Annotated in this window: 58 protein-coding genes (1 of these 58 only partly in view); 14 read left to right on the forward strand and 44 right to left on the reverse strand. The window is 71.7% G+C overall.

What is annotated here, in order from left to right:
- Window positions 1-506: 506 nt before the first annotated feature.
- Entirely contained in the window at window positions 507-1,790 is a 1,284-nt protein-coding gene (gene tyrS, locus ACT4N7_RS02135) for a tyrosine--tRNA ligase (protein WP_444826838.1), read from the reverse strand.
- A 197-nt stretch (window positions 1,791-1,987) separates the two neighbouring features.
- Between tyrS and ACT4N7_RS02140 the strand changes: the two genes are divergently transcribed.
- Window positions 1,988-3,784, forward strand: a complete 1,797-nt coding sequence (locus ACT4N7_RS02140) for a bifunctional metallophosphatase/5'-nucleotidase (RefSeq protein WP_444826839.1) — start codon at window positions 1,988-1,990, stop codon at window positions 3,782-3,784.
- 45 nt (window positions 3,785-3,829) lie between these two features.
- Here the strand turns inward: ACT4N7_RS02140 and ACT4N7_RS02145 are convergent, their stop codons facing one another.
- Genes ACT4N7_RS02145 through argC form a run of 10 tightly spaced genes read right to left on the reverse strand, consistent with a single transcriptional unit; the run spans window position 3,830 to window position 12,931 of the window.
- Window positions 3,830-4,444, reverse strand: coding sequence for a DNA-3-methyladenine glycosylase (locus tag ACT4N7_RS02145; RefSeq protein WP_444827036.1), 615 nt, complete (start codon window positions 4,442-4,444; stop codon window positions 3,830-3,832).
- On the reverse strand, window positions 4,441-4,575 hold the full coding sequence (locus tag ACT4N7_RS02150; protein WP_444826840.1) for a hypothetical protein: 135 nt from the start codon (window positions 4,573-4,575) through the stop codon (window positions 4,441-4,443). The genes ACT4N7_RS02145 and ACT4N7_RS02150 overlap by 4 nt, the downstream gene beginning before the upstream one ends.
- Complete coding sequence (gene argH / locus ACT4N7_RS02155) at window positions 4,572-5,996, reverse strand: argininosuccinate lyase (RefSeq protein ID WP_444826841.1); 1,425 nt, start codon at window positions 5,994-5,996, stop codon at window positions 4,572-4,574. Before argH ends, ACT4N7_RS02150 begins: the two co-directional genes overlap by 4 nt.
- A gap of 41 nt (window positions 5,997-6,037) precedes the next feature.
- Window positions 6,038-7,234, reverse strand: coding sequence for an argininosuccinate synthase (locus tag ACT4N7_RS02160; protein WP_444826842.1), 1,197 nt, complete (start codon window positions 7,232-7,234; stop codon window positions 6,038-6,040).
- Window positions 7,227-7,748 carry an arginine repressor gene (locus tag ACT4N7_RS02165; RefSeq protein ID WP_444826843.1) on the reverse strand — a complete coding sequence of 174 codons (522 nt, stop codon included), beginning with the start codon at window positions 7,746-7,748 and terminating at the stop codon, window positions 7,227-7,229. The genes ACT4N7_RS02160 and ACT4N7_RS02165 overlap by 8 nt, the downstream gene beginning before the upstream one ends.
- Window positions 7,745-8,665, reverse strand: a complete 921-nt coding sequence (gene argF, locus ACT4N7_RS02170) for an ornithine carbamoyltransferase (RefSeq protein WP_444826844.1) — start codon at window positions 8,663-8,665, stop codon at window positions 7,745-7,747. Before argF ends, ACT4N7_RS02165 begins: the two co-directional genes overlap by 4 nt.
- A 3-nt stretch (window positions 8,666-8,668) precedes the next feature.
- Complete coding sequence (locus tag ACT4N7_RS02175) at window positions 8,669-9,859, reverse strand: acetylornithine transaminase (RefSeq protein ID WP_444826845.1); 1,191 nt, start codon at window positions 9,857-9,859, stop codon at window positions 8,669-8,671.
- Window positions 9,856-10,740: an acetylglutamate kinase gene (gene argB / locus ACT4N7_RS02180; protein ID WP_444826846.1), complete on the reverse strand. Its 885-nt coding sequence runs from the start codon at window positions 10,738-10,740 to the stop codon at window positions 9,856-9,858. Before argB ends, ACT4N7_RS02175 begins: the two co-directional genes overlap by 4 nt.
- Entirely contained in the window at window positions 10,737-11,912 is a 1,176-nt protein-coding gene (gene argJ / locus ACT4N7_RS02185) for a bifunctional glutamate N-acetyltransferase/amino-acid acetyltransferase ArgJ (protein WP_444826847.1), read from the reverse strand. Before argJ ends, argB begins: the two co-directional genes overlap by 4 nt.
- Entirely contained in the window at window positions 11,909-12,931 is a 1,023-nt protein-coding gene (gene argC / locus ACT4N7_RS02190; RefSeq protein WP_444826848.1) for an N-acetyl-gamma-glutamyl-phosphate reductase, read from the reverse strand. The genes argJ and argC overlap by 4 nt, the downstream gene beginning before the upstream one ends.
- A gap of 234 nt (window positions 12,932-13,165) precedes the next feature.
- On the opposite strand from argC, the gene ACT4N7_RS02195 reads away from it, so the two are divergent.
- Entirely contained in the window at window positions 13,166-13,963 is a 798-nt protein-coding gene (locus ACT4N7_RS02195) for a phosphotransferase (protein ID WP_444826849.1), read from the forward strand.
- Window positions 13,964-14,058: 95 nt separating this feature from the next.
- Here ACT4N7_RS02195 and ACT4N7_RS02200 read toward each other — a convergent pair whose 3' ends face one another.
- From ACT4N7_RS02200 to ACT4N7_RS02210, 3 genes are all read right to left on the reverse strand, one after another.
- The gene (locus ACT4N7_RS02200; RefSeq protein WP_444826850.1) at window positions 14,059-14,760 is read right to left on the reverse strand and encodes a hypothetical protein; all 702 of its coding nucleotides are present in this window, start codon (window positions 14,758-14,760) and stop codon (window positions 14,059-14,061) included.
- Between the two features lie 126 nt (window positions 14,761-14,886).
- Window positions 14,887-15,120, reverse strand: coding sequence for a DUF397 domain-containing protein (locus ACT4N7_RS02205; protein ID WP_444826851.1), 234 nt, complete (start codon window positions 15,118-15,120; stop codon window positions 14,887-14,889).
- Window positions 15,120-15,983: a helix-turn-helix domain-containing protein gene (locus tag ACT4N7_RS02210; RefSeq protein WP_444826852.1), complete on the reverse strand. Its 864-nt coding sequence runs from the start codon at window positions 15,981-15,983 to the stop codon at window positions 15,120-15,122. Before ACT4N7_RS02210 ends, ACT4N7_RS02205 begins: the two co-directional genes overlap by 1 nt.
- 236 nt (window positions 15,984-16,219) lie before the next feature.
- On the opposite strand from ACT4N7_RS02210, the gene ACT4N7_RS02215 reads away from it, so the two are divergent.
- The 7 genes from ACT4N7_RS02215 to ACT4N7_RS02245 all read left to right on the forward strand — a co-directional run bounded on the left by ACT4N7_RS02215 (window position 16,220) and on the right by ACT4N7_RS02245 (window position 21,829).
- Window positions 16,220-16,645, forward strand: coding sequence for a hypothetical protein (locus tag ACT4N7_RS02215; RefSeq protein ID WP_444826853.1), 426 nt, complete (start codon window positions 16,220-16,222; stop codon window positions 16,643-16,645).
- A gap of 459 nt (window positions 16,646-17,104) precedes the next feature.
- The gene (locus ACT4N7_RS02220; protein ID WP_444826854.1) at window positions 17,105-17,881 is read left to right on the forward strand and encodes an ESX secretion-associated protein EspG; all 777 of its coding nucleotides are present in this window, start codon (window positions 17,105-17,107) and stop codon (window positions 17,879-17,881) included.
- Window positions 17,882-17,901: 20 nt separating this feature from the next.
- Window positions 17,902-18,459, forward strand: a complete 558-nt coding sequence (locus tag ACT4N7_RS02225; protein WP_444826855.1) for a DUF3558 family protein — start codon at window positions 17,902-17,904, stop codon at window positions 18,457-18,459.
- A gap of 10 nt (window positions 18,460-18,469) precedes the next feature.
- Window positions 18,470-19,891, forward strand: coding sequence for a hypothetical protein (locus ACT4N7_RS02230; RefSeq protein WP_444826856.1), 1,422 nt, complete (start codon window positions 18,470-18,472; stop codon window positions 19,889-19,891).
- Between the two features lie 127 nt (window positions 19,892-20,018).
- Entirely contained in the window at window positions 20,019-20,855 is an 837-nt protein-coding gene (locus ACT4N7_RS02235) for a hypothetical protein (RefSeq protein ID WP_444826857.1), read from the forward strand.
- A 42-nt stretch (window positions 20,856-20,897) separates the two neighbouring features.
- Window positions 20,898-21,284, forward strand: coding sequence for a hypothetical protein (locus tag ACT4N7_RS02240; RefSeq protein ID WP_444826858.1), 387 nt, complete (start codon window positions 20,898-20,900; stop codon window positions 21,282-21,284).
- An 86-nt stretch (window positions 21,285-21,370) separates the two neighbouring features.
- Window positions 21,371-21,829 (forward strand): hypothetical protein, encoded by a 459-nt coding sequence (locus ACT4N7_RS02245; protein WP_444826859.1) that lies wholly within the window; start codon window positions 21,371-21,373, stop codon window positions 21,827-21,829.
- 69 nt (window positions 21,830-21,898) lie between these two features.
- Here the strand turns inward: ACT4N7_RS02245 and ACT4N7_RS02250 are convergent, their stop codons facing one another.
- On the reverse strand, window positions 21,899-22,546 hold the full coding sequence (locus ACT4N7_RS02250; RefSeq protein ID WP_444826860.1) for a class I SAM-dependent methyltransferase: 648 nt from the start codon (window positions 22,544-22,546) through the stop codon (window positions 21,899-21,901).
- The gene (locus ACT4N7_RS02255) at window positions 22,543-23,199 is read right to left on the reverse strand and encodes an O-methyltransferase (protein ID WP_444826861.1); all 657 of its coding nucleotides are present in this window, start codon (window positions 23,197-23,199) and stop codon (window positions 22,543-22,545) included. Before ACT4N7_RS02255 ends, ACT4N7_RS02250 begins: the two co-directional genes overlap by 4 nt.
- Window positions 23,200-23,246: 47 nt before the next feature.
- Here ACT4N7_RS02255 and ACT4N7_RS02260 point away from each other — a divergent pair, with 47 nt between their 5' ends.
- Together ACT4N7_RS02260 and ACT4N7_RS02265 are read left to right on the forward strand one after the other, a co-directional pair.
- Window positions 23,247-24,038, forward strand: coding sequence for a class I SAM-dependent methyltransferase (locus tag ACT4N7_RS02260; RefSeq protein WP_444826862.1), 792 nt, complete (start codon window positions 23,247-23,249; stop codon window positions 24,036-24,038).
- 107 nt (window positions 24,039-24,145) lie between these two features.
- Entirely contained in the window at window positions 24,146-24,919 is a 774-nt protein-coding gene (locus ACT4N7_RS02265; protein WP_444826863.1) for an aminoglycoside adenylyltransferase domain-containing protein, read from the forward strand.
- Window positions 24,920-24,931: 12 nt separating this feature from the next.
- On the opposite strand, the gene ACT4N7_RS02270 is transcribed toward ACT4N7_RS02265, so the two are convergent.
- The 19 genes from ACT4N7_RS02270 to pyrR all read right to left on the reverse strand — a co-directional run bounded on the left by ACT4N7_RS02270 (window position 24,932) and on the right by pyrR (window position 44,837).
- Window positions 24,932-25,912 (reverse strand): asparaginase, encoded by a 981-nt coding sequence (locus tag ACT4N7_RS02270; RefSeq protein WP_444826864.1) that lies wholly within the window; start codon window positions 25,910-25,912, stop codon window positions 24,932-24,934.
- Between the two features lie 90 nt (window positions 25,913-26,002).
- On the reverse strand, window positions 26,003-26,527 hold the full coding sequence (locus tag ACT4N7_RS02275; RefSeq protein WP_444826865.1) for a flavoprotein: 525 nt from the start codon (window positions 26,525-26,527) through the stop codon (window positions 26,003-26,005).
- The gene (locus tag ACT4N7_RS02280) at window positions 26,524-27,951 is read right to left on the reverse strand and encodes an RsmB/NOP family class I SAM-dependent RNA methyltransferase (protein WP_444826866.1); all 1,428 of its coding nucleotides are present in this window, start codon (window positions 27,949-27,951) and stop codon (window positions 26,524-26,526) included. The genes ACT4N7_RS02275 and ACT4N7_RS02280 overlap by 4 nt, the downstream gene beginning before the upstream one ends.
- Window positions 27,948-28,874: a methionyl-tRNA formyltransferase gene (fmt, locus tag ACT4N7_RS02285; protein ID WP_444826867.1), complete on the reverse strand. Its 927-nt coding sequence runs from the start codon at window positions 28,872-28,874 to the stop codon at window positions 27,948-27,950. Before fmt ends, ACT4N7_RS02280 begins: the two co-directional genes overlap by 4 nt.
- A complete protein-coding gene (def, locus tag ACT4N7_RS02290) occupies window positions 28,874-29,419 on the reverse strand; it encodes a peptide deformylase (protein WP_444826868.1) in 546 nt (181 codons plus the stop codon). The genes fmt and def overlap by 1 nt, the downstream gene beginning before the upstream one ends.
- 111 nt (window positions 29,420-29,530) lie before the next feature.
- Entirely contained in the window at window positions 29,531-31,579 is a 2,049-nt protein-coding gene (locus tag ACT4N7_RS02295; RefSeq protein ID WP_444826869.1) for a primosomal protein N', read from the reverse strand.
- 45 nt (window positions 31,580-31,624) lie between these two features.
- Window positions 31,625-32,005, reverse strand: a complete 381-nt coding sequence (locus ACT4N7_RS02300; protein WP_444826870.1) for a DUF5313 family protein — start codon at window positions 32,003-32,005, stop codon at window positions 31,625-31,627.
- Between the two features lie 48 nt (window positions 32,006-32,053).
- The gene (gene metK, locus ACT4N7_RS02305; RefSeq protein ID WP_444826871.1) at window positions 32,054-33,259 is read right to left on the reverse strand and encodes a methionine adenosyltransferase; all 1,206 of its coding nucleotides are present in this window, start codon (window positions 33,257-33,259) and stop codon (window positions 32,054-32,056) included.
- A gap of 38 nt (window positions 33,260-33,297) precedes the next feature.
- Entirely contained in the window at window positions 33,298-34,554 is a 1,257-nt protein-coding gene (coaBC, locus tag ACT4N7_RS02310) for a bifunctional phosphopantothenoylcysteine decarboxylase/phosphopantothenate--cysteine ligase CoaBC (RefSeq protein WP_444826872.1), read from the reverse strand.
- Complete coding sequence (gene rpoZ / locus ACT4N7_RS02315; RefSeq protein ID WP_444826873.1) at window positions 34,551-34,838, reverse strand: DNA-directed RNA polymerase subunit omega; 288 nt, start codon at window positions 34,836-34,838, stop codon at window positions 34,551-34,553. Before rpoZ ends, coaBC begins: the two co-directional genes overlap by 4 nt.
- A 16-nt stretch (window positions 34,839-34,854) precedes the next feature.
- On the reverse strand, window positions 34,855-35,460 hold the full coding sequence (gene gmk, locus ACT4N7_RS02320; protein WP_444826874.1) for a guanylate kinase: 606 nt from the start codon (window positions 35,458-35,460) through the stop codon (window positions 34,855-34,857).
- Window positions 35,457-35,774, reverse strand: coding sequence for an integration host factor, actinobacterial type (gene mihF / locus ACT4N7_RS02325; RefSeq protein WP_444826875.1), 318 nt, complete (start codon window positions 35,772-35,774; stop codon window positions 35,457-35,459). Before mihF ends, gmk begins: the two co-directional genes overlap by 4 nt.
- Before the next feature lie 313 nt (window positions 35,775-36,087).
- On the reverse strand, window positions 36,088-36,918 hold the full coding sequence (pyrF, locus tag ACT4N7_RS02330; protein ID WP_444826876.1) for an orotidine-5'-phosphate decarboxylase: 831 nt from the start codon (window positions 36,916-36,918) through the stop codon (window positions 36,088-36,090).
- On the reverse strand, window positions 36,915-40,250 hold the full coding sequence (gene carB / locus ACT4N7_RS02335) for a carbamoyl-phosphate synthase large subunit (protein WP_444826877.1): 3,336 nt from the start codon (window positions 40,248-40,250) through the stop codon (window positions 36,915-36,917). Before carB ends, pyrF begins: the two co-directional genes overlap by 4 nt.
- Complete coding sequence (gene carA, locus ACT4N7_RS02340) at window positions 40,250-41,449, reverse strand: glutamine-hydrolyzing carbamoyl-phosphate synthase small subunit (RefSeq protein WP_444826878.1); 1,200 nt, start codon at window positions 41,447-41,449, stop codon at window positions 40,250-40,252. Before carA ends, carB begins: the two co-directional genes overlap by 1 nt.
- Entirely contained in the window at window positions 41,442-41,987 is a 546-nt protein-coding gene (locus ACT4N7_RS02345; protein WP_444826879.1) for a PH-like domain-containing protein, read from the reverse strand. The genes carA and ACT4N7_RS02345 overlap by 8 nt, the downstream gene beginning before the upstream one ends.
- Complete coding sequence (locus ACT4N7_RS02350) at window positions 41,984-43,276, reverse strand: dihydroorotase (protein WP_444826880.1); 1,293 nt, start codon at window positions 43,274-43,276, stop codon at window positions 41,984-41,986. Before ACT4N7_RS02350 ends, ACT4N7_RS02345 begins: the two co-directional genes overlap by 4 nt.
- Window positions 43,273-44,250 carry an aspartate carbamoyltransferase catalytic subunit gene (locus ACT4N7_RS02355; protein ID WP_444826881.1) on the reverse strand — a complete coding sequence of 326 codons (978 nt, stop codon included), beginning with the start codon at window positions 44,248-44,250 and terminating at the stop codon, window positions 43,273-43,275. Before ACT4N7_RS02355 ends, ACT4N7_RS02350 begins: the two co-directional genes overlap by 4 nt.
- Window positions 44,247-44,837, reverse strand: a complete 591-nt coding sequence (gene pyrR / locus ACT4N7_RS02360; RefSeq protein ID WP_444826882.1) for a bifunctional pyr operon transcriptional regulator/uracil phosphoribosyltransferase PyrR — start codon at window positions 44,835-44,837, stop codon at window positions 44,247-44,249. The genes ACT4N7_RS02355 and pyrR overlap by 4 nt, the downstream gene beginning before the upstream one ends.
- Window positions 44,838-45,093: 256 nt before the next feature.
- Here pyrR and bldD point away from each other — a divergent pair, with 256 nt between their 5' ends.
- Complete coding sequence (gene bldD / locus ACT4N7_RS02365) at window positions 45,094-45,582, forward strand: transcriptional regulator BldD (RefSeq protein WP_018686187.1); 489 nt, start codon at window positions 45,094-45,096, stop codon at window positions 45,580-45,582.
- 112 nt (window positions 45,583-45,694) lie between these two features.
- Here the strand turns inward: bldD and nusB are convergent, their stop codons facing one another.
- From nusB to ACT4N7_RS02380, 3 genes are read right to left on the reverse strand one after another with little or no spacing between them, the layout of a single operon-like run.
- Complete coding sequence (gene nusB / locus ACT4N7_RS02370) at window positions 45,695-46,114, reverse strand: transcription antitermination factor NusB (protein ID WP_444826883.1); 420 nt, start codon at window positions 46,112-46,114, stop codon at window positions 45,695-45,697.
- Window position 46,115: 1 nt separating this feature from the next.
- Window positions 46,116-46,679, reverse strand: coding sequence for an elongation factor P (gene efp, locus ACT4N7_RS02375; protein ID WP_444826884.1), 564 nt, complete (start codon window positions 46,677-46,679; stop codon window positions 46,116-46,118).
- A 42-nt stretch (window positions 46,680-46,721) separates the two neighbouring features.
- Window positions 46,722-47,819, reverse strand: coding sequence for an aminopeptidase P family protein (locus ACT4N7_RS02380; protein ID WP_444826885.1), 1,098 nt, complete (start codon window positions 47,817-47,819; stop codon window positions 46,722-46,724).
- Between the two features lie 36 nt (window positions 47,820-47,855).
- Here ACT4N7_RS02380 and ACT4N7_RS02385 point away from each other — a divergent pair, with 36 nt between their 5' ends.
- Window positions 47,856-48,401 carry a B-4DMT family transporter gene (locus ACT4N7_RS02385; RefSeq protein WP_444826886.1) on the forward strand — a complete coding sequence of 182 codons (546 nt, stop codon included), beginning with the start codon at window positions 47,856-47,858 and terminating at the stop codon, window positions 48,399-48,401.
- An 18-nt stretch (window positions 48,402-48,419) separates the two neighbouring features.
- On the opposite strand, the gene ACT4N7_RS02390 is transcribed toward ACT4N7_RS02385, so the two are convergent.
- From ACT4N7_RS02390 to ACT4N7_RS02415, 6 genes are all read right to left on the reverse strand, one after another.
- Entirely contained in the window at window positions 48,420-49,907 is a 1,488-nt protein-coding gene (locus tag ACT4N7_RS02390; protein ID WP_444826887.1) for a beta-xylosidase, read from the reverse strand.
- Window positions 49,908-50,050: 143 nt separating this feature from the next.
- Window positions 50,051-50,482: a type II 3-dehydroquinate dehydratase gene (gene aroQ / locus ACT4N7_RS02395; protein WP_444826888.1), complete on the reverse strand. Its 432-nt coding sequence runs from the start codon at window positions 50,480-50,482 to the stop codon at window positions 50,051-50,053.
- A complete protein-coding gene (gene aroB, locus ACT4N7_RS02400) occupies window positions 50,479-51,588 on the reverse strand; it encodes a 3-dehydroquinate synthase (protein WP_444827037.1) in 1,110 nt (369 codons plus the stop codon). Before aroB ends, aroQ begins: the two co-directional genes overlap by 4 nt.
- An 86-nt stretch (window positions 51,589-51,674) precedes the next feature.
- On the reverse strand, window positions 51,675-52,181 hold the full coding sequence (locus ACT4N7_RS02405) for a shikimate kinase (protein ID WP_444826889.1): 507 nt from the start codon (window positions 52,179-52,181) through the stop codon (window positions 51,675-51,677).
- On the reverse strand, window positions 52,178-53,368 hold the full coding sequence (aroC, locus tag ACT4N7_RS02410; RefSeq protein WP_444826890.1) for a chorismate synthase: 1,191 nt from the start codon (window positions 53,366-53,368) through the stop codon (window positions 52,178-52,180). The genes ACT4N7_RS02405 and aroC overlap by 4 nt, the downstream gene beginning before the upstream one ends.
- Window positions 53,369-53,450: 82 nt before the next feature.
- On the reverse strand, window positions 53,451-53,903 hold the full coding sequence (locus tag ACT4N7_RS02415) for a hypothetical protein (RefSeq protein ID WP_444826891.1): 453 nt from the start codon (window positions 53,901-53,903) through the stop codon (window positions 53,451-53,453).
- A gap of 156 nt (window positions 53,904-54,059) precedes the next feature.
- Here ACT4N7_RS02415 and ACT4N7_RS02420 point away from each other — a divergent pair, with 156 nt between their 5' ends.
- Window positions 54,060-56,427, forward strand: partial view of a helix-turn-helix domain-containing protein gene (locus tag ACT4N7_RS02420; RefSeq protein WP_444826892.1) — the 5' portion only. It continues 35 nt past the right edge of the window; only the first 2,368 of its 2,403 coding nucleotides appear in the window; it begins with the start codon at window positions 54,060-54,062; its stop codon lies off the right edge, out of view.

Genomic DNA, 56,427 nt, shown 5'->3' on the forward strand with positions numbered 1-56,427 from the left:
CTGGCATCAATCCATCTCAAAGGAACCCACAAAGGGTTCAATATTCAAGCTCTACTGGCTTAAATCGGCACACTGTTGAGTTCTCAAACAACACACGCACACCCGAATCAACCACTCACACGAGCGACACCAACGAGGGCTAGATACTGAAGAATTCTCGAAATTGTCGAGGTCGCCCACTCTACCACTCACTGGCGGGAGCTTGGTTCGCGACCCCTGCGCCATCGCTCGTTCCGAAGTTTCCGGCCCGTGCCGCGCTGACTTGGAGAAAGTTACACGCCCGGAAACCTGGGGTCAAATCGCACCCCCAAGTGCCCGCCACTGGGCGAAACCGCAGGTCATCGCCCCTGTGTCAAGTCTGCCACCAACGTATCCCACCCGATCTCCGCTGTGAATGTGACCGCGATCACATCAACTATCTGCATCTGTCCGGCACCCGGCGCGCTGACCTGCGGAAACGGCCGTGGCCGCCGACCACGGGAGTCGACGGCCACGGTGGACCACGCTCAGACCTGCACCTCGACGCCCGCGGTGTTGCGTTTGCCCCGGCGGAGTACGAGCCACTTGCCGTGCAGCAGGTTCTCCTTCGACGGCGTCCACGCCTCGTCGGTGACCTTGGTGTTGTTCGCGTACGCGCCGCCCTCGTGAACGGTGCGCCGGGCCGCCCCGCGGCTCTCGGCCAGGCCCGCGGCCACCAGCAGGTCGACGATGGTCGGCTCGTCGGCCAGGCGGGCGGTGCCGGTCGGCGCCTCGGCCATGGCGGCGTCGAGGGTGGTGAGGTCGAGTCCGGCCAGGTCGCCGCGACCGAACAGGGCCTGGCTCGCGGCCACGACCTGGGCAGTCTCCCGCTCGCCGTGCACCAGCGTGGTGAACTCCTCGGCCAGCCGCTTCTGCGCGGACCGCAGGTGCGGGCGCTCGATCGTGTCCTGCGCCAGGGCGTCGATCTCGGCGCGGTCGAGGAAGGTGAACATCCGCAGGTACCGAAGGACGTCGGTGTCGCCGACGTTCACGAAGTACTGGTACCAGGCGTACGGCGAGGTCATCGCCGGGTCCAGCCACACCGTGCCGCCACCGGTCGACTTCCCGAACTTGCGTCCCTCGGCGTCGGTGACCAGCGGGGCGGTGAGCGCGTGCACGGTCGCACCGTCGACCCGCCGCACGAGTTCGACGCCGCCGATGATGTTGCCCCACTGGTCGGAGCCGCCGACCTGCAGCGCGCAGCCGTGCGAGCGGTGCAGGCGCAGGTAGTCGTGCGACTGGAGCAGGAGGTAACTGAACTCCGTGTAGGACATGCCGTCGGACTCCAGGCGGCGTTTGACCGTCTCGCGCGCGAGCATCACGTTGATGGAGAAGTGCTTGCCGACGTCGCGGAGGAAGTCGAGGACGGACAGCTCGGCGGTCCAGTCGAGGTTGTTGGCGACCACGGCGGCGGTGCCCGGGCCATTCGCCTCGTCGAAGTCGACGAAGCGCTCCAGTTGGCCGCGAATCCGCTCGGACCACTCGGCCACCACATCGGTGGTGTTGAGGGTGCGCTCGCCGACGTCACGCGGGTCGCCGATCATGCCGGTGGCGCCGCCCGCGAGCACGATCGGCCGGTGGCCCGCGCGCTGGAAACGGCGGAGCATGAGCAGCGGGACCAGGTTTCCCGCGTGCAGGCTGGGCGCGGTCGGGTCGAAACCGGCATAGAGGGTGAGTGGGCCGGAGTCGAGATCCTTGCGCAGCGCGTCGAGATCGGTGGACTGCGCGATCAACCCGCGCCAGGACAGTTCGTCGAGGATGTGTTCACTCACGACAGTCATCCTCTCCCACCCGAGCCCGTCGGTCCTACCGGATTCCGGCAGCGCCCTGGTGTCCACGAGGTTGTCGCAATCGATCCCATTGCCGCCTATGCATAGCTGGCGATTCAAGGCAGGATGCGCCCCGATCGGGAAAGACAAGTTGGAGGCTCACCGTGTCTGGCGTCAGACGATCCCTACTGCGATACATCGTGCCGGTCGCCCTCGCGGCAGCCGTCACGGTCACCATCCCCCTGACCTTGCCGAGCAGCACACCGTCCGCCGAGGCGTGGACGCCGATGACGTCGGTGCAGGTCGACTACGGCGCGACCGCGGCCCCCGTGCGCGGCAAGCTGCTCTCGTTCAACGACTTCCACGGTGCCCTCGAACCCCCGGTCGGCAGCGGCGGCTTGGTGAACGGCGTGCCCGCGGGCGGCGTGGAGTACCTGGCCACCCACGTCAAGCGGCTGCGTGCGGACGCCACGGCGGGCGGCGAGACCGTGATCACCGCGGGTGCGGGTGACCTGGTCGGCGGCACGCCGCTGATCAGCGCGGCGTTCCACGACGAGCCCAGCATCGAGGTGCTCTCCAAGCTCGGCCTCGACCTCAGCTCGGTCGGCAACCACGAGTTCGACGAGGGCGTCGACGAGCTCAAGCGGCTGCAGCGCGGCGGCTGTCACCCGGTCGACGGCTGCCAGGACGGCGACGGCTTCGCGGGCGCGAAGTTCAAGTACCTCGCCGCGAACGTGGTGGACAAGCGGTCGCGGCTGCCGATCCTGCGGCCGTTCGAGATCAAGTTCGTGGACGGCGTGCCGGTGGCGTTCATCGGCATGACCCTTGAGGGCACGCCGAGCATCGTCAACCCGGCAGGCATCAAGTCGGTCGAGTTCCTCGACGAGATCAAGACCGCGAACTTCTACGCGGGCCTGCTCAGCCTGCTCGGCGTCAAGGCCTCGGTGCTGCTGATCCACGAGGGCGGCCAGCAGAACGCGCCGCCGACCCCGCAGGACCCGTCGAGCTGCGCGAACTTCGCCGGGCCGATCACCGACATCGTCGCCGGGCTGCGGCCCGAGTTCGGTGCCGTGGTGTCCGGGCACACGCACCGCTTCTATAGCTGCGCGCTGCCCAACGCCGCGGGGGTGAACACCGTGGTCACCAGCGCGGGTTCGAACGGCACGCTGGTCACCGACATCGGTTTCACCCTGGACCGCAAGTCCCGCAAGTTCGCCTCGGTGCAGGCGCGCAACGTCGTCGCGGAGAACGGCGTGAAGCTGCCGGACGGCACCTACGCCAAGGACGCGGCGGGCAACTTCCTGCGCAACCCGAACCTGGTCGACGCGGACGCCAAGGTGCTCGTGGACAAGTACCGGGCCGCGGTGGCCCCGCTGGCCAACCGCGTCGTCGGCGACATCACCGCGAACATCTCGCGGACCGCGGACGCCGACGGCGAGAGCCCGCTCGGCGATGTGATCGCGGACGCCCAGTTGAGCTACACGGCTTCGGCGGGCGCGCAGATCGCGCTGATGAACCCGGGGGGCATCCGGGCCGACCTGAGTTTCGCGAACTCCCCCGGCGGCGAGGCCCCCGGCCAGGTCACCTACGGCGAGTGCTTCACCGTGCAGCCGTTCAACAACCTGGTGGTGACCCAGGCGTTCACGGGTGCGCAGCTCAAGGAGGTGCTGGAGCAGCAGTTCGTCGGCTTCGGCGGGCAGACCGTGCAGCGCATCCTGCAGGTGTCGGCGGGCCTCTCGTACTCCTATGACACCACGCGGGCGGCAGGTGACCGGGTTTCCGGGCTCTCGCTCAACGGCGCGCCGATCGACCCGGCCACGACCTACAAGGTGACCACGAACGACTTCCTCGCCAACGGCGGGGACGGGTTCACCAAGCTCACCGCCGGTACCGGTCGGGTCACCGCGCCCGGCTTCGACGTGGACGCGCTGGTCGCTCTCGTCGGTGCGGGCCCGGTGTCGCCGGGGCCGTCGAACCGGTTCACCAAGATCGCCTGATTTTCCGCTGGGCTGAGGGCCACTCCACGTGCCGTGGGGTGGCCCTCAGCGCGTCGCGGGGGTGCGCTTGCCACCGCGCCGGTACGCGCTGACCGAGGTGGAGCCGTCGATCCAGAAGCGCCACGGGATGTCCATGGCGACCGCCACGCCGACGCGCGGACCGACGCGGATGGCCTCGGGCGGGACGCGGTCGCCCGCGAGGAGGCGAACCGGGGAAGTCGGGTCGGTGAGATCGGCGCCGTCGTGGCCGCGGTCGAGGCCGAGTGCGCTGGTCAGTTTGGCCGGTCCCTTGGCCAGGTCGGCGTCGTTGCGGGCGGCCGGGCGACGGGTTCTGGCCAGGTCCACTCCAGACACCACCTCGCCCGCGCGCAGCAGCACGGCACCGGGGACGCCGTCGGTGAGCGTGACGACGTTGGCGCAGAAGTGCATGCCGTAGACGAAGTAGACGTACAGGTGACCGGCGGGGCCGAACATCACGTCGTTGCGCGGGGTCCGGCCGCGGTAGCAGTGCGAGGCCGGATCGTCGCCGCCGCGGTACGCCTCGACCTCGACGATGCGCGTGTGGACAGTCCCCTGTGGACTGTCGGCGGCCAGGACCGAGCCGAGCAGGAGCTTGGCGGCCTCGACCGGGTCGACGGCGAGTTCGGCGCGGGTGATCAGGCGCACAGCGCGCCACCCGAGGCGATCATGACCACCTCGACGGGGCACGCCGGGCGAGCGAGCCCGGCGATCAGCTCCGGCAAGTTGTGGAAGTAGGTGAAACTGTTGCCCACGAACAGAATCCAGGTCACTTTCGGATGACTTGCTCCGCCCACGCCCGGTACTCCTCGATCCGCCGCACGACCCGGTTCCGCTGCTCCGCGACCCGTGGCGGCGCGGTCCCACCGTACGCGTCGCGGGAGGCGATCGAGCCCGCGACGGTCAGGACGTCGCGGACCTGAGGTGTCAGCGCCGGGTTGACCTCGGCCAACTCGGCGTCGGTGAGGTCTTCCAGGCCGACGCCGCGCGCCTCGGCGCGGCGCACGCACGCCCCCGCCGCCTCGTGCGCGACCCGGAACGGAACCCCTTGGCGGACAAGCCATTCCGCGATGTCGGTGGCCAGGGTGAACCCGGCGGGAGCGAGCGCGGCGAGCCGGTCGGTGTCGAAGGTCAGCGTCGAGAGCATGCCCGCGAACGCGGGCAGCAGGAGTCGGAGCTGGTCGACCGAGTCGAAGACGGGCTCCTTGTCCTCCTGGAGGTCGCGGTTGTAGGCCAGCGGCTGCGCTTTGAGGGTGGCAAGCAGTCCGGTGAGGTTGCCGATGAGCCTGCCGGACTTGCCACGCGCCAACTCGGCGACGTCGGGATTCTTCTTCTGCGGCATGATCGAGCTGCCGGTGGCCCACGCGTCGTCGAGGGTGGCGTAGGAGAATTCGGCCGTGGTCCAGATGATCACTTCCTCGGCGACCCTGGACAGGTTGACCGCGAGCATGGCGAGCACGAAGGCGATCTCGGCGGCGAAGTCGCGGGCGGCGGTACCGTCGATGGAGTTCTCGACGGGCGCGTCGAAGCCCAGTTCCTCGGCGATCGCGGCCGGGTCCAGCCCCAGCGACGAACCCGCGAGCGCACCGGACCCGTAGGGCGACACAGCGGCGCGGACGTCCCAGTCGCGCAGCCGGTCGACGTCGCGCAGCAGGGCCTGGGCGTGGGCGAGGAGATGGTGGGCGAGCAGCACCGGTTGGGCGTGCTGCAGGTGGGTGCGGCCGGGCATGGCAGCGTCGGGGTGGCGCCGGGCCTGGGACAGCAGGGCTTCGATCACATCGAGGGTGCCACCCGCGACGTGTCGGGCGGCCTCGCGCAGCCACATCCTGAACAGGGTGGCGATCTGGTCGTTGCGGGAGCGGCCCGCGCGCAGCTTGCCGCCGAGATCGGCACCCGCCCGGTCGACCAGCCCGCGTTCCAGCGCGGTGTGCACATCCTCGTCGGCGACGACCGGGGTGAACGCCCCGGACGCCACGTCGGCCTCCAGGGCATCCAGGGCGGTCAGCATGTCGCGGAGTTCGTCGTCGGTGAGCAGTCCCGCACGGTGCAGCACACGGGCATGAGCCCGCGACCCGGCGATGTCGTGCTGCGCGAGCCGCCAGTCGAAGTGGGTCGACAGACTCAGTGCGGCCATCGCCTCGGCGGGGCCGGAACTGAACCGCCCTCCCCACAGTGCGGTGGGTTGCTCGGTCACGACAGTCCTTTCTGGACAGTACAGTTCGTTGGTACCCCGGTTCAGTGGTGTTGTGCCCGCTTGGCGGCGATCTTGCTGGGGAGGCCCCAGAGTTGGACGAACCCCTTGGCCAGGGACTGGTCGAAGGTGTCGCCCGCATCGTAGGTAGCCAGGTTGAAGTCATAGAGGGACTGCTCGGACTTGCGTCCGGTGACCACCGCGCGTCCGCCGTGCAGGGTCATCCGAATGTCACCCGAGACGTGTTCCTGGGTCTTGGCGATGAAGGTGTCCAGCGCGTCCTTGAGCGGAGAAAACCAGAGACCGTCGTAGACCAGCTCGCCCCAGCGCTGCTCGACAGTCCGCTTGAAGCGAGCCAGATCCCGCTCCACGGTCACGTTCTCCAACTCCTGATGCGCGGTGATCAGCGCGATCGCCCCCGGGGCCTCGTAAACCTCGCGGCTCTTGATGCCCACCAGCCGGTCCTCGACAATGTCGAGCCTGCCGACGCCCTGGGCGCCCGCGCGCCGGTTGAGTTCCTGGATCGCTTGCAGGACCGTCACTGTCTCGCCATCGATGGCGACCGGGACACCCCGGTCGAAGGTCAGGACGACCTCGTCGGAGTCGCGCGGCTCGGCGGGGTTCGCGGTGTAGTCGTAGACGTCCTCTATCGGGGCGTTCCAGATGTCTTCCAGGAAACCGGTTTCCACCGCGCGGCCCCAGACGTTCTGGTCGATGGAGTAGGGCGACTTCTTCGACACGTCGATGGGCAGGTTGCGGTCCTCGGCCCAGACGATGGCCTTCTCCCGGGTCCAGGCGAAATCGCGGACCGGGGCGACGACCTTGAGGTCGGGCGCGAGGGCGCCGATGCCGACCTCGAAGCGGACCTGGTCGTTGCCCTTTCCGGTGCAGCCGTGGGAAACCGTGGTCGCGCCATGGTACTTGGCGGCCTCGACGAGGTGCTTGACGATCACCGGGCGGGAGATCGCGGACACCAGCGGGTAGCGGTCCATGTACAGCGCGTTGGCCTGCAGCGCGGGCAGGCAGTACTGCTCGGCGAACTCGTCGCGGGCGTCGGCGACGACCGCTTCGACGGCGCCGCACGCCAAGGCCCGCTTGCGAATCGTGTCCAGGTCTTCGCCGCCCTGGCCGACGTCCACCGCGACGGCGACGACCTCGGCGCCGGTCTCCTCGGCGATCCAGCCGATCGCCACCGACGTGTCCAGGCCGCCGGAGTACGCCAGCACCACCCTGTCACTCATTGTTCTCTCCTTGTCTTGGCACGTCTGGATTTCCGTTGTTGCGCGCGGCCATCGCGGTGAAGCGCTCCGCCATCTGCAGTCCGGTCACCGGTTCCCGGCAGATCACCATCAGCGTGTCGTCGCCCGCGATCGTGCCGACGACCTCAAGGAGGGCGGCGCGGTCGATGGCGCTGGCGAGGAACTGCGCGGCGCCGGGCGGGGTGCGCAGCACGGTCAGGTTGGCCGAGCCGTCCGCGGACACCAGCAGTTCGCCGAGCAGCCGGGACAGCCGCGAAGTGCCGCCTTGCAGGCCGCGCACCGGGTTCCCGTCCTCGGGGATGACGTAGACCGGGGCACCGCCCTCGACCGCGCGCAGCTTGACCGCGCCGAGTTCGTCGAGGTCGCGCGAGAGGGTCGCCTGGGTTACCTCGACCCCCTCGGCCGCGAGGAGCGTGGCCAGTTCGGTCTGGCTGCGGACGGCGCGTTCGGCCACCAGCACCACGATGCGCGCCTGGCGCGCCACCCGGGTGTTCATTCCTGAGCCACCAGCCACGCGAGCAGCGCTTTCTGGGCGTGCAAACGGTTTTCGGCTTCGTCCCAGACGGCGCTGGCCGGGCCGTCGAGCACGTCGTCGGTGATCTCCCAGCCGCGGTGCGCGGGCAGGCAGTGCAGCACGATCGCGCCCGGCGCGGCGCGCGCCAGGAGTTCGGCGTTGATCTGGAGCTTGCGGAACGGGCTGATCCGGTCGCGGCCGTCGTTCTCCTGGCCCATGGAGGTCCAGGTGTCGGTGACCAGGACGTCGGTGCCGTCGACGGCCGCGTGCGGGTCGGTGAGCACGGTGACACTGCCGCCGGTCTCGACCGCCCGGTGCTTGGCGTCGAGCACGAAGTCCTGCTGTGGCTGGAATCCCTCGGGGGCGACCACGCGGACGTGCATGCCCGCGGTGGCACCGCCGAGGATCAGCGAGTGGGCCATGTTGTTGGCGCCGTCACCGAGGTAGGTGGCGGTGATGCCTGCCAGCCTGCCGTGGCGCTCCTCGATGGTCTGCAGGTCGGCGAGCACCTGGCAAGGGTGGAACTCGTCGGTGAGCGCGTTGATCACAGGGACGCGGGAGGCAGACGCCATCGCGTCGATGCGCTTCTGGGCGTAGGTGCGCCAGACGACGACATCGACGTAGCGCGAGAGCACCCGTGCGGTGTCCTCAATGGTCTCTTCGCGGCCGAGCTGCATGGTGCGCCCGTCCACGATGATCGGCTGGCCGCCGAGCTGGGCGATGCCGACCTCGAAGGAGAGCCGGGTGCGGGTGGAGTTCTTCTCGAAGATCGCCGCGACCGACTTGCCCCGCAAAGGCCGCCGCGCCAACGGATCCGCCTTGAGGACCATGGCCAGGTCGAGGACCTCGCGCTGCTCCGCGGGAGTCAGGTCGTCGTCGCGCAGGAAGTGCCGGACCATCGCTCAGCCCTCCTGGGCGGCGTCGAGGATGCCGGGCAGCGCGGCGACGAACTCGCCGGCCTGCTGGTCGGTGAGGATCAGCGGCGGGGCGAGGCGCAGTACGTCGGGCTGGACGTTGTTGACCAGGAAACCTCTGTCCTGCGCTGATTTCGCGACGGCGGCGGAGACCGACCGGGTCAGCGCCACGCCGAGCAGCAGGCCGCTGCCGCGGACGCCGGACACCAGCGGGTGGTGCAGGTTCTCGATGCCCGCGGCGAGATCCTTGCCGAGCGCGGCGACGTGCTCAAGGAGACCGTCGGCGGCGATGGTGCGCAGCACGGCGAGACCGGCGGCGCAGGAGACGGGGTTTCCGCCGAACGTGGTGCCGTGGTGGCCGGGGCCGAACAGGTCGGCGGCGGCGCCGACGCCGACGCACGCGCCCAGCGGCAGACCGCCGCCCAGGCCCTTGGCCAGCGTGAACACGTCCGGGGCGATGCCCGCCTGCTGGAAGGCGAACCAGCTCCCGAGCCTGCCGATTCCGGTCTGCACCTCGTCGAGCACCAGCAGCGCGCCCGTCGCGGCGGTGATCTCGCGGGCGGCCTGTAGGTAGCCGTCGGGGGCCGGGATGACGCCGCCTTCGCCGAGCACCGGCTCCAGGAACACCGCCGCGGTGTCACCGTCCACAACGGACCGAAGTGCGTCGGCGTCGCCGAACGGGACATGGGTGACGCCGGGGGCAAGCGGCTCGAACGGGGTGCGCTTGGGCGGCTGGCCGGTGAGCGCGAGCGCGCCCATCGTGCGGCCGTGGAACGCGCCATCGCACGCGACGACCTTCGTCCGGCCGGTGAGCCTGCTGATCTTGAACGCGGCCTCGTTGGCCTCGGCGCCCGAATTGCAGAACAGCACCTTCGCGTTGCCGGTCAACCCGGCGACGTCGAGCAACGCGTCGGCCAACTCGACGGTCACCGGGTTCACATACAGGTTCGAGGTGTGCCCGAGGGTGGCGATCTGCGCGGTGACCGCGGCGACGAGCGCGGGGTGCGCGTGGCCGAGCGCGTTGGTGGCGATGCCGCCGACCAGGTCGAGATAGCGGGTGCCGTCGGCGTCCCACACGTGCGCGCCCGCGCCGCGCACCAGGGTGAGCGGCGGGGTGCCGTAGTTGTTCATCAGCGCGGACCGCCAGCGCCACTGACCGTCCTGATTGGACTCGATCACGATGATTCCCCCTCGTCCGGCAGCACCATGGTGCCGACGCCGCCGCTGGTGAACACTTCGAGCAGGACCGAGTGCGCGAGCCTGCCGTCGATGACGTGCGCGCGCGGCACACCGCCGGTGACCGCGCGCAGGCACGCCTCCATCTTCGGCAGCATGCCGCTTTCCAACCCGGGCAACAGCTTCTCCAGTTCGCTCGCGCGCACCTCGGGCAGCAGCGACGACCGGTCGGGCCAGTCGGCGTAGAGGCCCTCGACGTCGGTGAGCACGACGAGCTTCTCCGCCTTGAGCGCGATCGCGAGCGCGGCGGCGGCGGTGTCGGCGTTGACGTTGTGCGCCAAGCCTGCCCGGTCCGGGGCCACTGTGGACACTACCGGGATGCGGCCAGCGCGAACGATGTCGAGCACGGCGTCGGGGTTGACCTCGACCACGTCGCCGACCAGGCCGAGGTCGACCTCCACACCCTCGACCACGGCGGTGCGTCGCTCGGCGGTGAACAGGTGCGCGTCCTCGCCGGAAATACCGACGGCGTAGGGACCGTGCTGGTTGATCAGGCCGACCAGCTCGCGACTGACCTGGCCGGTGAGCACCATGCGGACCACGTCCATCGTCTCCGGGTTGGTCACCCGCAGGCCCGCCTTGAACTCGCCCGCGATGCCGAGCCGGGTGAGCATGGCGGTGATCTGCGGGCCGCCGCCGTGCACGACGACCGGGCGCAGGCCCGCGACCCGCAGGAACACCATGTCCTGCGCGAACGCCCGCTTGAGCGTGTCGTCGACCATGGCGTTGCCGCCGTACTTGAGCACCACGAGCGCACCGTGGAAGCGTTGCAGCCACGGCAAAGCCTCGATGAGCACGCCCGCCTTCTCGGTCGCGTCCCTCATGAGGAGTACGCGCTGTTCTCTTCGACGTAGGCGTGGGAGAGGTCCGTGGTGAGGATGGTCCCGATGCCCGCGCCCGCGTGCAGGTCGACCTCGACGAGGATGTCGCGGCCGGTGAGGTCGGCGGCCGAGCGGTCCTCGCCGCGCCCGCCCGCGCGGCACACCATGGCGCCGTTGATGGTGATGTCGAGGTTCTGCTGGTCGAACTCGGTGGGCGCGTTGCCCACGGCCATCGCGATGCGGCCCCAGTTGGGGTCGGCGGCGAAAAACGCCGTCTTGCACAGGTTGTCCCGTGCGACCGTGCGAGCGGTGGCCACGGCCTCGGCGTCGGTGGCCGCGCCGCGCACGGTGATGGTGACGTGCTTGGTGACGCCCTCGGCGTCGGCCTGCAACTGCGCGACGAGGTCGGCGCACAGCGCGGTCAGCGCCTCGGTGAACTCGGCCGGGCCGACCGACACCTCGGAGGCGCCGGACACCAGCAGCAGCACGGTGTCGTTGGTGGAGGTGCCGCCGTCGACGTCGAGCCGGTTGAAGGTGGCCTCGACGGCGGCGCGCAGCGCACCGTCCACAGCGGACGGATCGACGGCGGCGTCCGTGGTGACGACGCCGAGCATGGTGGCCATGTTGGGCGCGCACATGCCCGCGCCCTTGGCGAATCCGCCGATCCGCCAGCCGTCGGGGTGGGTCAGCGCGGCCTGCTTGGGCACGGTGTCGGTGGTCATCACGGCGGTCGCGGCGGCCAGGCTCGCGGCCGCGCCGCGGGCCAACTCCTTCGCCGCACTGTCCACACCGGACTTGACGGCGTCCATCGGCAGTCGCTCGCCGATGAGACCGGTGGAGCAGACGGCGACGTCGATCGCGCCGACGCCGAGCACGTCGGCGACCTTCTCCGCGGTGGCGTGGGTGTCCTGGAAGCCTTCCGGGCCGGTGCAGGCGTTGGCACCGCCGGAGTTGAGCACGACGGCCTTGAGTTTTCCGGTGGTGAGCACCTGCTGGGACCAGAGGACCGGCGCGGCCTTGACCTTGTTGCGGGTGAACACGCCCGCCGCGGCGGCGGCCGGGCCGTCGTTGACGACGAGGGTCAGGTCGAGCAGGCCGTTGGCCTTGATGCCCGCGGCGACCCCGGCCGCGCGAAACCCTTGGGGCGCCGCGACACCGTGCTTGCGGTCGATCATGGTGCGACTCCCACGGTGGACAGGCCCACGGTCTCCGGCAGGCCGAGCGCGATGTTCATGGACTGCACGGCGGCACCCGCCGTGCCCTTGGTGAGGTTGTCGATCGCGGCGACCGCGACCAAGCGGCCGAGGTCGGCGTCGACGGTGACCTGCAGGTGCACCGCGTTGGAGCCGAGCACCGCCGCCGTGGTGGGCCACTGGCCCTCCGGCAGCAGATGGACGAACGGCTCGTCGGCGTAGACCTTGGTGTAGGCGGCGCGGACGTCGGTGACGCCGTCGGCGAGCGCGGCGCTGCAGGTGGCGAGGATGCCGCGCGGCAGCGGTGCGAGGACCGGCGTGAACGACACGGCGACGCGCGTGCCCGCGATGGCGCTGAGGTTCTGGGTGATCTCGGGGGTATGCCGGTGGGCGCCGCCGACGCCGTACGCGCTCAGCGAGCCCATCACCTCGGAGCCGAGCAGGTTCGGCTTGAGGCTCTTGCCCGCCCCCGACGTCCCGGACACCGCGACGACCACGACCTCGGGCGTGACCAGGCCGTGCTGGATCGCGGGCGCGAGGGCGAGCGAGCTGACGGTCGGGTAGCAACCGGGGACCGCGATCCGCCTGGCGGTTCGCAGGGCGGCGCGCGCGCCGGGGAGTTCGGGCAGGCCGTAGGGCCAGTGGCCCGCGTAGTCGCCGCCGTACCACCGGTTCCAGTCCGCGGCGGCGGTGAGCCGGTGATCGGCTCCGCAGTCGACCACGAGCGTGTCGGGGGCGAGTTGGGCGGCGATCGCGGCGGAATGGCCGTGCGGCAGGGCGAGGAAGACCACGTCGTGGCCGGTCAGCGTGTCGACGGTGGTGTCGCCGAGGACGCGGTCGGCCAGCGGGAGCAGGTGGGGCTGGTGCCTGCCGAGCCGGGAGCCCGCGTTGCCGCCCGCGGTGAGCGCGCCGATCTCGACATCGGGGTGCGCGAGCAGCAGCCGGAGGAGCTCTCCCCCGGCGTACCCGCTCGCGCCCGCCACCGCGACCCGCACCGTCATGTGGATGATTATGCACGGGCCTGCAAGTTCACTCAATCACGATCGCTCGATCGTGTCGCGGCCCACAGCGGTCCGCGGGCCGAAAACTGTCGGTGGCCGCCGCTAGCGTTGTGGTGTGAGTTCATCGGAGCAGGCCTTGAGCTGGGAGTGGCAGCGGTCGGGTGGAATCGCGTGAGTCCGTCGGAGCAGGCCCTGAGCTGGGCAGGGCAGATTGTGGGAGCGGAGGTGATCGGCGTGACCGGCCTGCGGGAGGGGGCTGGGCCGTGGCGGCTGCGGTTCGCGGGCGGCGAGGCCGTCTTGCGCACGGGCGCGGGGGCGGCGGATCGCGCGCGGTTCGAGACGGAGGCGGCGGCGCTGACGGTGGGTGCTGAGCACGGTCTGCCGATGCCTCGGCTACTCGGGGTGGACCTCGACGGGCCGATGCTGCTCGCCACGGCGTTACCTGGCCACAGTCGGGTCACCGGGCCGCCGTCGGCCGAGCGGATGCGCGCGCTGGGTGCGGCGGTGGCGCGACTGCACACCGTCGTCGGGCAGGCGCGGGACGGGTTGCCGGTGCGCGCGCGGTCGATCGAGGACGAGGACTTCCGGGCCGCGGGTCGCTCGCCCACGCAGGCCGCCGCCGACGACCTGCTGTCCCGTGTGGACGTTCCCGCGGCGCCGGTCGTGCTGGTGCACGGGGATCTGTGGCAGGGCAACGCACTGTGGGATGGCGACGACTTCGTCGGGTTCGTCGACTGGGACTGCGCGGGCGTCGGTCCGGCGGGCGTCGACCTGGGATCGGCACGCTGCGACGCGGCGACGTCGATCGGGCAGGCCGCGGCCGACGACCTGCTGGCTGGCTGGGAGCGCGAAGCGGGCAGATCGGCCGACGACGTGGCCTACTGGGACGTCGTCGCCGCCCTGAGCACCCCCGCCGACCTGGGCGACTGGCTGTCGGTGATGCACGACCAGGGCCGGACCGACCTGGACGGCCCGACCATGACCGCCCGCCGCGACGACTTCCTAGGGGCCGCGATGGACCGACTCGGCTGACTCACGAACCCGCCCACCCGCGTTCCGCCCACCCGCGCGAGGCACCGACTTGCGCGACGGCCTCCCGCAGGCCGCCGTGGACCGATCGGGATGAGTCACGAAGTCGCCCGCGCGGGTTCCCGGCCAACGGCAGGCGCCTTGCCGGAGGTCGACCGGCGCGACCGCCTGACGATCAGGATCGCCAGTACGACCAGCGACACCAGGGGCGACGGGAATCCCAGCACGATCCCGATCGCGAAATCGGCCACCGGCGCGCCGACCGCCGCGACGAACACCCAGGTCGGCGCGGTGGGCGGCTTCGCCGCTCGGGTGCCGGTGGTCCACGGCGTCCGCTGCCAAGGCTTGGCCACCGACAGCCACGCCTGGAACGCGATCGCCCCGGCCATCATGGCCGCGGCCATGATCAGCGGCAGCGGCATCGGACTCGCGTCCCCCGCGCGGGCCGCGACGACGGTGTCCTGCAGGGCGTCGGACAGGATGAAGATGCCCAGGTACAACTGCACAAGCGTGATCGCGAACTTCGCCAGCACCCACCAGTGCCGGAAGAAGCCCCAGGACGTGGCCGCGGCGAGCGCGAAGCCCGTGAAGGCCGAGGCGTTCGCCAACGGAGCCAGCAGGTGGATGTCGAGGGTGTGCGCCATGGACGTCGCGCTGATCCGCACCGCCGGGTCGCCGCTGGTGAAAGTCACCAGCGACAGCGTGAACAGCGCCAACGCCTGCCCCATCCAGCCGACCGAAGTGATCACGTGCAGCCAGACCGCCGCCTGGCGCCAGCGTTTCGAGGTTCCCTGTGCCATGACGTCGAGACTGCCGTTCACCGACCGCGGCCACATCCGGTGAAGTTCCCGGGACAACCCCGATCTTGCGACCCTTAGGCTGCGTGGAGTGCGAATCTACCTGTCCGCATCGACCTGCTCGGGCCGTTACGCGAGGTCGTCGAATTCGCCCGCCTTGACGCCGTTGATCCAGGCGGCCATCTCGGCGCGGGTGAAGAACACGATGCCCGCGTCCCGGTGGTTGCTGTTGCGCACCGCGATGCTGCCGTCGACCAGCGGCGCGGTCTCGACGCATGCGCCTTCGTCACCGCTGAAACTGGACTTGCGCCAGGGTGCCGAGTCCAGGTCGAGCGGGGCGTGCGGCCGGTGGGGACTGGTCATCAGAACTCCTCTGCGACGGTTCTGATCATTATCGCCGAGTCGTCCGGGGACAGGGCAAGGACACACGTGTGCTGGAACGCCACCGTGTGCGCCTCGATCTCGTCGGGTTCTTCGAGGTAGAGCGCGCCTGCCCGGTGCTCGACGTAGGCGACACCGGGATCGGCGGGCCACGGGAAGTCCAGAATCTGGAATCGGCCGGTCATCCCGGGGTGCGCGCCGTTGACGTAGGGCACCACCTGCACGGTGATCTTCGGGTGCCGTGTCATCGCGGCGAGGTGCAGGAGTTGTTCCCTCATCACGGTGGGACTGCCGACGACCCGGCGGAGGGCGGCCTCGTCGAGCACCGTCCAGAGCCGCACCGGGCCGGGGTCGCGGTGCAGGATCTGCTGCCGGGTCATCCGCAGCTCGACATGCCGGGCGATGTCCTCCTCGGTTCGTTCGGCGGTGCCCCGGCGGGCCACCGCCTCGGCGTAGTCCTTGGTCTGCAGCAGACCTGGGATGAGTTGGGCTTCGCAGATGCGGATCTGCGACGCACCTTGCTCCAACCCGACGAACGGAGAGAACCAACTCCGAAGCGTGTTGGCGTCGTAGCGCTCCCACCAGCCCTTCTGGCGGGAGTCCCGGGCTGCCTGGAGATAGAGCGACCAACGGTCCTCAGGCACCCGGTACAGCGGGAGCAGGACCTCGTCGAGATCACGCACCACTACCGGCCGCTCCGCGGTCTCGTAGTAGGACACCTTGCCGACCGTGCACCGCAGGGCCTTGGCCACGTCCTTCTGATCGAGCCCGGCCGCCCGCCGCAGGCGGGCGAGTTCGAACGCCAGCCAACGCCGCCACACCGTGGGACTCGACGCCTCGGTCACCGCTGCCTCCCCAGTCTCGTTCCGCGCGGGCGCCAGTGTGCCCTCGCCCACCGACCGTTTCGGCCCGCGACCGGTGATCCAGAAGAGGCGGACCGCGAGTTCACCCGATCGAGCGAGTAGCGCGATGTAGAATCCAAACTTACTATCTACATCTGCGCGCTGGCAACCTGCCAGCGGTGCCCGAGATCGGAACCAGCCTACTTCGCCGCTGGTCAGAACCTGCCAGGGAGCCGACGATGATGATTCAGACACAGGTAGCCATGAACCACGGATCGGCCGACGAGCACCGGGCCGACAGCACGGCGGGACCGCACGCGAACGGCCACGACCAGACGCCGAAAGGGAACGCTTCGCGGCTCGCGCCGCTGTGCGGTGCGGCGGAGTTCGCCGAGTTGGTGGCCGGCATGGTGGCCGACGAGGCGCCGCGCCTGTTCGCCGTGGTGCAGGAGTACGGCGAGCGGGCGGACGGCCGGATCGCGGCGTGGGGCATGGCCTTCGAGGACCGCGCCGAAGTCGTCGACGCGGTGGGCGGCGTTCGAATGAGCCTGCGCTCCGCGGAACGCGCGGCCCAGATGCACGACCGCCGTCCCGACATCACCGCCCACGTGGTGTGGGTCTACCCCAACGCGACCGACCCGGCGCACGAGATCGACACGGACTGAGCGGGTGGGCATCGACAGGCGATCGCGACGCCGTGGGCAGGCGGGCAGGGCCGTTCGAGCGGCCAGATCGAACGACGCGCCCGTGAGTCGGGAGTCGCATCGCTGGGGCCGCGGGGTTCTCGGGTCGACCATCGCTCATCTGCGGGCAACCCAGGACGGGATCATGGTGGTGCGCAACATCGCCGGACAGCGCGTGGGCCCTGCCGTCTGCGGTCAGTGGCTGGTGGACGACAGCACGAGTCCCGTGGACTCCGCCCAGATCAGGATGTGCGCACAGTGCCTGAAGGCAATGGTCGAGGACCACCCCGACAGTCGGCCGCCACCATGACGCAACGGCCGGAATGAGATCGCCGGGCGTTCCTGGCCCAGCGGAGGTGCACCCGGGGTTCGCTGCGCCGAATCGAGTGAATCGGCCAGCCGCAGGGTGCGGTCAACACCTGCTGTGTCACGATGCCGGACGTGGTCAGGGTGGAGTGTTCGTTCGCGGAACTGGACGCCGTGGGTGCCGCGCTGGACCTACCGGTGTGGCGGTTTCCGTTCACCGCGCCGCGATTCGGCGGAGTGGGCCGAGTGGAGCTCCTCGCCGCTGTGCACACGAGCCTGTCCCGGCGGGGACTGGTACGCGAAGACCAATTCGCCCCCGAACTGGTCCGGGCGCTGCGGATCTACGCCACCGGCCGGGTGTCCGTGGCGATCAACGGCCTGGTCGACCGAACACAGCTCACCGCTCTCGCGGTCCTCGACCGGAGCGTCGGCGTGCTCGCGGAGCTGCGGGAGGAACGCATCGCGTTCCGGACAGTGCCCGCCGAGCGGGTGGTGCGGGCGCTGGTCGGCACCGTGGCGCCTCTTCGACCGGGCCTGGGCCGGTCGGTGACCGTGACCGGCCACCCGCCAGCCGGGACCGTCGACCCGTCCGCGGGGGTGCTCCGGGCGGTCCGCGCCAGAGACACTCACGCGAGCCACGACCACCAAGCGGCGCGCCGGATCCTGATCCGACCACGGCACGGCGGCGGCTCCTTCTTGATCAGCACTCCCGCGAGACTCGGCCAACCCGACCCGAGCAAGGCCGTCTCCTGGGTGGACACCGACGAGGGCCGTTACACGGTGGTCACCACCACCGGGTCCGACGGCGGCGAGCATGTGACCTACCAAGTCCATGGCCGCCTACCAGGACAGCGACGACACCGGCGCAGGCGGCATCACCGCCGCGGGCTCCTGAAAACGACGACACCGTGACCGGACGGACACTCACCAGCATGCGTCGCGCGGTGACCACGGCCGCGGTGGTCATGATCGGCTTCGGGCTGACCGCGTGCGGCGGAGCACAGACCCCCGGGCAGGCGCTGCCCGCGACCACCACAGCGGCGTCCAAGACCGGCACCACTACAGAGCGCACGACGACGACAAGTCCGACCAGCGCAGAGTCACTGGCTGACACCGATCCATGCGAGCTGCTCACCTCCGCGGACAAGTCGGCCCTTGGGGTGACGAAGTTCGAGGGTCCCGAGCAGCTCGGCACGGCCCGTATCTGTCGAATCCGGACACCCGCCGGAACCCTGACACCGGGCATTCGGACCAACATCGGCCTGACGCAGGTTGTGGTAACGGGCCCGATCAACGACCTCACAATCGGGTCGCATAAAGCGAAGCAGTTGCGGGACACCGCCACCCGCGGCTGCATAGTGTTCATTGGTGTGACCGCGTCGTCACGGGTAGATGTGGACGCGGGGGATCGTCAGGGTGATCAGGATGAGGCGTGTGATCTTGCGTTGCGGGCGGCAACGTTGATCGAGCCGAACCTGCCGGAATCGTAGGGGTGGAGTGATGGGTACCGAGCGATCCTCCGGTGAGGTCGCCGCGGAGTACGGGGTCCTGGACTACGGCCAGGCGCCGACCGTGGCGGAGCTGCGGGAGCAGATCATGGCCGAGGGGCGGGCGCGTTACGGGCCGTTCCTCGGGCCGCTGATGGGAATGCTCAACTCGTTGAGCCAGACCGACGACAAACTCGACGCCCAGGCACAGGACCTGCGACAGGGCACGGTGACGCGCACGGCACCGGGCGCCCCCGGAGTGCACTATCAGGGCATCCCGCACCAGCAGTTGTACGACGCGGTGCACAACGGGATCGACCCGGACGCGGTCGGCTCGGTGGGCGAGTCGTGGATCAAGGTCGGCAACAAGCTGGCGGGCATCGGGGATCTGGTGACCAAGGCGATCGGCAGCAGCGCGACCACCTGGACCGGCGTCGCGGCCGAGGGAGCACGGCAGGCGTTGGCCGGGTTGGCCAACAAGTCCGGACAGGCGGGACGCGCCTCGCAGCTCGCGGGGACGGTCTACACCCAGCAGGCGCAGGCCCTGGCCACCGCGAAGAACACGGTGCCGCCACCACCGAACCCGCCGTATGACCCGCGGGCCGCGGCCCTGCGGTTGCAGACGATCACCGACCCGGTGGCCTACGCCCAGCAGGCCCAACTGGACCAGCAACAGGCCGCGGCCCAACAGGCGGCACACCGGCAGGCCGCGCAAGCCGTACAGACCTACGACCAGACATTGACCGCGACCGCATCGGCCGCGCCCGCGTTCGCCCCGCCACCGCGGGCCGCCAAGCCGGACGACGGTCGCGACGCTGTCGGAACCGACTGGCGGGGTGGCGCGCCGGGCGATCGGACCGACACTCCCACGGGCGGGCACGGGGGCAGCGATGTTCCGCCAGGCGGTCCCGGCGCGCCCGGCGACGGGTCCGGTCCGGCAGGTGGTCACGGCGGCGCGGGTAGCACTGAGCCCGCGGGACAGACCAGCGGTTCGGGTGCCACCCCGGTCACCAGCGTGACCGGTGGCGTCGGCATCGGACCGGGCGGTCAGCCGGTAGCAGGCGCGAGGCCCGAGAGTCTGCCAATCGGACCGGGGGGTGTCGGCTCCGGTACTGGCGACACCGGGCGAGGCGGTCTCGGCGGCGGGCTCCCTGGCAGGAGCACAGGTGGCGGCCCAGGATCGAGTGGCCCGCCTGGATCGGGTGGCCGAGCCGGGGCGTCCCCGCTCGGCGGAGCATCCGCGGGCGAGAGCGCGGCGGGCCGCGGCACCGGTCGACCGGGAACGTCAGGTGTGGGCGCGGGCATGGGCGCCGGGGGACGGGGCTCCCGCGCCGAGGACACTGAACACCAACGCCCGGACTACCTTGTCGAGGCCGACCCGGACGGCCTGTTCGGCACCGACGAGATCACCGCACCACCAGTGATCGGCCTGTAACCGCACAGCCGCCCGATCTGGCCGCAGGTTGTTCTGCCGAACCAGAAATTGGGCCATGGGGCTACCGGTTCGTTGGCAACGCGACAGCAAGACGACCCGGAAACGAGATACACACCTTGGGGGAATAGTGGGCTTCTTCGTTGACAAGAACGGCATGGCGGCCTGGCCGGTGCAGGTGGATCGGCTGCGGAACGACGCGGTATCGGCGACGAAACACCTGGTGGAACAGACCGACATCAACTGGGTCGGTGAGGGCATCGCCAACCTAATCCAGGGTGGCCACCGTGCGTGTTACGACCGCGCGTTCGACTTCTACGACAACGCGAGCGCACACGTGTTCGTAAACTATCACAACGCGGCGAAGCACACCCTCGATACGTATCTGCGGACCGACCAGGCCGGGGCGGAACGGATAGACGCGACCTACCCAGGGGCGGACGACCCCGACGCGCGAGCGGGCGGACTCGAGGCCGCGTGCAACCAGGCCATGGCGATGAACGTCCAGTGGTCGGCCCAGCGCATGCCCGATGTGTGGCGCGGAAACGCCGCCGAGCACGCCGTCGCGTACCTCTACGAACTGGCGAACACGATCGATGCGTCAACCAGTCCGCTGTTCGAGCTCGCCAGTTACTACGAGTCCGCGGCGAAGTCCTGTATGGACACTCGCGATGTGGCATCGGATCTGTTGGACAAGCTCCTCGATCCGCTGGCGATCGCCGTCCTCGCGGCGGGCGCCGCCTCAGCCATCGCCGCGAGCGGGGTCGGGCTTCCGGTCGCGCTGATCCTGGCCGGGTTCTCGATCTCGGCAATCTACACTGCCGCCAAGTTCGTCGTCGGACTGGCCAAGGTCGCCGCGGACCTCAAGACGGTGGTGGAAACAACCACGGCGGCACAAGGCAGATTCGGGCTGATCTCCGCGGAGTTGGCCCTCCCCCACTTGCCCGAAGTTCCACCGCTGCCATAGCCAGTTGACCAGCACAAAAATGCCTACCAACGAGGTGAAAAGTTGACCGACGCCACCCCACCGTCCCAGGACGAGTTGCGGGCGAAGATCGAACGCGCGGTCCGCGAGAGCCCATTCGGGGACATACTGGCCGACCCGATCGCCAGACGCCGCAAGCTGTTCGAGTTGATGGCCGCGACCGACGATCCGATGACCAGGGAACTGGGCCGGGATCTGCTGTCCGGGCGCACGTCGCCGCGCGACGTGGTCACCTCGTCCAGCTATACGGGGTACCTCAACGGTGGCCTGGAGAAGTTGGCCGAAGTGTCCCTCGCCGACCTCGCCGAGCAACTGGAGACGCAACCACCCTCCCCGCAAGGCGGAGCCGCCCCACCTGAGGACGAGGAGGACTACTCGGAAAGATCAGTCATGTTCCGCAGGCCCCAATGACCGCCGCACGCCCTCGTCGTAGCCTGGGGAATCTCCGACCCCGTACACTGTACGGCCTACTCCTTGCGGGGGGAGCCATCCTGGCGATGTTGGTCGCCGTCGGAGCACATCGCCAACTCAGCGGCACCCCGGTCACCAACCTGGGTGCGGGCACCGAGCTATCCGGTTCGGACTTCTACGTGTCGTCGTCCTACCGGTCCGGGGTGTGCACGCTCTATGTTCCGGGCGAGCGACCACAATCGCTCTACATCGAGCGAAGCCGTCGGCTCGACTATGGAACCGGTGCGCCCCTGCCCGGACCGTTCCCGACCGGCACGACGCTCACCTGCAACGAAGACGCGAAGCTGATCCAGGGCGCGATCACCCGGCTCTACTGGATTCCCGAGCATGGATTCCTGATCTTCCTGCTCGGGGCCACGCCGTGCGCCCTCGGACACGTCGGCCTCCGCGTACGTCGGCGAAACGAAGAAAAGAAGTCTCGCGCACGTCGGCGAAACGAACAAACGAAGTTGCGCCTACGTCGGCGAAACGAACAAGAGAAATAGGGCGGGATACCAGCCGTACGTATCGATCGGCTTGCCCATACACGCCTGGTGAGACCCAACGGCCCTGGGTCACGAGGCGGGGCGGCGGAACTCGGCGAGCCAGCGCGGGTAGTCGAGGTCGTCGAGCCGGTCGATCCGCACGGCGGTCAGGTGGCCCGCCGCGAAGGCGTCGACCTCCGCGCGGGTGAGCGGCCAGGGTGGGCCGTCGTTCTCGCGGGCGGGGTCGGCGACGGTGGCGGAGACGACCAGCAGGCCGCCGGGCGCGACGAAGTCCGCTACGTGGGCGGTGGCCTCAGCGCGCACCCGGCGCGGCATCGACTGCACGGTAAGGCTTTCCAGCACCAGGTCGAAGGCACCCAGCCAGCGCGCGGGCGGCGCGAGCAGGTCGGCCACCCGATAGTCCACAGTGGACGATGGGAAGCGAGCGCGGGCCGTGTGCACCGCGGTCTCCGACACGTCGAAGGCCGTAGTGGCGAAGCCGAGGCCCGCCACCAGTTCGGCGTCGGCGCCGAGGCCCGCGCCGACGACGAGCGCGCACCGCCCGGTGCCGTCGACTCCCCGGGCCCACCGCTGGACGACCGGGCTGGGGCCGCCGCGATCCCACGGCACGGTCGCCACGCCCGCGGCGGCCCGAGCGTAGAGCTGCTCGAACCAGGCGGTGGGGTCGTCGGGCGACTCGGCGGCGATGCGCCGGGCCTGATCGGCCGCCTCGGTCATCGCTTGCGCGCGAGGGTCACGCCGTCGCGGACCGGCAGCATCGCGCAGTCCACCCGGTCGTCGGCCACCACGATGTCGTTGACCCGGCGGATCGCCACGGTGGCCTCGTCCTGGTAGGCCGCGTCGACCACCCGGCCGCCACGCAGGACGTTGTCGAGCACGATCAGGCCGCCGGGACGCAGCCTGGGCACCAGTTCGGCGTAGTAGTCGGGGTATCCGGCCTTGTCGGCGTCGATGAACGCGAAGTCGAACCCGGCATCGGCGGGCAGCGCGCGCAGGGTGTCCAGCGCGGGCGCGATCCGCAGGTCGATGCGGTCGGTGAGGCCCGCGCGCGCCCAGTAGCGGCGCGCGACGGAGGTCCATTCGTCGCTGACGTCGCAGGCGAGCAGGTGGCCGTCGGCGGGCAGGCCGCGGGCGACGCAGATCGAGGAGTAGCCGGTGAACACGCCCACCTCGACCGCCCGGCGGGCGCCGACGAGGCGGACGAGCATGGTGAGGAACTCGCCCTCGTCGTGCGAAATCTGCATGGGGGCCGAGTCCGGGAAGGCCGCCGCGGTTTCCGCGGCCAGCTCGCGGAGCAGGTCGTCGGCGGGGCTGGAGTGCGCGACGAGATAGTCGCTGAGGTCGGGCGCGAGGATGTCCACAACCCCCATTCAACCCGAACGTGTCCTGGCGCCGTAATGGGTCGTATGGTCACGCCGTGGCGCACGTGGTCTGGGCAGACGGCGAGGCGTACGAGGCGTACGTGGGCCGGTGGAGTCGCCGAGTCGCGGCCGCGTTCGTGCGCAGGCTGGACGTGCCCGCGGGACGGCGTTGGCTGGATGTGGGCTGCGGCACCGGGGCGCTGACCTCTACCGTGCTGGCCGTGGCGGACCCCGCCGAGGTCGTCGGCGTGGACCCGTCCGAGGCGTTCCTGGCCATTGCCCGGGCCGTGGGCCTGCGCGCCACCTTCCACGTCGGCGACGCACGGTCGCTGCCGCTGCCCGACCGCCGGTTCGACGCCGTGGTCAGCGGGCTGGCGCTCAACTTCGTGCCCGACTCGCGGGCCGCCGCGGCCGAGTTCGCCCGGGTCGCCGCGCCGGGCGGCGTTGTCGCCGCCTATGTCTGGGACTACGCCGAGGGCATGGCGATGATGCGGTACTTCTGGGACGCCGCCGCCGCGCTCGATCCGGCCGCGGTCGACCTGGTCGAGGGTCGCCGCTTCCCGCTGTGCGAGCCCGACGCGCTGCGGCTGCTGTGGTCGGACGCCGGTCTGGACGAGGTGACCGTCGAGCCGATCGACGTGCCGACCGTGTTCACCGATTTCGACGACTACTGGCGGCCGTTCCTCGGCGGGCAGGGGCCCGCTCCCGGATACGCCATGTCGCTGACCGAGGAGCGCCGCGGCGAGCTGCGCGACCTGCTGCGGACCCGCTTGCCCGCCTGCCAGGACGGGACTGTCCCGCTCACCGCCAGGGCCTGGGCGGTAATCGGTACCGCCGGGGATGGCTGACCGGCTAGCCTGCACCCGTGACCTGGGACTGCTTCGCCGCCACCCGGACCCGCCGCGCCTGAGCGCCGCGCCCGTGCAGCCCTGTTCCCAGGTACGGAGAGTCCCCCATGCTCACCCCTTTCGAAGAACTCGACGCGGTCCTGGCCGACCTCACCGGGTCGGTCCGCGACATCCTCGGTGACACGTTCGTCGGCGCCTACCTGCAGGGCTCCTTTGCCCTGGGCGCGGGCGACCGCAACAGCGACTGCGACTTCATCGTCGCGACCACCGTCCTGCCCAGCGGCTCGGCGGAAGCGGAGCTGCGCCTGCTGCACGACGAGATCCCGACCCGTGCGGGCTTCTGGACGAAGTGCCTTGAAGGGTCCTACGCCGACATCACGTCCCTGCGCGACGTCGACGGCCTCGGCGTGCCCTGGTTGTACTGCGACAACGGCCACCGCGACCTGATCTGGGACACCCACTGCAACACCCTGCACACCCGCTGGATCCTGCGCCGCCACGGCATCACGATCACCGGCCCGCCGATCACGGACCTGGTCGCCGAGGTACCACCCGAGGCCCTGCGCGCCGCGATGCGTGTCGCGCTGCCCGAGCTGATGGCGGGGCTGAAGACCTGGGCCCCGTTCGACGTCGCCTGGACCCAGCGCTACACCGTGTCGACCTACTGTCGGCTCCTGTACACGCTGCGCACGGCCGAGGTCACGTCGAAGCGCGGCGCGCTGGAGTGGGCGCTGGCCACCCTCGACCCGCGGTGGCGCCCGCTGCTCACGCAGGTGATCGAGGACCGGGCGCTGGGCTGGGACCCGGCCGAACCACCACGGCCGGGCAGCCTGGAAGCGGCGATCGAGTTCGCCGCCTACGCGGAGTCGTTCGCGCGGTGACGGTGCGGGACACTACCGGTAGAGGTCGAAGGTGGATGCGATCCGGGGGCGGTCGGCGCCGTCGGCCAGGAGGAGTTGGAGGAGGACGCGGGCCTTGGCGGGGTCGAGGAAGCCCGCGTGGATCAGGCCGCGGTCGAGGAGGTCGCGTTCGGAGCCCGGGTAGCCGTAAGTCTGGCGCAGCACCGATCCCGAGCCGGTGCGGGAGGCCAGCACCACCGGCACCTTCGCCGCGAACCCGGCGACCAGCGGGACCATGTCGGCGGGGACGTGGCCCGCGCCGAGGCCCGCGATGACGATGCCCGCGAACGCGTCACCCGCTCGGCGGAGGAGTTCGCCGTCGTCGCCGAGGGCGACGGTGATCAGGCCGACGCGCAGGTCGGCGACGCGGGGGTTCGCGGGCAGGCGCAGGCCGACCCGCGGGGTGCCGCGCAGCCGCGGCTCGCCCTCGACGAGCAGGCCGAGCGGGCCGAAGCCGGGCGAGGCGAACGCGGCCATGCTGCTGGTGTGTCCTTTTCGGACGAACCGGGCGCCGTGCACCTCGTCGGACATGACGACCAGGCAGCCGAGTCCTCGCGCGGACTCGGCGACCGCGACCCGGATCGCCGCGTACAGGTTCGCCGGACCGTCCGCGCCCGCCGACGTGGGGTGGCGCATGGCGCCGGTGACGACCACCGGGACCGGGCTGTCGACGGTGAGGTCGAGGAACAGCGCGGTCTCCTCGATGGTGTCGGTGCCGTGCGTGACCACGACCCCGGCGGCCCCCGCGGCGATCTCGGCGCGCACGGCGTCGGACAGCGCCACCAGGTCGGCGAAGCCGAGGGACGGGCTGGGCAGGGAGCGCAGCGTGTGCGCGGTGATGTCGAGCCCCAGTTCGGCCAACCCGGGCACGGCGGCGAGCACGTCCTCGGCGCTGAGCGCGGGAACCACGCCGCCGCCCGCGCTGGGTGACATGGCGATGGTTCCGCCCATCGCGATGATGGCGACCCTGGTCATCGCGGGCCGCTGATGATCACAGTGCGACCTCCGCCCACCGTGACGACGGCAACCGCGCAGGCCGCTGGGAGTCACGACGCGGCCTCGTGGTCACAGTGGGACCTCGGCCAGGGCCTCCACCAGGTCGAGCAGGGGCGCCCACGGCTCGTCCGGTGAGCCGTCGGCCAGGTGTACTCCGGCGCCGAGGAGGGTCTCCAGGTGCGCCTCCCACAGCGGGTGTCCGCGCTGCGCGTCGTCGGCCTGGGGGCGGATCACAACGGGGACGCCGGGGGTGCCGATGGCCTCGCCGAGGGCGGTGAGAGCCTGGTTGTCGGCGATGCCCAGGGCGAGTTTGGCTATCGAGTTCGCGGTGGCCGGGACGAACAGGAAGGCGTCCGGGATGGGGTAGGGCTTGGGGTCCGTCGGGAGTCGGGACGTGCTGCGGACCGGCAGGTCGGTGAGGGACTGCAGGCGGTCGATCTCCCCCGCGGCCGCCATCCAGCGGGCCGCGGTCGGGGTGAAGGTGATGGCCAGGCGCCAGCCGCGGTGGGCGGCGGGGGTGGCCAGTTCGGCGCGCAGCCGCTGGTCCACGCCGTAGCCCGCGGCCGCGACCAGGCCGAGGATGCCCCCGCTCATCGGCGCAGCAGGGCGCAGAACATGGCGTCCGTGCCGTGCCGGTGCGGCCAGAGCTGCACGTGCGGACCGGCGCCGAGGTCCGGCACACCGGGGAAGAACTCGCGCGCGTCGAGGGGGGTGGCGCCGGTTTTGCGGACGACGTCGGTGAGCACGCCGACCGTCTCCGACAGGTGCGGCGAGCACACCACGTAGGCCACGACGCCCCCCGGGCGGACCAGGTCCAGCGCGGCGACCAGCAGTTCGCGCTGCAGCTTGGTCAGGTCGCCGACGTCCGAGGGCTGGCGGCGCCAGCGGGACTCCGGCCTGCGCCGCAGCGCGCCGAGGCCGGTGCAGGGCGCGTCGACCAGGACCCGGTCGAAACCGGGGGCGAGGTCGGCCGCGCGGCCGTCGGCGACGTGCACGGTGACCGGGAGGCCGGAGGTGATCTGTTCGACCAGCTTGGCCCGGTGCGGGGTCGGTTCGACCGCGTCGAGGGTGCCGCCGTTGATCGCGGCGAGGGCGCCGAGCAGGACCGCCTTGCCGCCGGGGCCCGCGCACAGGTCGAGCCAGCGCACGTCGGGGCCGTCGACGTCGGGCCTGGTGAGGGCGAGCGCGCAGAGCTGGCTGCCCTCGTCCTGGACGTTGGCCAGCCGCTCGCGGATCGGCTCCAGGTCGCCCGGGTCGCCCCCGCCCGCGTCGAGGCGCACGCCGTAGGGCGAGTACGGGGCGGGCTCGCCGCCGGTCATCGCGGCCAGTTCGTCGGCGCTGACCTCACCGGGGCGCGCCACCAGGTGCACCGTGGGCCGCTCGTCGTCGGCGCGCAGGGCGTCGGCCAGGTCGTCGCCGGTGGTGCCCAGGGCGTCGGCGAACGCGCGGGCGATCCAGCGCGGGTGCGCGGTGCGCGCGGCGAGGTGGCCGACCGGGTCCTCGGTCGCGTCGGGGGCGAGCCGGTCGAGCCAGGCGTCCTCGTCCAGCTCGGAGACCTTGCGCAGCACGGCGTTGGCGAACCCGGTGACCCGGGAGCCGAGGTCGCGCCGCACCAGGTCCACAGTGGACGCGACGGCGGCGTGCGACGGGATACGGGTACGCAGGAGCTGGTAGGTGCCCAGGCGCAGCGCGTCCAGCAGCACGGGCTCCACTTTGGACAGTGGCCGGTCGACGCACTCGGAGAGGACCTGGTCGAGCAGGCCCAGCGCCCGGCAGGTGCCGTAGGTCAGCTCGGTGGCCAGCGCGGCGTCGCGGCCGGAGATCCGCCGGTCGCGCAGCAGCTTGGGCAGCACGAGGTTGGCGTACGCGTCGTCCGCGCGGACCGCGCGCAGCGTGTCGAGCGCCGCCCGGCGGGCCGGGTCGTCGGCGGGCGGGCGCGCGGGGCCGTCCGGTTTTCGGGGTGGGTGCGACCGGTCGGGTCGCGATGGTCGGTGCGTACGCCTGCCTGGCTGCGTCACGTCAGCCGCTCTCCTGCCTCGACGCGGATGCCGCGGGCCCAGTCGGTGGCCGCCATCCGCTTCTTGCCCTGTGCCTGCACTTCGCCCAGCCGGACCGGCCAGGTCGCCGTGCCGACGAGTACACGTTTGCGCTCGGCCAGCAGCTCGCCCGGCTTGAGCTCGGGCCCATCGTCCACTCGGGACACCGGGCCGAACTTGAGCCGCTCGCCGCGGAACCCGGCCCACGCGCCGGGCTCCGGGGTGACCGCGCGGACGAGCCGGTCGACCGCGAGGCCGGGCCGCGCGAAGTCGACCCTGGCGTCCTCGACGGCGACCTTGGGCGCGTAGCTGACCCCGTCGGCGGGCTGCTCGACCGCGGTGAGCGTGCCTGCCGCGATACCGTCCACAGTGGACACCAGTAGGCCCGCGCCGGACTCGGCGAGCCGGTCGAGCAGGGCGCCCGCGGTGTCATCGGGCCGGACCGGCTCGGTGACCACGCCGAAAACCGGGCCCGCGTCGAGCGCCTTGACGATGCGGAACGTGCTGGCGCCGGTGATCTCGTCGCCGTGCCGCACGGCCGCCTGCACCGGGGCCGCGCCACGCCAGGCGGGCAGCAGCGAGAAGTGCAGGTTCACCCAGCCGTGGACCGGGATGTCGAGTGCGGACTGCGGCAGCAGCGCGCCGTAGGCGACCACCGGGCAGCACTCCGGCGCGATCTCGCGCAGCCTGGCCTGGAAGTCGGGGTCGGCCGGCTTGGCCGGGGTGAGCACCTCGATGCCGTGGCTGTCGGCCAACGCCCCGACCGGCGAGCGCTCGACTCGCCTGCCGCGGCCCGCGGGCGCGTCAGGGCGGGTGACCACGGCGGCGACCTCGTGGCCGGAGGCCAGCAACGCGCGCAGCGCGGGCAGCGCGGGCTCGGGGGTGCCCGCGAACACCAGCCGCATCAGCGGGCACCGAACAGCGGGTGCGGGCTCTGCTTGACCGTGGGCACCGCGCCGTCGAACCACGGTGCCTGGCGGATCTCGCTCATCGCCTGCTTGCGGGTCTCCTCGTCGAGCCGGTCGAGGAACAGCACGCCGTCGAGGTGGTCGGCCTCGTGCTGGATGCAGCGGGCCAGCAGGTCGGTGCCGAGCACCTCGATCGGCTCGCCGTGCAGGTTCCAGCCGCGGGCGACGACGTTGGCGTGCCTGCGGCAGTCCCAGTACCCGCCCGGGATGGACAGGCAGCCCTCCTGGCCGTCCTGGTACTCGTCGTCGAGCGAGGTCCACGCGGGGTTGACCAGGTGGCCGACAGCGTCGCCGCAGTGGTAGGTGAACACCCGCAGGCCCACGCCGAGTTGGGGCGCGGCCAGACCGGCGCCGCCCTGGGACTCCATGGTGTCCCACAGGTCGCGGACCAGGTTGCGCAGTTCCAGGTCGAAGTCGACCACCTCGGCCGCGCGGGTGCGCAGCACCGGGTCTCCGAAGAGCCGGATCGGCTGGACGGTCACGGGTCTCCTCGGTCGGTCGCGGGATGCGGCGCCGTTCAGTCTAGGCATTCCCGCTCGGCCGCTTGGCGGCCTGTCCACAGGGGCCCGGACAACAGGGATCGGATACCGGGATCAGATGAGGTCGAGCGGGTCGAGTCGCACGCGCAACGGGTCGGGCTCTTTGCGGGCGGTGCGCGCCCGCTGCGCCGTCGCCAGCGCCTCGGCCAGCGCGCGGCCGTGCGCCCGGTCGACGCGCACGAGGATCCGCTCGCGGGCGACCTGGCCGTCGGCGTCCGGCTCGCCCAGCGGGACGGGGCCCAGCACCTCACCGGTGGGCGGGAGCGGGAGATCGTGGAGCAGGCGGGCCACCGCGCTGGGGGTGCCGTCGACCGACGCCATTCGCACGGCGGGCGGGAAGCCCAACTCGGCGCGCCCGCTCAGCTCCAGCCGGGCGTGCCACACCGGGTCCCACCGGACGAGCGCCTGCACGGTCGGGGCGGCCGACTCGGCCATCACGACCACGCGCCCGCCGTCGCCCGCGGGCCGGACCAGCGCGGCGGCGGTCATCCAGCGGCGCAGGGTCTCCTCGGTGGCGCGCAGGTCGGCGCGGCCGAGCAGGGCCCAGCCGTCGAGCAGCAGCGCGGCGCCGTAGCCGCCCGCGGCGACCGGCTCGGCGCCGGGAGTGGCCACGACCAGCGCGGCCGTGTCCGTGACCGCGGCCAGCACCTCGCTGGCGCCGGACGTGCGCACGGGCACCCCGGCGAACGCGCGGCCCAGCTCCTCGGCCGTGCGCTTCGCGCCGATGACGACCGCGCGCAGCCGCCGCGACCCGCAGCTCGGGCAGCGGAAGTTGGCGTCGGCGGCGGCGCACCACCGGCACGCGGGCGGGCGCGACTCCCCCGCGGGAAGGTGCAGGGGGCCCGCGCAGCGCCTGCAACGCGCGGGTGTGCGGCATTCCTGGCAGGTCAGCGCGGGGACGTAGCCGCGGCGGGGCACCTGGACCAGCACGGGGCGCCCGGCGGCCAGCGCGGTGCGGGCGGCGTCGAAGGCGACCGTCGGGACGCGGGCGGTGCGGGCGGCCGGGTCGCGGGCCAGCTGGGTGTCGTGCTCGCCGATCGCGGTGACGCGGGGCGCGGCGGCGCGGACCCGGTCGCGGGTGGCGACGATCTCCGGCGCCCAGCCCGAGTCGACCAGGAGTTGGGCCTCCGCGGTGCGCGCGAAGCCCGCCACCAGCACGCTCGCGCCACTGAGCCTGCCGCGCTGGATCAGCACGTCCCGCACGTGCGGGTAGGGCGAACGGGGGTCGGCGTGCTGGTCGTCGCCGTCGTCCCAGACCACGACCACGCCGGGGTCGGCGACCGGGGCGTACGCACAGGCCCGGGTGCCGACCACGATCCGCGCGACGCCCCGGCGCACGGCGAGCCAGCTCCGGTAGCGCTTGGCCGGGCCGAGATCGGCGGACAGCGCGACGACGGCATCCGGGCCCGCGAGCGCGACGCACGCGGCGTGCAGGCGCGCGATGTCGCGGTGGTCGGGCACGACCAGCACGGCGCCCCGGCCGCTCGCCGCGGCAGTGCAGGCGACCTCGGCGAGCCGGGCGGGCCAGTCCTCGCCGGGCAGCGCCTGCCACACCGCGTGCGCCTGCCGCCCGGCGCGCACGGCGTCGAGGAACGCGGTGCCGCGCGGGTACTCGGCCCAGCCTGCCGCGACCGGCGGCGGGACGGCCACGGGCTCCCCCGCGGGCTCGGCCTCGACCCTGCCGTGGCGCGGCGGGACGGCCAGCCGCAGGACGTCGATCATGGTGCCGCCGTAGCGGTCGGCGACCGCGCGGCACAGCCTGGCCACCTCGGGCGCGAGCACCGGCTCGGCGGAAACCACCCGATCGAGGAACTGCAGCGTGCCCTGGTGGTCGGACTCGGCGACCCGGTCGATCAGGTAGCCGTCGACGAGCTGGCTCGCGAACCGGACCCGGATGCGGCAGCCGGACACGGCGTCGGCGTCGAGTTTCGCGGGCACGAGGTAGTCGTAGGTGCGGTCGAGGTGGGCGAGCGGCACGTCGACGTACACGCGCGCCACCGGCAGTTCGGTCGCGGGCGCCTGCCTGCCCTTGGCGGGTGGGGCGACCTTGACCGGTGCCGCGACCTCGACCTGGAACAGCGCGTCGGGGTCAGGGGTGGCCATACGCAGTGGTCTACCAGACCGGGCCGACCGAACAGCACCGACCGCTCACCCGTCGTCGTCCAGGTACGCGGCGTACATCGCGGCGACCTCCGCCCGGTCGTGCGGCGCGGACTCCTCGCGGATGCGCCGGTTGAGCCCGGCCGGGTAGCCGTGCTTGACCAGCCTGCGCTCGGCGGCGTCCTCCAGGAACGACAGCGAGAAGTAGAGCCCGGTGACGTAGGCGAGCACGACCATCGACACCCGCAGCGACAGCGGGCCCGGGACCAGCAGCAACAGCCACCACGGCAGGAACTGGACCATGACGCGGGCGAAGTGCCGCAGCACCCAGGTGCCCGCGGTGAGGTCCCACAGCACCCAGTGCCGGTAGGCCGCGGGCAGCGTGCCGCCGACGGCGTACCAGAGCCACCGCAGCGGTCCGGGACGCACGACAACCATGCTAGGCCCGCCACCGAACCCCGGTGGCGGCCCGTACGCTCAGGCTCCCGCGGCGCGCTTGAGGTCGTCGGCGCGGTCGGTGTTCTCCCACGGCAGGTCCAGGTCCGGGCGGCCGAAGTGGCCGTACGCGGCGGTCTGGGCGTAGATCGGGCGCAGCAGGTCCAGGTCGCGGATGATCGCGGCCGGGCGCAGGTCGAACACCTCGCGGATGGCCGCCTCGATCCGAACCGGGTCGGCGTTCTCGGTGCCGAAGGTCTCCACGAACAGCCCGACCGGCGCCGCCTTGCCGATCGCGTAGGCGACCTGCACCTCGATGCGCGAGGCGAGCCCGGCCGCGACGGCGTTCTTCGCGACCCAGCGCATCGCATACGCCGCCGAGCGGTCCACCTTCGACGGGTCCTTGCCGGAGAACGCGCCGCCGCCGTGGCGGGCCATGCCGCCATAGGTGTCCACGATGATCTTGCGGCCGGTCAGGCCCGCGTCGCCCATCGGGCCGCCGATGACGAACCGGCCGGTCGGGTTGACCAGCAGCCGCACGTCGCTGGTGTCCAGCTCCAGGTTGCCGAGTTCGGGCAGCACGACCTGCTCGCGCACGTCGACGCCGAGCAGCTTCTCCAGGTCGATCCCGTCGGCGTGCTGGCTGGAGACCACCACGGTGTCCAGGCGCACGGCCTTGTCGCCCACGTACTCGATGGTGACCTGGGTCTTGCCGTCCGGGCGCAGGTAGGGCAGCACGCCGTCCTTGCGGACCTTGGTCAGCCGCCGCGCCAGCCGGTGCGCGAGCGCGATCGGCAGCGGCATCAGCTCGGGGGTGTCGGTGCAGGCGTAGCCGAACATCAGGCCCTGGTCGCCCGCGCCCTGGCGGTCGATCTCGTCGTCCGCGCTCTCCACCCGCGACTCGTAGGCGGTGTCGACGCCCTGGGCGATGTCGGGCGACTGCGCGCCCAACGCCACGTTGACGCCGCACGAGTTGCCGTCGAAGCCCTTGGCCGAGGAGTCGTAGCCGATGCCGAGGATGACCTCGCGCACGATGCTCGGGATGTCGGCGTACGCCTCGGTGGTCACCTCGCCCGCCACGTGCACCTGACCGGTGGTGACCAGGGTCTCGACCGCGACCCGCGAGCGCGGGTCCTTGGCGAGCAGGGCGTCCAGGACCGCGTCGCTGATGGCGTCGCAGATCTTGTCCGGGTGGCCTTCGGTGACCGACTCAGAGGTGAAGAGCCGGCGGCTGCCTGTCTGACTCACGAGTACCCCACTCATCCGCAGGTGCTTCCGGTATCACTCTAACGAGTGGTCTCCGCGCGCCGCGAACGATTGAGCAAGATCGCGACAGCGTCCCATACCTCGGTGGCCATTTGTGCCTTCGAGCCGAGTGCGATAGACCGCTCGCCGCCGTCCGCGGTGAGCAGCCAGCCCGCATTGTCCTCCATCTCGAACGCCTTGCCCTCGCCGACCGCGTTGACCACGAGCAGGTCGCAGCCCTTGCGGGCGAGTTTGGCGCGCGCGTGGTCGAGCACGTCGGCACCGGTGTCGCCGGTCTCGGCCGCGAAGCCCACGATGACTTGTTCGGAGCCGGGGGCCCTACGGCGTGCCTCGACCAGCTCGGCGAGCACGTCGGCGGTGCGGGTGAGCACGATCGGATCGGGCTCCCGGTCGGTCTTCTTGATCTTGAACTCGGCTGTGCCCACCGGCCGGAAGTCGGCCACGGCGGCGGCCATCACCACGACGTCGGCATCGGCGGCGCTCTTGTGCACGGCGTCGCGCAGCTCCGCGGCGGTGCCGACCTTGACCACCTCGACCCCGGCGGGCTCGGGCAGCGACACGGTGTGCGCGGAGACGAGGATCACGCGCGCGCCGCGCTGCACGGCGGTGCGCGCGAGCGCGTAGCCCTGCTTGCCGGAGGAGCGGTTGCCCAGGTAGCGCACCGGGTCGAGCGGTTCCCTGGTGCCGCCCGCGGACACCACGACCCGCACGCCGTCCAGGTCGCGGGGCAGCGCGTCGGGCCGGTGCAGCAGCAGCCGGGCCAGGTCGACGATCTCGGCGGGCTCGGCGAGCCTGCCCTTGCCGGTGTCGGCGCCGGTCAGCCGCCCGCGCGCGGGCTCGCCCACGACCACGCCGCGCCCGCGCAGGGTGGCGACGTTGGCCTGGGTGGCCGGGTGCTCCCACATCTCGGTGTGCATGGCCGGGGCCATCAGCACCGGGCAGCGCGCGGTGAGCAGGGTGTTGGTGAGCAGGTCGTCGGCCAAGCCGTGCGCGGCCTTGGCCAGCAGATCGGCGGTGGCCGGGACCACCAGGACCAGATCGGCCTGCTGTCCGAGGCGCACGTGCGGCACCTCGGGCACGTCGGCGAAGACCCCGGTGTGCACCTGCTGCCCGGACAGCGCCTCGAAGGTCGCCGCCCCGACGAAGCGCAGGGCTGCTTCGGTGGGTACCACGCGCACCTCGTGGCCGGACTCGGTCAGGCGGCGCAGTACCTCGCACGCCTTGTAGGCGGCGATGCCGCCGCCCACCCCGAGTACGACCCGAGGGCGCGAGGTCACTCGCCCTCGGTGTGTTCGAGCAGGCCGGAGTGGATCTCGCGCAGGGCGATGGACAGCGGCTTCTCGCGTGGGCCGGGCTCGACGAGCGGGCCAACGTACTCCAGCAGACCCTCGCCGAGCTGGGCGTAGTAGTCGTTGATCTGGCGGGCACGCTTGGCGGCGTAGATCACCAGCGCGTACTTCGAGCTGACCTTTTCGAGCAGGTCGTCGATCGGGGGGTTGGTGATGCCTTCGAGGGTGTTCGACGGCTCGCCCAGGGCGCCCAGCTCGGTGGGGGTGATCACTCGCAACGCTCCAGCGCTAGTCAGACATGTCGGTGAGTACCCAGGTTAGCAACTCGGCCGCGGCGGTCCGCACATCGGCGTTCACCACGACCACGTCGAACTCCGCCTCGGCGGCGAGTTCGTCCTTCGCGACGGCCAGCCTACGGGCCACCAGGGCGTCGTCCTCGGTGCCGCGGCCGGTCAGCCGGGACACCAGCGCCTCCCACGACGGCGGCACCAGCATGACGAGCTGGGCCGCGGGCATCGCGCGGCGCACCTGGCGGGCGCCCTGCAGTTCGATCTCCAGCACGGCGGGGTGGCCCGCGGCGAGCGCGGCCTCGACCGGAGCGCGCGGGGTGCCGTAGTGGTTGCCCGCGTACTCGGCGTGCTCCAGCAGCTCGCCCTCGGCCGCCATCCGGTCGAACTCGGCCCGGTCGACGAACCGGTAGTGCGCGCCGTCGACCTCGCCCGGCCGCGGCGGCCGGGTGGTGACCGAGACGCTGAAGTAGACCGCCGGGTGCAGCCTGCGCAGTTCGGCGACCACGCTGGACTTGCCGACCCCGGACGGGCCCGACACGACAGTGAGCCGGGGCCGGGCAGCGACGCCCGACCCCGGCTCACGGCCGGTCAAACGGTCATTCACTCGCCGCTGAACTCGGCGAGCAGCGCCTTGCGCTGCCGGTCGCCGAGACCGCGGAGCCGCCTGCTCGGGGCGATCTCCAAGCGCTCGATGATCTGCTGGGCACGCACCTTGCCGACGCCCGGCAGGGCCTCAAGCAGCGCGGTGACCTTCATCTTGCCCAGAACCTCGTCGTTGTCGGACTGGGTCAGCACCTCCTTGAGGGTGGTGCCGCCTCGCTTCAGGCGCTCCTTGAGCTCGGCTCGGACGCGACGGGCGGCAGCCGCCTTCTCCAGCGCTGCGGCCCGCTGCTCCTCGGTCAGCTGGGGAAGGGCCACGATTTCCTCCGTGGGGGTGGGGTTCGGTGGATCGGTGCCGCGACGTTACCGACCCCTGGCCTGCGAAGACAACGCGGGGCCACTCAGTGCGGACGGTGACGGGTTCGCTAAAGTTGATCAACGATCGGTGACCATACGGCTGTGACCTGCGACAACTTTGCCGATCATGCCTCGTTCGGCCAGGTGACACTGCGCGATCGAGTGCCCACGCGGCGCGAAAATGTCATGTCCGCCACTCCCCGTGTCGCACTGCCTGCACCCGCCCCCGGACGTGCGGAAACCCGGAAATGCCCGAAATCGGACACCGCAGGGGTCAGCGAGCCGCCGCCAGGCTGTCGCGGACCCGCAGCGCGGACCCGCGCAGCGCCTCGGGGTTCGGGCCGTGCGCCAACACGTCGCGCGAACTGGTCGGCAGGACGTGGCGCAGGCTCGGGCCGAACACGCGCGCGAGGTCGGCCGGGCCCGCGCCCTGCGCGCCCAGCCCGGGGGCCAGGATCGGCCCGTTGAGCCGAGACAGGTCCAGGCCGCTGTCGCCGATCGTGGCGCCGACCACGAGACCGACCCCGCCGAGCGGCGTGGCGCCGCTGTTGCAGGCCGCGGCCTCGTCCACCAGGGTCTGGGCCACGGTGCGGCCGTGTTCGTCCACAGCGCGCTGCACGGCGGCGCCCTCCTTGTTCGACGTCATGGCCAGCACGAACACCCCGCAGCCGGTGCGCGCCGCCTCGTCGAGGGCGGGCGCGAGCGAGCCGAAGCCGAGGTACGGCGAGAGCGTCACCGCGTCCGCCGCGAGCGGCGAGCCCTCCCCCAGGTACGCCTGCGCGTAGGCGGCCATGGTGGAGCCGATGTCGCCCCGCTTGACGTCGAGCAGCACGAGCGCGCCCGCGGCCCGCGCCTCGGCGATCACCCGTTCCAGCACGGCGATCCCCCGCGAGCCGTACGCCTCGAAGAACGCCGACTGCGGCTTGAGCACCGCGATGTCGCCCGCCAGTGCCTCGACGCAGGTCAGCGCGAACCGCTCCAGCCCGGCCGCGTCCCGGGGCAGTCCCCACGCGTCGAGCAGGCCGGGATGCGGGTCGATGCCGACGCAGAGCGGTCCGCGCGCGGCCACCGACTCGGTGAGACGCGCGCCGAACGGCGCCCTCACCGCCCGGCCTCCGCCGCCGCGTCGGCCCGCATGGTGGCCTGCAGGGCCTGCAGCGGCTGCACGCCGATGTCGTCGCGAATGAGCGCCTCGATGCCGTGCACCGCCGCCGCGGCACCCTGGATCGTGGTGATGCACGGGATGTCGCGCGACACCGCGGCCGTGCGGATCTCGTAGCCGTCGACCCGCGGCCCGGGGTTGCCGTACGGGGTGTTGATCACCATCTCGACCTCGCCCGCGCGGATCAGGTCCACGATGTTGTGCTCGCCCTCGAAGTGCTTGCGCACCACCGTGCACGGAATTCCGTTGCGGCGCAGCACTTCCGCGGTGCCGGAGGTGGCCAGCACCTCGAAGCCCAGGTCGGCGAGGCGCTTGACCGGGAACACCATGGCGCGCTTGTCGCGGTTGGCGACCGACACGAACACCCGGCCCGTGGTGGGCAGCGAGCCGTACGACGCCGTCTGCGACTTGGCGAACGCCTTGCCGAAGGAGGTGTCGATGCCCATCACCTCGCCGGTGGACTTCATCTCCGGCCCGAGCAGCGAGTCGACCCCGTGTCCCTCCGGCGTGCGGAACCGGTGGAACGGCAGTACGGCCTCCTTGACCGCGACCGGCGAGCCCGCGGGCAGTTCCGCGCCGTCGCCGCGCGCGAGCAGCATGCCCTCGGCGCGGAGCTGCGCGATGGTGGCGCCGAGCATGATCCGGGCCGCCGCCTTGGCCAGCGGCGCGGCCGTGGCCTTGGACACGAACGGCACCGTGCGACTGGCCCGCGGGTTCGCCTCCAGCACGTAGAGCACGTCGTCCTTGAGCGCGTACTGCACGTTGAGCAGGCCGAGCACGCCGACGCCCTTGGCGATCGCCTCGGTGGAGCGGCGCACGGCCTCCAGGTCGGTGCGGCCCAGCGTGATCGGCGGCAGCGCGCAGGAGGAGTCCCCGGAGTGGATGCCCGCCTCCTCGATGTGCTCCATGACGCCGCCGAGGTAGACCTCCTCGCCGTCGCACAGCGCGTCGACGTCGATCTCGATGGCGTCGTCGAGGAACCGGTCGACCAGCACCGGGTGCTCCGGGCTGACCTCGGTGGCCCGGTCGATGTAGCCCGCGAGGGACTCCTCGTCGTAGACGATCTCCATGCCGCGACCACCGAGCACATAGGACGGGCGGACGAGCACGGGGTAGCCGATCTCGTCGGCGATGCGCTTGGCGCCCGCGAACGAGGTGGCCGTGCCGTACCTCGGCGCGGGCAGCCCGGCCGTGGTCAGCACGTCGCCGAACGAGCCGCGGTCCTCGGCGAGGTGGATCGCCTCCGGCGGGGTGCCCACGATCGGCACGCCCGCGTCGGCGAGCCGCTGCGCCAGGCCGAGCGGGGTCTGCCCGCCGAGCTGCACGATGACGCCCGCGACGGTGCCCGACGCCCGTTCGGAGTGCACCACCTCCAGCACGTCCTCGAAGGTGAGCGGCTCGAAGTAGAGCCGGTCGGAGGTGTCGTAGTCGGTCGACACGGTCTCCGGGTTACAGTTGATCATGACCGTCTCGAAGCCCGCCTCCCGCAGCGCCATCGCCGCGTGTACGCAGGAGTAGTCGAACTCGATGCCCTGGCCGATCCGGTTCGGGCCGGAGCCCAGGATCAGCACCTTCGGCTTCTCCCGCTGCGGGCGCACCTCGGTCTCGGCGTCGGGGTCGAGCTCGTAGGTGGAGTAGTGGTACGGGGTGTCCGCGGCGAACTCGGCGGCGCAGGTGTCGACGGTCTTGAACACCGGCCGCACGCCGAGCCGGTGGCGCAGCGTGCGCACGCCGTCCTCGCCCGCCAACTCCGGGCGCAGCGCGGCCACCTGCCGGTCGGAGAACCCCGCGCGCTTGGCCCGGCGCAGCAGCGGCTCGTCGAGCACGGGGGCGTCGGCCACCTCGTGCCGCAACTCGATCAGCGAGGCGATCTGGTCGATGAACCACGGGTCGATGCCGGATGCCTCGCGCACCCGCTCGACGCTCGCGCCAAGGCGCAGGGCCCGCTCGACGGTGTAGAGCCTGCCGTCGTGCGGCACCCGCAGAGCGTCCACAATGGACTCGACGGTCATCGCAGCCGGGTCGGGCCGGGTCCAGAACCCGGCCTCCTTGGTCTCCATCGACCGCAGTGCCTTGCCCAGCGCCTCCACGAAATTCCGGCCGATCGACATCGCCTCGCCGACGCTCTTCATCGTCGTGGTGAGCGTCGGGTCGGCGCCGGGGAACTTCTCGAAGGCGAACCGCGGCACCTTCACCACCACGTAGTCCAGCGTCGGCTCGAACGACGCGGGCGTCTCGCCGGTGATGTCGTTGGTGATCTCGTCGAGGGTGTAGCCGATGGCCAGCAGCGCCGCGATCTTGGCGATCGGGAAGCCGGTGGCCTTCGAGGCGAGCGCGCTGGAGCGCGACACCCGCGGGTTCATCTCGATCACGACCATCCGGACGGTGTCCTGGTTGACGGCGAACTGGATGTTGCAGCCGCCGGTGTCCACCCCGACCGCGCGCAGCACGTCGATGCCCACATCGCGCATGTGTTGGAACTCGCGGTCGGTCAACGTCATCGCCGGGGCGACGGTCACCGAGTCGCCGGTGTGCACGCCCATCGGGTCGATGTTCTCGATGGAGCAGATGACCACGACGTTGTCGCGCCGGTCGCGCATCAGCTCCAGCTCGTACTCCTTCCAGCCGAGCACGCTCTCCTCGATGAGCACCTCGGTGACCGGGCTCTCGGCCAGCCCGGCCGCGGCGAGCCGGTCGAGCTGCGCGGACGTGTGCGCCATCCCGGACCCGAGCCCGCCCATGGTGAACGAGGGCCGGATGACCACCGGCAGCCCCAACTCGGCGACCGTGTCGCGCACCTCGGCCATCGAGTGGCACACCCGGCTGCGCGGGGTCTCGGCGCCGATCTCGGCCACGATGTCCTTGAACTTCTGCCGGTCCTCGCCGCGCTGGATGGCCTCGATGTCGGCGCCGATCAGCTCCACGCCGTACTTGGCCAGCACGCCGCGCTCGTGCAGCGCGACGGCGGTGTTGAGCGCGGTCTGCCCGCCGAGGGTGGCCAAAATCGAATCGACGGGCCACCCCGCGTCTCTCTCGGCGGCGATCACCTTCTCCACGAAGTCCGCGGTGATCGGCTCGATGTAGGTGGCGTCGGCGAACTCCGGGTCGGTCATGATCGTCGCCGGGTTGGAGTTGACCAGGCTGACCCGCAGGCCCTCGGCGCGCAGCACCCGGCACGCCTGGGTGCCGGAGTAGTCGAACTCGCACGCCTGGCCGATGACGATCGGGCCGGACCCGATCACCAGCACGTGCGCGATGTCGTCGCGTTTGGGCATCAGCGGCCACCGTCTCTGTCATGCGGGACACCCGCACCCGGTCGGTGAGTCCGCGGGGGAACAGCATCCCGCGAACTCTCCGCCATCAGGGTCACGAACTCGTCGAACAACGTCGCCGCGTCGTGCGGACCGGCGGCGGCCTCGGGGTGGTACTGCACGGAGAACGCGGGCACGTCGAGCGCGCGCACGCCCTCCACGCAGCCGTCGTTGGGGCAGTAGTGGCTGACCGTGGCCGCGCCGAACGGGGTGTCGAACCGCTCCCCCGGCTCGCCCTCCAGCGCGAACCCGTGGTTCTGCGCGGTGATCGCGACCGCCCCGGTGGCCACGTCGATCACCGGGATGTTGACGCCCCGGTGGCCGTAGCGCAGCTTGTAGGTGCCCCGGCCCAGCGCGCGCCCGAGGATCTGGTTGCCGAAGCAGATGCCGAACAGCGGGATCCGCCGCTCCAGCACCGCCTTGGTCAGCCCGACCGCGTGGTCGGCGGTCGCCGGGTCGCCCGGGCCGTTGGACAGGAACACCCCGTCGGCCTCGACCGCGAGCAGGTCGTCCAAGGTGCTGGTCGAGGGCAGCACGTGCGTCTCGATGCCGCGCGCGGCCAGCATCCGCGGGGTGTTGGACTTGATGCCCAGGTCGAGCGCGGCGACCCGGAAGCGGCGCTCCCCCACCGCCGGGACGACGTAGGTCGCCGCGGTGGTGACCTGGCCCGCGAGGTCGGCGCCGAGCATCTTCGGGCTCTCCAGGACGCGCACGACCATCGCGTCGGTGTCGGCTATCGCATCGCCGGAGAACACCCCGGCCCGCATGGCGCCGCGCTCGCGGATGTGCCTGGTCAGCGAGCGGGTGTCGACCCCGCTGATACCGACCACGCCCTGCGCGACCAGCGCGTCGTCCAGGCTGCCGGTCGCCCGCCAGTTGGACACGATGCGCGCCGGGTCGCGCACGACGTAGCCCGAGACCCAGATCCGGTCCGACTCGTCGTCCTCGTCGTTCCAGCCGGTGTTGCCGATCTGCGGGGCCGTGGCCACCACGATCTGCCGGTGGTAGGACGGGTCGGTCAGGGTCTCCTGGTAGCCGGTCATGGCGGTGCAGAACACCACCTCGCCGAAGCTCGACCCGGTGGCGCCGAACGCCTCGCCGCGGAGGACGCGGCCGTCCTCCAGGACCAGCGCCGCGGCTGTGCGGGTACTCGTCTTACTCACCGTCATCTACCTCCGGCGTGTCGTGCGGACCGAGGGCGCGCAAGGCGGGCACCCACGACGCGTAGTCGTCTTTGTCGTCGGCTCGGAAGCCGGTGTCGAACTGGTTGTCCGCGACCCGCCAGCGCACCACGAGCAGGCCGTCTCGGCCCATCACCTTCCCGGCGATCCCGGCCTCGGTGCGGGCGTCCACAACGGACTCGGCGGGAATCCAGACCGCGCTCGCCCCGGTGCGGTCGATGAGCAGGCCGGTCGGCAGCAGGTGCGCGGTGGCGTCGGCGCGGAATCCGACGTCGCCGACGGCCACCCGGTCCTGCCAGCTCGCGTCGGTGACGGTGCTGGCGTAGACGCCGGTGCTCGGCGGGAGCGTCGTGTCGGCGGTTCCCGCGCGGACGGTGTCGAGCAGGCCATCGGGCACCGCGGGGAAGGCGGGCAGCACCGCGGCCTGGCGGCGGGCCCGGTTGCGGTAGCCCCACCACATCGCCGCCACCAGCAGCAGGAACACCGCCAGCACGGCGAACGTCAGCAAGAGTCGGCTCACGCGGTCGCCTTCCCGTCCCGCGCGGTGACCTTGCCGCGCAGCAGGGTGGCCACCACGGTGCCGGGCAGCTCCATACCCTCGTACGGGGTGTTGGCCGCGATGCTGGCCAGCTCGGCGCCGCGCACGGTCCAGCGGCCCACCGGGTCGACCAGGGTCAGCGTCGCGGGCTCGCCGACCGCGATCGGGCGGCCCTGGTCGGGCAGGCGCGCGATCTCGGCGGGCCGCTCGCTCATCACCCGCGCCACCCCGCGCCAGTCGAGCAGACCGGGGTTCACCAGGGTGTGCACCACGATCGGCAGCGCGGTCTGCAGGCCGAGCATGCCGGGCCGCGCGGCGGACCACTCGCAGTCCTTGTCCTGCGCGGCGTGCGGGGCGTGGTCGGTGGCCACACAGTCCAGCACCCCCTCGGCGAGCGCGGCCCGCAGCGCCCGTGCGTCGGCGGCGGTGCGCAGCGGCGGGTTGACCTTGTTCACCGGGTCGTAGGTGCGCAGGCGTTCGTCGTCGAGCAGCAGGTGGTGCGGGGTGACCTCGGCGGACACCCGCGTACCGCGACTCTTGGCCCACCGCAACACCTCGGCGGTGCCCTCGGTGGACACGTGGCACACGTGCAGGCGGGCGCCGACGTGCAGGGCGAGCAGGCAGTCGCGGGCCACGATCGACTCCTCGGCCACCGCGGGCCAGCCCGCCAACCCGAGCCGCGCTGCCAGCTCGCCCTCGTGCGCCTGTGCGCCCGAGGTCAGCCGGGGTTCCTCAGCGTGCTGCGCGACGACCACGTCGAGCGCCCGGGTGTACTCCAGGGCGCGGCGCATGATCAGCGGATCGGCGACGCACAGGCCGTCGTCGGAGAACAGCCGGACCTGGGCGGCCGAGTTCGCCATCGTGCCCAACTCGGCCAGCTTCTCGCCCTTGAGGCCGACCGTGACCGCGCCGACCGGGTGCACGTCGACCAGGCCGACCTCCCGGCCCCGCCGCCACACGTGCTCCACGATCACCGCGTTGTCGGCGACCGGATCGGTGTTGGCCATGGCGAACACGGCCGTGTAGCCGCCCAGCGCGGCGGCGCGGGAACCGGTCTCGATGGTCTCGGTGTCCTCGCGCCCCGGCTCGCGCAGGTGGGTGTGCAGATCCACGAACCCGGGCAGCGCCACGAGCCCGCCCGCGTCGATGACCTCGGCGTCGGCGGCGGCTACCGAGGACGCGATGGCCACGATCACCCCGTCGCGCACCAGCAGGTCGACCGGATCGCCCTCCCCGTAAGGCCGGGCCCCCTTGACGAGCACCGTGCTCATGAACCGTCTTCCTCTCCGGCCAGCAGGTGGTACAGCACGGCCATCCGCACGTGCACCCCGTTGGCGACCTGGTCGGTGATCGCGGCCCGCGGCGACTCGGCGACCGCGGCGGCGATCTCCATCCCGCGCAGCATCGGACCGGGGTGCAGCACGACCGCGTGCGCGGGCAGCATCCGCGCCCGCGCCTCGCTGAGCCCGTAGGCGATCGCGTACTCGCGGGCGGACGGGAAGAAACCGCTGAAAGGGCCTCCAGCGCCGGCAGGCCCGGCCAAGCGCTCCGCCTGCACGCGAAGCATCATCACGGCGTCGAGCGTCGGCAACTCGGCGTCGAGTTCGTCGCTCACCCGCAGCGACCCCGCCGCGCCGACCGGCCAGTGACCCACCCGGGTGGGCAGCAGGGTCGGCGGCGCGACCAGCACCACCTCGGCGCCGAGCGCGGTGAGCAGGTGCACGTTCGAGCGGGCGACCCGGCTGTGCAGCACGTCACCGACGATGCCGATCCGCCTGCCTGCCACGCCGCCGAGCCGGTCGCGCAGGGTCGCCGCGTCGAGCAGCGCCTGGGTGGGGTGCTCGTGGGTGCCGTCGCCCGCGTTGATCACGCTGGTGCCCACCTCGGAGAGCCAGCCCGCGAGCCGGTGCGCGGCCCCGGAGGCAGGGTGCCGCACGATGACGCAGTCGGCGCCCGCGGCGGCCAGGGTGAGCGCGGTGTCGCGCAGGGACTCGCCCTTGCCGACCGACGACCCGCTCGCCGAGACGTTCACCACATCGGCGCTCATCCACTTGCCCGCGATCTCGAAGGAGACCCGGGTGCGGGTGGAGTTCTCGTAGAACATGGTGATCACCGTGCGGCCGCGCAAGGTCGGGAGCTTGCGCACCTCACGGCCGAGCAGTGTCCTCTTCAGACCGTCGGCGGTGTCCAGAATGGCCAGTGCGGTCGCCGGGTCGAGCCCGTCGGTGCCGAGCAGGTGCCTCATGTGGACGCCTCGTCCCGGCGCAGCAGCACGGCATCGCGGCCGTCGGTCTCGGTGAACAGGACGTTGACCTCCTCGGAGCGCGCGGTGGGCACGTTCTTGCCCACGTAGTCGGCGCGGATGGGCAGTTCCCGGTGTCCCCGGTCGACCAGCACGGCGAGTTGGACCGCGCGCGGGCGGCCCGCGTCGCGCAGCGCGTCGAGCGCGGCGCGGATGGTGCGGCCGGAGAACAGCACGTCGTCGACCAGGATGACCAGCGCGTCGTCGACACCGCCCGCGGGCAGCGCGGTCGAGCCGAGCGGGCGGGTGGGCTTGCGGCGCAGGTCATCGCGGTAGAGCGTGACGTCGAGGGTGCCGGTCGGGACCTGGATGTCGCTGAACTCGGCGATCTTCGCGGCGAGCCGGGCGGCGAGCGGGGCCCCCCGAGTGGGGATGCCCAGCAACACGACCGGGCCAATGCCGGACGCGCCGAGCGAGGTCTTCTCGATGACCTGATGGGCCATTCGGGCGATGGTGCGCGCGACGTCACCGGCCGACAACAGCTCACGCTGTCCGGCCGAATCCGGCGCGCCACGGGGTCGCGGCGCCACGGGTGGACTCCTTCCCCGCCTCACTGGACGGGTCCTTAAAGGATGTCGGTCGACCCCCTTGACCAGGGATCGGCCCGACCGTATCAGGCGCTGTCGACCCACCAACCGGGTGGTCTGCGTCGCATCGCCCAAGTGCGGCAGTCGAACCAGCTTGACCTGGTGACAACTCTGGGTAACCATTACTCTGCGTGTTGATTTGAAGCTACCCGCGGCAGTCCTTAGCGCCGACGGGGCAACCGAAACGGAGAACCGCCGCATGGGCGACTACGCCAAGGCGCTAGGGGCCAAGCTCCGCGCCATCCGCCAGCAGCAGGGGTTGTCGCTGCACGGCGTCGAGCAGAAGTCCGGTGGCCGCTGGAAGGCCGTCGTGGTCGGCTCGTACGAGCGCGGCGACCGCGCGGTCACCGTCCAGAAGCTCGCCGAGCTCGCGGACTTCTACGGCGTGCCGGTGGTGGAACTCCTGCCCGAGGGCCGGGTGCCGTCCGGTGCCGAACCCGCCACCAAGATCGTGATCAACCTGGAGCGACTCCAACAGCTCCCCGCGGAGAAGGTAGGGCCGCTGGCCAGGTACGCGGCCACCATCCAGAGCCAGCGCGGCGACTACAACGGCAAGGTGCTCTCCATCCGCACCGAGGACCTGCGCTCGCTCGCGATCATCTACGACATGACCCCCGGCGAGCTGACCGAGCAGCTCATCGACTGGGGCGTCCTGCCGCCGGAGGCCCGTCCGTCCAAAGAGGACTAGCCCGCCTCCCGGAGTTTCGGGAATGGTCACCTGCCGGGACAAGCGCAGGGTGACGGGGCACCGTGGTCGGCTGACGTCACGGTGCCCCCCAGGGTGCGGTTGAGTGGGGGTCTTACAGCGTGGCCCTTAGCCGGTCCGCGATAGTCGCGATCCGGCCGAGCACCCCGTTGACGAACCGCGGCGAGTCGTCTGTGGACAGCGACTTCGCGAGCTGGACGGCCTCGTCGATCGCGACGGCGTCCGGCACATCCGTGGCCCACAGCAGCTCGTAGAGCCCCAGGCGCAACACCGCGAGGTCGACGGCGGGCATCCGGTCCAGCGTCCAGCCCTCGGCGTGCTCGGTCAGCAGCTCATCGATCCGGTCCTGGTGCGCGCGCACACCCTCGACCAGGGTGACGGTGTAATCGTTGACTGGCGGGACGTCGGGCGACCCGACCCGGTCGGCGAGCAGCGTGACCGGATCGGCGCGCCGGACGGCGGCTTCGAACAGGAGGTCGACCGCGCGTTTGCGCGCCTTGCTGCGGGCACCCACGTCAGTTGCTGACCCGGCCGAGGTAGCGCCCGTCGCGGGTGTCGACCTTGACCTTCTCGCCCGTGGTGACGAACAGCGGAACCTGGATCTCGGCGCCGGTCTCCAGCTTCGCGGGCTTGGTGCCGCCGGTGGAGCGGTCGCCCTGCAGGCCGGGGTCGGTGTGCTCGATGACCAGCTCGACCGAGGTGGGCAGCTCGATGAACAGCGGCACCCCCTCGTGCGAGGACACGACCGCGGTGCCGTTCTCCAGCAGGAAGCGCGCCTGGTCGGCGACGACCTCGCCCGCGATGTGGATCTGGTCGTAGGTGTCGCCGTCCATGAAGACGAACTCGCTGCCGTCGGCGTAGAGGTAGGTCATCTCGCGCCGGTCGACGGTGGCGGTGTCGACCTTGACGCCCGCGTTGAAGGTCTTGTCGACGACCTTGCCCGTCATCACGTGCTTGAGCTTGGTGCGCACGAAGGCCGGGCCCTTGCCGGGCTTGACGTGCTGGAACTCGGTCACGGTCCAGAGCTGGCCGTCGAGGTTGAGCACCAGGCCGTTCTTCAGGTCGTTGGTCGAGGCCACTAGCGGGATCTCCTGTGTTGTGACGCGCGCATGGGTGATCGTCTAGACGACCATGAGCTGCTTGGTGGTCAGCGTGAGGAGTTCGGGACCTTCGTCCCGCACGACAAGCGTGTCCTCGATGCGGACACCGCCTTTGCCGGACAGGTACACACCCGGCTCGACGGTGACCGCCATGCCGGCGGAAAGTGTACCTTCACCGGTCTTGGCCAGGGCGGGCGCCTCGTGGATCTCCAGGCCGACGCCGTGCCCGAGGCCGTGCGAGAACTGCTCGCCGCGGCCCGCGCGCTCGATCACCTCGCGGGCCGCCGCGTCCACGGCGCGCACCTGGGCGCCGGGGCGCAGCGCGGCGCGGCCCGCCGCCTGCGCGGCGGCCACCAGGTCGTACAGCTCGCGCTGCCAGTCGGCGGGTTCGCCCAGCACCAGGGTGCGGGTCATGTCGGAGTGGTAGCCGTCGACCAGCGCGCCGAAGTCGAGTTTGACGAAGTCGCCCGCGCGCAGCACCGCGTCGGTCGGCCGGTGGTGCGGCACCGCGGAGTTGGCCCCCGCCGCGACGATCGACTCGAACGAACGGCCCGCCGCGCCGTGGTCGAGCATCCGGTTCTCCAGGTCCCGGGCCACCTCGCGCTCGGTGCGGCCCGCGCGCAGGCCGCCGTGCCCGATCAGGTCGGCCAGCGCGCGGTCGGCGGCGGCGCAGGCCATCCGCAGCGCCTCGATCTCGGTGTCGTCCTTGACCAGGCGCAGCCACTCGACCAGGTTGGGCGCGCGCACCAGCTCGACCGACTCGGCGGCGGCGGCCAGCGCGTCAAGGCCGTCGACACTGACGTGCTGGCTCTCGAAACCCGTGCGGCCGTAGGCGTCGCGGTCTTTGCCCGCGCGGGCGGCGAGCGCGAGGGCACTGGCCCGCTCGATGACCCGCTCCAGCTCCGGCACCTGCCGCGCGGACTGGTCCTGGTAGCGGCCGTCGGTGCAGAACACCGTGCGGTCCTCGTCTACGGCGTGCACCAGCAGCGCGCCGTTGGAACCGGTGAACCCGGTGAGGTAGCGCAGGTTGAGCAGGTCGACCACGAGCAGGGCGTCGAGGCCCTGCTCGCGGAGACGGGTGCGCAGCGCCGACCGGCGGCGGACATGAGACTCAGCCATGGCGACGAGCTTACGAGCGCCGGCTACCCTCTGGGGATGCGAACCTGGCTGGTGCGTGGCGTGGTGCTGGCTGTCGTGCACGCGATAGCGGCCGTGGTGGTGGCGGCTCTGCGGGCGGGCGACCCGACCGGGCAGGCAGGCGTCGAGGCGCTGGTGCTCGGGGTGCTCGTCGGCGTGGCGGCGGTCTGGGCCGCGGTGGACGCCTGGCGGGGCGTGGCCGACCGGGCCAGGGCGTGGGTTCTCACGGCGCTGATCGCGGGCTGGGGCGCGGGCGTGCTCAGCGTGATCGGGCGGGCGGTGTTCGTCGACCAGACAGGGACGAGCGCGCTCGGCCAGGCCCTGACCGGCGGCGCGGCGTTCACCGCGTTGCTGGTGCTGGTCCCGGCGGGCTTGGGATTGTTGGTGGGTACCAGGTTGGAGAGCCGGTCGGCCGTCCCCGCGGAACCCGAACAGTCGACGGCCGACGAGACCGCGCCCTCGCCCCGCGTGCGCCGGAGTCCGCTGATCACCCCCGCACCCGCCGTCCGGCGGCACCGGACCGGACTCACCCCGCGTCCGCGCCCCACCCCACGAGACGACTGAGGTTCGCCTCGCAGGCGTTCACCGCCGCACGATGAGGTTCGGGCCGCGGTCGTAGGCGTCCCACTGCTCCTGGGTGACCTGCGCCACTGGCGACGAGTTCACCCGCGCCACGGTCGGGTCGGGGATCGCCCACAGCCGCTTGTCGTCAAGGACGAGGCCGACGCCGAAGTCGGTGCGGATCGCCTTGGCCCCCGCGGAAAGTCGAGCGGCAACCGGTACCGCGTCGAGCGCGGGCACCCGCTGGTCCAGGACGCGGACCGCGAGCCGCTCGGCGACCGCGCGACGCTCGATCCGCACCACCTGGCCCGCGAGCACGAGATCCACCGTGCGCTGCGGCGAGGGCATGGCGAAGCCGTCGAGCGCGGGCAGGACGCGGGCCGGGTCGAGGCACGCGCCCGAACCGGTGATGTCGGCGCCGAACCGCACGAGATCGGTCGGCGCGGCGGCGGTGCGCGTCGCCCGGACCAGGTCGATGGGCACCCGGTCGCACGGATCGTCACCCGAGCGCGGCGCGTGGCCCTCGGGGTCGCGCACCAGGCCAGGCCCTTCCTGCCACGGCCCCGGGATCAGCACCGGCTTGTAGGGCGAGCTACGGAATTCCTTGTCCCAGAACGTGATCGTCGTGCCGCCGTCGGTCTCGTGGGCGATCGCGAACGCGGCGAGCGCGCCCACCCACATGAGGTCCACACTGAACGCGTCGACCACCGAGCGCAGTCGCGGGTGGGTGCCGGAGAAACGGCGGAAACCGCCCGGACTCAGGATCTCCACGCCGGTCGCGAACGTCGGATTGGGCGAGCGCAGCACGAACTGGCCCGCCCCGTTCCACCCCGCGTCGCGGCCGGTGGTGTCGGTGAACATGAGGTAGAACCAGCCGTCGAGATGCACGGCGGCGGGCTGGCCGGCGCCGTAGATGTTGTCCCGCACCCGATCGAGCGACGCGGTGACGATGGGCTTGCCGCCGTTGGCGCGAGTCCAGACCCGGCCGTCCGGGCTGGTCGCCACCCCGATCGAGTTGCCGTTGGCGTGATCGCCCGCCGCCCCGGTGTAGTAGAGGTAGTACGTGTCCGCGACCCGAATCACCGACGGGTCGCAGGTGTGCATGCCGTCGAACCCCGTGCCACTGCCGGAGAACACGGGCGTCCCAGCCGAGCCGTCGACCCCGACGAACGGCCCATCGAGCGACACCGACTCGGCGACCAGCAGGTCGTCCCCCGGCGGTGCGGCGACCCCGAGTTGGCTGCACCACCACATCCGATACCGGCCGGCGTCAGCCATCAGCGTGGGCGCGTAGTTGTAGGGCGCGTCCCCTCCACCGGCGGCGACCACACCCGCGCTCTGCCGATGCCGATCGACACCCAGCACCGGCCGTGGTCGCTCGGGCACGCCCACCGAAGCGGACGGCTCAGGGGTTACGGTGTCCCCCACATCCCCAGCGGCCGCAGTACACGCGACCAGCCCGAGAACGGCCGTGACGGCCACAACCGCCAGACCAGACCGGCTGGGCATGCTCGCGAACCTCCGGCCGTGCCACGTTCGGGGTAACACCTTCGGGTGAGGCGTTCGCCCAGTGTAGAGATCCCTGGAACCCCACTCGAACGCCTTCAGCAAGATGCCAAGCGAACTCCGCCCCGCACCTCGGGTGCAAGGAATCAGCCCGGACGCGCGGCCAGCCACCGCAGAGCCAGCGCGTACCCCTGCACACCGAGCCCAACGATGACCCCCACCGCAAGCTCCGAGATGACACTGTGGTGCCGGAACGACTCCCGTTTGTGCACATTCGAGATGTGCACCTCGACCAGCGCCCCCGTGAGCTGCGCACAAGCGTCCCGCACCGCGATGGAGTAATGCGTCCAAGCCCCCGCGTTGAGCACGACAGCCAACCCGCGCTCGGCCGCGTCATGCAGCCAGCCGAGCATCTCACCCTCGTGATCGGTCTGGCGTACGTCGACCTCGATGCCGAGGTCGCGGGCGGTGTCCTGACAGAGGCGGACCAGGTCGGCGTAGGTGGTGCGGCCGTAGATCTCGGGTTCGCGGGTGCCGAGTCGGCCGAGGTTCGGGCCGTTGAGGACCAGGATCGTCACAGCAGCACACCCCCCGGGCGGCCACTCGGTTCCGCCGCCACCGCCGAGTACGCCGCGGCCAACAGCGACGGGTCGGGACCTTCGAGCCGGGTCGGTTTGGCGAGGCCGTCGAGCACGACGAAGCGCAGCATGCCGGACTTGGTCTTCTTGTCGCCGAGCATGCTTTCGAGGAGCTGCGGCAACGCGTCGGCGTCGTAGGTCACCGGGAGGCCGATGGAGCTGAGAATCGCGCGGTGGCGGTCGGCGGTGGCGTCGTCGAGCCTGCCCGCGAGCCGGGCCAGTTCGGCGGCGAAGACCAGACCGACGCTCACGGCGGCGCCGTGGCGCCAGCGGTACCGTTCGCGCCGCTCGATGGCGTGGGCCAGGGTGTGGCCGTAGTTGAGCACCTCGCGCAGGCTCGATTCACGCAGGTCGGCGCCGACGATGTCGGCCTTGACCTGGATCTTGCGCCGCACCAGCTCGGCGAGCACGTCGCCGTCGGGGTCCAGCGCGGCCTTCGGGTCGGCCTCGATCAGGTCGAGGATCACCGGGTCGGCGATGAACCCGCCCTTGATCACCTCGGCCATCCCCGCGACAAGTTCGTTGGGCGGCAACGTGGCGAGCGTGGCGAGATCGACCAGCACGGCGGCGGGCTCATGGATGACGCCGACGAGGTTCTTGCCCGCTTCGGTATTGATGCCCGTCTTGCCCCCAACGGCGGCGTCGACCATGCCGAGCAGGGTCGTGGGCACGTTGACCAGGCGGACGCCGCGCATCCAGGTGGCGGCCACGAAGCCCGCGAGATCGGTGACCGCGCCGCCGCCGAGGGCGACGATGGTGCCCTGCCGGTCGAGGCCGATGCGACCGAGCACCTCCCAGCAGAAACTCGCCACCGACAGCGCCTTGCCGTCCTCGGCGTCGGGAATCTCGATCCGGTGCGCGTCGATCCCGGCGGCCACCAGTTCGTCGCGGGTGGCCTCAGCGGTGGCGGCCAGCGTGGGCTGGTGCACGATCGCGACCTTCGACGCCCCGCGTACAGCGTCGACCAGTTCGTCGAGCAGACCCTTGCCGATCACCACGTCGTAGGGCCGGTCGGTGGCCACCCGGATGCGCACGGGCTGCACGATCACACTCCTCGGTTCAGCGATGCCGCGCTGAGCATCCCACCACCGGATCGCCCGCCGCGAACCCAGTCCGTCGAGCGGCGACCCGCTCACGGCCTGAGTTCGCGCACCAACTGGGCGACGATGTCCTCGGGCGGACTGGTGTCCGTGGCGACCTCGATCGTGGCGACCTCGCGGTAGAGCGGAAGCCGTGCGTCGAGGAGTTCCTTGAATTTGGCGCGCGGGTTGACCCCGGCGAGCAGCGGGCGGGCCGTGGACAGCCCGGTCCGCCGGACGCCCTCGGCCATCCCCACGGCGAGGAACACGACGGTGTGCCCGGCCAGCGACGTCCGCGTCCGCGCCGACAGGATCGCGCCGCCGCCCAGTGCCAGCACGCCGTCGTGCTCGGTCAGCGCCGCGGCGACCGCCTGTTCCTCGACGGCGCGGAAGGCGGCCTCGCCGTCCTCGGTGAAGATGGCGCCGATCGCCTTGCCCGCGGCGGCCACGATGTCGGCGTCGGTGTCCCGGAAGGCGACGCCGAGCGCCGCGGCCAACGCCTCGCCGACAGTCGTCTTGCCCGCGCCGGGCGGCCCGACCACGACCGCGGTGGGGCTCACCAGCGCTTCCTCAGCGCGTCGAGGTAGCCCTCCGCGTTGCGGCGGGTCTCGGCGAGGGAGTCGCCGCCGAACTTCTCCAACGCGGCCTCGGCCAGCACCAGCGCGACCACCGATTCGAGCACCACGCCCGCCCGGGGCACCGCGCACACGTCGGACCGCTGGTGGATCGCGACCGCGGGCTCGCCGGTCACGACGTCCACAGTGGACAGTGCGCGGGGCACCGTGGAGATCGGCTTCATCGCGACCCGGGCGCGCAGCGGCTCGCCGTTGGTGATGCCGCCCTCAAGGCCACCCGCGCGGTTGGACCGTCTGCTGACGCCCGCCACCGTGCCCTCGGCGCGGTCGATCTCGTCGTGGGCCTGACTTCCCCAGCGGCGCGCGGTGGTGAAGCCGTCGCCGATCTCGACGCCCTTCATCGCCTGCACGCCCATGAGCGCCCCCGCCAGCCGCGAGTCGAGTCGCCGGTCCCAGTGCACGTGGGAGCCGAGCCCCGGCGGCAGGCCGTAGGCGATCACCTCGATCACGCCGCCCACGGTGTCGCCCGCGCGCTTGACGGCCTCGACCTCGGCCACCATGGCCTCGGTCGCCGCCGGATCGAAGGCCCGCACCGGACTCTCGTCGACCGCCGCGAGGTCACCCGGCCCGGGGGCGGGCCCTTCCGGCGCCTCGGCACCGCCGATGGACACGACATGGCTGACCACCTCGACACCGAGCAACTGGCGCAGGAAGGCCCGCGCCACCGTGCCGAGCGCGGTGCGACCCGCCGTCTCCCGGGCGCTGGCCCGCTCCAGCACCGGCCTGGCCTCGTCGAAGCCGTACTTCTGCATGCCGGGCAGGTCGGCGTGCCCTGGCCGGGGCCGGGTGAGCGGCTCGTTGCGGCTGAGCTCGGCGAGTTCGGCCGCGTCCACCGGGTCGGCGGACATGACCTTCTCCCACTTGGGCCACTCGGCGTTGTCGATGCGTACCGCGATGGGGCCTCCCTGGGTGACACCGTGCCGGACACCGCCGAGGAAGTCCGCCGCGTCGGTCTCGAAGCCCATGCGCGGGCTGCGCCCGAACCCGAGCCTGCGGCGGGCCAGCTGCTCGCCCAGGTCCGTGGTGGTGACCTCCACCCCGGCGACCATGCCTTCCAGCACGGCGACGAGTGCGGGTCCGTGTGACTCTCCAGCGGTGATCCAGCGCAGCACTGGCTGATCCTGTCATGGCCTCCTGAGTGTCGGTCGTGCGGACAGGACCAAGAGGACAGTCGGAACCCGCGCCGCTACGGCATCAGCCCGCCTGGACCGAGGTCACCCAGATGTTGGACAACTCGCCCTGCAGCGCGGGTGAGTCGGCGCGGACGGGAACCTCGGAGCGCGTCGCGAAGAAGCGAACGACCGTGCGCCCCGCGCCCCCGGACGGACCCGCGAGGATGCCGCGGGTGGAGAGCGTCTCGTCCTCCTCCACGGTCATCGAGACGATCGGCGCGTACCTGGTCTGGGTGATCTCCAAGTCGCCGTTGGCGAGCACCTGGACGGACTTCGCCCCGGTGCACGCGTGGGTCGAGTTCTCATGGATCTGGGGCCCGTCCGCGGTGAACCGGATCGCGCAACCGGTCACCGTCGTGACGGCACTCGGCGCAGGTTGGGAGGCCTCGGCGGAGAAGTGCACGGTCACCCCCGCCGCCGCGGCTCCCACGGCGGCGAAGGACGCGAACTTCCGAAAGACGTGACCACGGGGCATGCGAACTCCACTGGGTGATGGGCCGAAAAGGGTGAGGCCCCAAGTGTGTGCCTGCCCGCGCACCGGGTCGAAGCAACTGAGCGGCAACTGAGCGGCAACTCGCCGGATTCTCGGATGCGGCCACGCGGCGGCCGGAGCCCGCTACCGTGCAACACCGTGGATGAACGTCCGGCCGCAGACGCGATGTCCCTCGGGAACCTCGTGCGGCGGGGCAGGCTGACGATCGGCGCCACCCAGGAAGAGCTCGCTCACCGCGCCGGAGTGAGTGTGCGGACGATCCGCAACCTGGAGAGCGGCCGGATCGGGTCGCCCCGGCTGTCGTCCGTGCGGGCCATCGCCGCCGCACTGGCACTCGACGCTGACCGGTCCGCCGAGGTCATCGCCCTGGCCACGACGGACGGTGACACCGTGGGCGAGGAGGCGACCCCTCCCGTCGGCGGCGTCATCCGAGAACCGCTGACCGGACTGATCGGGCGCGATGGGGACGTCGCGAAGCTCGTCGAGGTGCTGGCCGACCGCGCGCCCAGACTTGTCACGCTGACCGGCATAGCCGGGATCGGCAAGACCCGCCTCGCCCAGGCGGCCGCCCGAGCGGCGCAGGCGCACGGCGTGCCGACGTGGTGGGTCCCGTTGGCCGCGATCAGCCGCGCCGACCTGGTCGTGTCCGCCGTGGCGGACGCGGTCGACGCGCCGGAGCCCTCCGTCACCGCGATCGGCGGCAGGCTGCCGGACCGAGCCGTGCTCGTGGTCGACAACGTCGAACACCTGCCCGGCGTCGGCACCGTCGTCGCCGACCTGCTCCGCGAGCTGCCGGGGGTGACCGTCCTGGCCACAGGGCGGGCGCCGCTGAGGGTCGCGGGCGAGCAGGAGTGGCCAGTCTCCCGGCTGGCGGTGCCCGACACGGGCGAGATCACCCCAGCGACCGCGCGGAGGACTCCCGCATCGGCGCTGCTCATCGAGCGAATCCGGTCTACTACTCCAGAATTCGAGCTGACCGCCGACACAACACCGCTGGTCGCCGAGGTCAGCAGGCTGCTCGATGGCCTCCCGCTGTCCATCGAGCTGGCTGCCGCGCAGTGGCGGGTGCGCGGCGGCACCGACCTGCTGCGCTCGATCCGCCGCGATCCCCTCGGGCTGCGCGACGTCGGGGCACGCACCAGTGCCGACCACGTCTCGCTCCGGGCGGCACTCGACGCGACCTGCGAACTCCTGACCGACGGCGAGCGCGCGACGCTGCGCAGGCTGGCCGTCTTCCGCGGCGGCTGGACCCTGGACGCCGCGACGGAAGTCGTCGGAGCGGAGACGGTGATCGATCATCTCGACCGGCTGCTGGCCCTGGGACTGGTGCAGTCCGCGGACACTCCGACTGGGCGGCGCTTCTCGATGCTTCCGACGATCACGGCGTTCGCCGAGGACGAGGCCCGCGACCACGGGGTGGACGCGGACGCGGCCTGCCGCCACAGCACGTGGGTGCATCGGTGGGCGCTGGGGCTCGACCTGTCCGCCGACGGCATCAACGCGACGGCGGGCCACGTCAACGCGGAACGGGACAACGTGCGCGCCGCACTCGCCTGGTTCGATCGGAACGACCCTGGTCAAGGTCTCAACCTGACGAGCGCGCTCTACCACTACTGGTGCCGCGGCCACGCCGACGAGGGTCTCGCCTGGTACCTCGCGACCGCGGACCGCGCCGACGACGCGGCGGCGCGCTCCACCGGGCTGCGGCAGGCGGCCTGGCTGGCGCGGCGCGTGGCCCGGCTCGCCGACGCCGAGGATCTCGCCGACAGCGCGCTGAGGGAGTCGGGTGACGACCCGGTGTTGCGGGGGCGCGCGCTGACCGCACTCGCCATCATCGTCGAGCTGCGCAAGCCCGGACGGGGTATCCAGCTGCACGCCGAGGCGGTCGAACTCGCCGAGCGGGCAGGCAAACCAGCGCTGCTGTGCCACACGCTGAGCCAGTTGGCGGTCTGTGAGACAGACCTCGGCCACCACGACGACGCGATCCGGGTGCTCAACCGGTGCGCCGCGACGGCCAAGGAGCACGGGCTCGTGTATGCCCGGTTGGTCGCTCTGCTGAACATCGCCCACAACCGCAATGTGCTGGGTGACCATGCGGGCGCCGACACAACCCTGGTGGAGTGCGAACTCCTGGTCGACGCAGCAGGCCCGCCGGACGCGCGCACCTACTGGCGGGCTCAGCGGGCCATCGCCCGCCTGAACCTGGGCGATGTCAGCACGGCCGCCGAGTTGGCACGCCTGGCCCTGGCCGACGCGACCGGCGAGCGGGAGCACCAGAACACGAACGAGGCCCGGATCGCCATGCGGAGGTCGCGCTGGCCACCGGTCGGCGAGCCGACGCCGCCGACGCCTTCCGCGCCGTGCTCTCGTCCCGGTTCCAGATGGGCAGTCCGGTCGGGCAGTGCCTGGTCCTGGCAGGCCTGGCGCTGTCGGCCGACGAGCCGCGCACCGCGGCTACCGCGCTGGCCGCCCTCGCCACGATCCAGTCCGGCCACGGATTCGACCT

This window comes from Actinokineospora sp. (assembly GCF_052390155.1).
Classification (GTDB): Bacteria; Actinomycetota; Actinomycetes; order Mycobacteriales; family Pseudonocardiaceae; genus Actinokineospora.

Bases quoted from the DNA above. Each gene is read 5' to 3' on its own strand.
- ACT4N7_RS02350 (WP_444826880.1), bottom strand. From the start codon at position 43,276: ATGAGCACGGTGCTCGTCAAGGGGGCCCGGCCTTACGGGGAGGGCGAT.
- ACT4N7_RS02265 (WP_444826863.1), top strand. From the start codon at position 24,146: ATGCTCACCCCTTTCGAAGAACTCGACGCGGTCCTGGCCGACCTCACC.
- ACT4N7_RS02355 (WP_444826881.1), bottom strand. From the start codon at position 44,250: ATGAGGCACCTGCTCGGCACCGACGGGCTCGACCCGGCGACCGCACTG.
- ACT4N7_RS02415 (WP_444826891.1), bottom strand. From the start codon at position 53,903: ATGCCCCGTGGTCACGTCTTTCGGAAGTTCGCGTCCTTCGCCGCCGTG.
- ACT4N7_RS02200 (WP_444826850.1), bottom strand. From the start codon at position 14,760: ATGGCACAGGGAACCTCGAAACGCTGGCGCCAGGCGGCGGTCTGGCTG.
- ACT4N7_RS02270 (WP_444826864.1), bottom strand. From the start codon at position 25,912: ATGACCAGGGTCGCCATCATCGCGATGGGCGGAACCATCGCCATGTCA.
- ACT4N7_RS02160 (WP_444826842.1), bottom strand. From the start codon at position 7,234: ATGAGTGACAGGGTGGTGCTGGCGTACTCCGGCGGCCTGGACACGTCG.
- argJ (WP_444826847.1), bottom strand. From the start codon at position 11,912: ATGATCGACCGCAAGCACGGTGTCGCGGCGCCCCAAGGGTTTCGCGCG.
- ACT4N7_RS02215 (WP_444826853.1), top strand. From the start codon at position 16,220: ATGATGATTCAGACACAGGTAGCCATGAACCACGGATCGGCCGACGAG.
- ACT4N7_RS02225 (WP_444826855.1), top strand. From the start codon at position 17,902: ATGCGTCGCGCGGTGACCACGGCCGCGGTGGTCATGATCGGCTTCGGG.
- ACT4N7_RS02390 (WP_444826887.1), bottom strand. From the start codon at position 49,907: ATGCCCAGCCGGTCTGGTCTGGCGGTTGTGGCCGTCACGGCCGTTCTC.
- argB (WP_444826846.1), bottom strand. From the start codon at position 10,740: ATGAGGGACGCGACCGAGAAGGCGGGCGTGCTCATCGAGGCTTTGCCG.
- ACT4N7_RS02245 (WP_444826859.1), top strand. From the start codon at position 21,371: ATGTTGGTCGCCGTCGGAGCACATCGCCAACTCAGCGGCACCCCGGTC.
- ACT4N7_RS02275 (WP_444826865.1), bottom strand. From the start codon at position 26,527: ATGAGCGGGGGCATCCTCGGCCTGGTCGCGGCCGCGGGCTACGGCGTG.
- ACT4N7_RS02250 (WP_444826860.1), bottom strand. From the start codon at position 22,546: ATGACCGAGGCGGCCGATCAGGCCCGGCGCATCGCCGCCGAGTCGCCC.
- bldD (WP_018686187.1), top strand. From the start codon at position 45,094: ATGGGCGACTACGCCAAGGCGCTAGGGGCCAAGCTCCGCGCCATCCGC.
- ACT4N7_RS02380 (WP_444826885.1), bottom strand. From the start codon at position 47,819: ATGGCTGAGTCTCATGTCCGCCGCCGGTCGGCGCTGCGCACCCGTCTC.
- fmt (WP_444826867.1), bottom strand. From the start codon at position 28,874: ATGCGGCTGGTGTTCGCGGGCACCCCCGAGCCCGCGCTGCCCGCGCTG.
- ACT4N7_RS02295 (WP_444826869.1), bottom strand. From the start codon at position 31,579: ATGGCCACCCCTGACCCCGACGCGCTGTTCCAGGTCGAGGTCGCGGCA.
- ACT4N7_RS02385 (WP_444826886.1), top strand. From the start codon at position 47,856: ATGCGAACCTGGCTGGTGCGTGGCGTGGTGCTGGCTGTCGTGCACGCG.
- carB (WP_444826877.1), bottom strand. From the start codon at position 40,250: ATGCCCAAACGCGACGACATCGCGCACGTGCTGGTGATCGGGTCCGGC.
- argF (WP_444826844.1), bottom strand. From the start codon at position 8,665: ATGGTCCGGCACTTCCTGCGCGACGACGACCTGACTCCCGCGGAGCAG.
- argC (WP_444826848.1), bottom strand. From the start codon at position 12,931: ATGACGGTGCGGGTCGCGGTGGCGGGCGCGAGCGGGTACGCCGGGGGA.
- ACT4N7_RS02255 (WP_444826861.1), bottom strand. From the start codon at position 23,199: ATGGGGGTTGTGGACATCCTCGCGCCCGACCTCAGCGACTATCTCGTC.
- ACT4N7_RS02165 (WP_444826843.1), bottom strand. From the start codon at position 7,748: ATGAACACCCGGGTGGCGCGCCAGGCGCGCATCGTGGTGCTGGTGGCC.
- ACT4N7_RS02230 (WP_444826856.1), top strand. From the start codon at position 18,470: ATGGGTACCGAGCGATCCTCCGGTGAGGTCGCCGCGGAGTACGGGGTC.
- ACT4N7_RS02205 (WP_444826851.1), bottom strand. From the start codon at position 15,120: ATGACCAGTCCCCACCGGCCGCACGCCCCGCTCGACCTGGACTCGGCA.